Origin of the sequence: Proteiniclasticum aestuarii (assembly GCF_017368455.1) — a bacterium.
Classification (GTDB): Bacteria; Bacillota; Clostridia; order Clostridiales; family Clostridiaceae; genus Proteiniclasticum; species Proteiniclasticum aestuarii.
Window position 1 is genome coordinate 172,423 of the sequence record NZ_JAFNJU010000004.1, and the last position, 56,722, is coordinate 229,144.

At 44.7% G+C, this 56,722-nt stretch carries 65 protein-coding genes, 1 tRNA gene and 1 other annotated feature (2 of these 67 running past the window's edge); of the genes, 1 reads left to right on the forward strand and 65 read right to left on the reverse strand.

Features of this window, described 5'->3' with window-relative positions; all coding sequences use genetic code 11:
* Positions 1 to 4,788, reverse strand: partial view of a SpaA isopeptide-forming pilin-related protein gene (locus J3A84_RS06850; RefSeq protein WP_207599265.1) — the 5' portion only. The gene continues 2,652 nt to the left of window position 1, outside the view; 4,788 of the gene's 7,440 nt are visible here — the first part of the coding sequence; the start codon lies at positions 4,786 to 4,788; its stop codon lies off the left edge, out of view.
* Positions 4,789 to 5,089: 301 nt separating this feature from the next.
* On the opposite strand from J3A84_RS06850, the gene J3A84_RS06855 reads away from it, so the two are divergent.
* Entirely contained in the window at positions 5,090 to 6,628 is a 1,539-nt protein-coding gene (locus J3A84_RS06855) for an AcpB/EbpR/MafR family transcriptional regulator (protein ID WP_207599267.1), read from the forward strand.
* Between the two features lie 71 nt (positions 6,629 to 6,699).
* Here the strand turns inward: J3A84_RS06855 and J3A84_RS06860 are convergent, their stop codons facing one another.
* From J3A84_RS06860 to rpsD, 64 genes are all read right to left on the reverse strand, one after another.
* Positions 6,700 to 8,298, reverse strand: a complete 1,599-nt coding sequence (locus tag J3A84_RS06860) for a Na/Pi cotransporter family protein (RefSeq protein ID WP_207599269.1) — start codon at positions 8,296 to 8,298, stop codon at positions 6,700 to 6,702.
* 177 nt (positions 8,299 to 8,475) lie between these two features.
* On the reverse strand, positions 8,476 to 10,071 hold the full coding sequence (locus J3A84_RS06865; RefSeq protein WP_207599358.1) for a Na/Pi cotransporter family protein: 1,596 nt from the start codon (positions 10,069 to 10,071) through the stop codon (positions 8,476 to 8,478).
* Positions 10,072 to 10,452: 381 nt separating this feature from the next.
* A complete protein-coding gene (gene rpsI / locus J3A84_RS06870) occupies positions 10,453 to 10,845 on the reverse strand; it encodes a 30S ribosomal protein S9 (RefSeq protein ID WP_207599270.1) in 393 nt (130 codons plus the stop codon).
* 19 nt (positions 10,846 to 10,864) lie between these two features.
* Positions 10,865 to 11,299: a 50S ribosomal protein L13 gene (gene rplM, locus J3A84_RS06875; protein ID WP_207599271.1), complete on the reverse strand. Its 435-nt coding sequence runs from the start codon at positions 11,297 to 11,299 to the stop codon at positions 10,865 to 10,867.
* A 343-nt stretch (positions 11,300 to 11,642) separates the two neighbouring features.
* On the reverse strand, positions 11,643 to 12,767 hold the full coding sequence (locus J3A84_RS06880; RefSeq protein WP_207599272.1) for a GGDEF domain-containing protein: 1,125 nt from the start codon (positions 12,765 to 12,767) through the stop codon (positions 11,643 to 11,645).
* A gap of 284 nt (positions 12,768 to 13,051) precedes the next feature.
* Positions 13,052 to 13,795: a tRNA pseudouridine(38-40) synthase TruA gene (truA, locus tag J3A84_RS06885; RefSeq protein WP_207599273.1), complete on the reverse strand. Its 744-nt coding sequence runs from the start codon at positions 13,793 to 13,795 to the stop codon at positions 13,052 to 13,054.
* 64 nt (positions 13,796 to 13,859) lie between these two features.
* Positions 13,860 to 14,675, reverse strand: coding sequence for an energy-coupling factor transporter transmembrane component T family protein (locus J3A84_RS06890; protein WP_207599274.1), 816 nt, complete (start codon positions 14,673 to 14,675; stop codon positions 13,860 to 13,862).
* Positions 14,672 to 15,538, reverse strand: coding sequence for an energy-coupling factor transporter ATPase (locus J3A84_RS06895; protein ID WP_207599275.1), 867 nt, complete (start codon positions 15,536 to 15,538; stop codon positions 14,672 to 14,674). Before J3A84_RS06895 ends, J3A84_RS06890 begins: the two co-directional genes overlap by 4 nt.
* Positions 15,523 to 16,389, reverse strand: coding sequence for an energy-coupling factor transporter ATPase (locus tag J3A84_RS06900; protein ID WP_207599276.1), 867 nt, complete (start codon positions 16,387 to 16,389; stop codon positions 15,523 to 15,525). Before J3A84_RS06900 ends, J3A84_RS06895 begins: the two co-directional genes overlap by 16 nt.
* A gap of 150 nt (positions 16,390 to 16,539) precedes the next feature.
* The gene (gene rplQ, locus J3A84_RS06905) at positions 16,540 to 16,881 is read right to left on the reverse strand and encodes a 50S ribosomal protein L17 (RefSeq protein WP_207599277.1); all 342 of its coding nucleotides are present in this window, start codon (positions 16,879 to 16,881) and stop codon (positions 16,540 to 16,542) included.
* A 14-nt stretch (positions 16,882 to 16,895) separates the two neighbouring features.
* Entirely contained in the window at positions 16,896 to 17,843 is a 948-nt protein-coding gene (locus J3A84_RS06910; protein ID WP_207599278.1) for a DNA-directed RNA polymerase subunit alpha, read from the reverse strand.
* A 93-nt stretch (positions 17,844 to 17,936) separates the two neighbouring features.
* The gene (gene rpsK / locus J3A84_RS06915) at positions 17,937 to 18,338 is read right to left on the reverse strand and encodes a 30S ribosomal protein S11 (protein WP_207599279.1); all 402 of its coding nucleotides are present in this window, start codon (positions 18,336 to 18,338) and stop codon (positions 17,937 to 17,939) included.
* A gap of 12 nt (positions 18,339 to 18,350) precedes the next feature.
* A complete protein-coding gene (gene rpsM, locus J3A84_RS06920) occupies positions 18,351 to 18,719 on the reverse strand; it encodes a 30S ribosomal protein S13 (RefSeq protein ID WP_207599280.1) in 369 nt (122 codons plus the stop codon).
* A gap of 47 nt (positions 18,720 to 18,766) precedes the next feature.
* Positions 18,767 to 18,880 (reverse strand): 50S ribosomal protein L36, encoded by a 114-nt coding sequence (rpmJ, locus tag J3A84_RS06925; protein WP_003373491.1) that lies wholly within the window; start codon positions 18,878 to 18,880, stop codon positions 18,767 to 18,769.
* Between the two features lie 18 nt (positions 18,881 to 18,898).
* On the reverse strand, positions 18,899 to 19,117 hold the full coding sequence (gene infA / locus J3A84_RS06930; protein WP_207599281.1) for a translation initiation factor IF-1: 219 nt from the start codon (positions 19,115 to 19,117) through the stop codon (positions 18,899 to 18,901).
* 7 nt (positions 19,118 to 19,124) lie between these two features.
* On the reverse strand, positions 19,125 to 19,397 hold the full coding sequence (locus J3A84_RS06935) for a KOW domain-containing RNA-binding protein (protein WP_207599282.1): 273 nt from the start codon (positions 19,395 to 19,397) through the stop codon (positions 19,125 to 19,127).
* Positions 19,398 to 19,462: 65 nt separating this feature from the next.
* The gene (map, locus tag J3A84_RS06940) at positions 19,463 to 20,212 is read right to left on the reverse strand and encodes a type I methionyl aminopeptidase (protein WP_207599283.1); all 750 of its coding nucleotides are present in this window, start codon (positions 20,210 to 20,212) and stop codon (positions 19,463 to 19,465) included.
* Entirely contained in the window at positions 20,209 to 20,859 is a 651-nt protein-coding gene (locus J3A84_RS06945; protein ID WP_207599359.1) for an adenylate kinase, read from the reverse strand. Before J3A84_RS06945 ends, map begins: the two co-directional genes overlap by 4 nt.
* Before the next feature lie 24 nt (positions 20,860 to 20,883).
* Positions 20,884 to 22,161 carry a preprotein translocase subunit SecY gene (gene secY, locus J3A84_RS06950; RefSeq protein WP_207599284.1) on the reverse strand — a complete coding sequence of 426 codons (1,278 nt, stop codon included), beginning with the start codon at positions 22,159 to 22,161 and terminating at the stop codon, positions 20,884 to 20,886.
* On the reverse strand, positions 22,161 to 22,601 hold the full coding sequence (gene rplO, locus J3A84_RS06955) for a 50S ribosomal protein L15 (RefSeq protein WP_207599285.1): 441 nt from the start codon (positions 22,599 to 22,601) through the stop codon (positions 22,161 to 22,163). The genes secY and rplO overlap by 1 nt, the downstream gene beginning before the upstream one ends.
* A gap of 23 nt (positions 22,602 to 22,624) precedes the next feature.
* On the reverse strand, positions 22,625 to 22,804 hold the full coding sequence (rpmD, locus tag J3A84_RS06960; protein WP_207599286.1) for a 50S ribosomal protein L30: 180 nt from the start codon (positions 22,802 to 22,804) through the stop codon (positions 22,625 to 22,627).
* A 12-nt stretch (positions 22,805 to 22,816) separates the two neighbouring features.
* Positions 22,817 to 23,314: a 30S ribosomal protein S5 gene (gene rpsE / locus J3A84_RS06965; RefSeq protein ID WP_207599287.1), complete on the reverse strand. Its 498-nt coding sequence runs from the start codon at positions 23,312 to 23,314 to the stop codon at positions 22,817 to 22,819.
* Positions 23,315 to 23,331: 17 nt separating this feature from the next.
* The gene (gene rplR / locus J3A84_RS06970; RefSeq protein WP_207599288.1) at positions 23,332 to 23,691 is read right to left on the reverse strand and encodes a 50S ribosomal protein L18; all 360 of its coding nucleotides are present in this window, start codon (positions 23,689 to 23,691) and stop codon (positions 23,332 to 23,334) included.
* Positions 23,692 to 23,714: 23 nt separating this feature from the next.
* Positions 23,715 to 24,254, reverse strand: coding sequence for a 50S ribosomal protein L6 (rplF, locus tag J3A84_RS06975; protein WP_207599289.1), 540 nt, complete (start codon positions 24,252 to 24,254; stop codon positions 23,715 to 23,717).
* A gap of 39 nt (positions 24,255 to 24,293) precedes the next feature.
* Positions 24,294 to 24,692: a 30S ribosomal protein S8 gene (gene rpsH, locus J3A84_RS06980; RefSeq protein ID WP_207599290.1), complete on the reverse strand. Its 399-nt coding sequence runs from the start codon at positions 24,690 to 24,692 to the stop codon at positions 24,294 to 24,296.
* A 28-nt stretch (positions 24,693 to 24,720) separates the two neighbouring features.
* Positions 24,721 to 24,906, reverse strand: a complete 186-nt coding sequence (locus J3A84_RS06985; RefSeq protein ID WP_207599291.1) for a type Z 30S ribosomal protein S14 — start codon at positions 24,904 to 24,906, stop codon at positions 24,721 to 24,723.
* Between the two features lie 12 nt (positions 24,907 to 24,918).
* A complete protein-coding gene (rplE, locus tag J3A84_RS06990) occupies positions 24,919 to 25,464 on the reverse strand; it encodes a 50S ribosomal protein L5 (protein WP_207599292.1) in 546 nt (181 codons plus the stop codon).
* Between the two features lie 24 nt (positions 25,465 to 25,488).
* On the reverse strand, positions 25,489 to 25,803 hold the full coding sequence (gene rplX, locus J3A84_RS06995; protein WP_207599293.1) for a 50S ribosomal protein L24: 315 nt from the start codon (positions 25,801 to 25,803) through the stop codon (positions 25,489 to 25,491).
* Positions 25,804 to 25,821: 18 nt separating this feature from the next.
* Positions 25,822 to 26,193, reverse strand: coding sequence for a 50S ribosomal protein L14 (gene rplN, locus J3A84_RS07000; RefSeq protein ID WP_207599294.1), 372 nt, complete (start codon positions 26,191 to 26,193; stop codon positions 25,822 to 25,824).
* 26 nt (positions 26,194 to 26,219) lie between these two features.
* Complete coding sequence (gene rpsQ / locus J3A84_RS07005; protein ID WP_207599295.1) at positions 26,220 to 26,474, reverse strand: 30S ribosomal protein S17; 255 nt, start codon at positions 26,472 to 26,474, stop codon at positions 26,220 to 26,222.
* Between the two features lie 22 nt (positions 26,475 to 26,496).
* The gene (gene rpmC, locus J3A84_RS07010; RefSeq protein ID WP_207599296.1) at positions 26,497 to 26,709 is read right to left on the reverse strand and encodes a 50S ribosomal protein L29; all 213 of its coding nucleotides are present in this window, start codon (positions 26,707 to 26,709) and stop codon (positions 26,497 to 26,499) included.
* Positions 26,709 to 27,143, reverse strand: coding sequence for a 50S ribosomal protein L16 (rplP, locus tag J3A84_RS07015; RefSeq protein WP_207599297.1), 435 nt, complete (start codon positions 27,141 to 27,143; stop codon positions 26,709 to 26,711). The genes rpmC and rplP overlap by 1 nt, the downstream gene beginning before the upstream one ends.
* Positions 27,144 to 27,173: 30 nt before the next feature.
* Positions 27,174 to 27,839, reverse strand: coding sequence for a 30S ribosomal protein S3 (rpsC, locus tag J3A84_RS07020; protein ID WP_207599298.1), 666 nt, complete (start codon positions 27,837 to 27,839; stop codon positions 27,174 to 27,176).
* A 20-nt stretch (positions 27,840 to 27,859) separates the two neighbouring features.
* Positions 27,860 to 28,195 (reverse strand): 50S ribosomal protein L22, encoded by a 336-nt coding sequence (rplV, locus tag J3A84_RS07025; protein WP_207599299.1) that lies wholly within the window; start codon positions 28,193 to 28,195, stop codon positions 27,860 to 27,862.
* A 29-nt stretch (positions 28,196 to 28,224) separates the two neighbouring features.
* The gene (gene rpsS, locus J3A84_RS07030) at positions 28,225 to 28,503 is read right to left on the reverse strand and encodes a 30S ribosomal protein S19 (RefSeq protein WP_207599300.1); all 279 of its coding nucleotides are present in this window, start codon (positions 28,501 to 28,503) and stop codon (positions 28,225 to 28,227) included.
* A 70-nt stretch (positions 28,504 to 28,573) separates the two neighbouring features.
* On the reverse strand, positions 28,574 to 29,404 hold the full coding sequence (rplB, locus tag J3A84_RS07035; RefSeq protein WP_207599301.1) for a 50S ribosomal protein L2: 831 nt from the start codon (positions 29,402 to 29,404) through the stop codon (positions 28,574 to 28,576).
* Between the two features lie 57 nt (positions 29,405 to 29,461).
* A complete protein-coding gene (gene rplW / locus J3A84_RS07040) occupies positions 29,462 to 29,761 on the reverse strand; it encodes a 50S ribosomal protein L23 (protein ID WP_207599302.1) in 300 nt (99 codons plus the stop codon).
* Positions 29,761 to 30,381 carry a 50S ribosomal protein L4 gene (rplD, locus tag J3A84_RS07045; RefSeq protein ID WP_207599303.1) on the reverse strand — a complete coding sequence of 207 codons (621 nt, stop codon included), beginning with the start codon at positions 30,379 to 30,381 and terminating at the stop codon, positions 29,761 to 29,763. Before rplD ends, rplW begins: the two co-directional genes overlap by 1 nt.
* A 25-nt stretch (positions 30,382 to 30,406) precedes the next feature.
* Positions 30,407 to 31,033: a 50S ribosomal protein L3 gene (gene rplC, locus J3A84_RS07050; protein ID WP_207599304.1), complete on the reverse strand. Its 627-nt coding sequence runs from the start codon at positions 31,031 to 31,033 to the stop codon at positions 30,407 to 30,409.
* Positions 31,034 to 31,113: 80 nt separating this feature from the next.
* Positions 31,114 to 31,422 (reverse strand): 30S ribosomal protein S10, encoded by a 309-nt coding sequence (gene rpsJ / locus J3A84_RS07055; RefSeq protein WP_207599305.1) that lies wholly within the window; start codon positions 31,420 to 31,422, stop codon positions 31,114 to 31,116.
* Positions 31,423 to 31,872: 450 nt separating this feature from the next.
* The gene (locus J3A84_RS07060; protein WP_207599306.1) at positions 31,873 to 33,501 is read right to left on the reverse strand and encodes an ABC transporter ATP-binding protein; all 1,629 of its coding nucleotides are present in this window, start codon (positions 33,499 to 33,501) and stop codon (positions 31,873 to 31,875) included.
* Complete coding sequence (locus J3A84_RS07065; RefSeq protein ID WP_207599307.1) at positions 33,494 to 35,140, reverse strand: ABC transporter ATP-binding protein; 1,647 nt, start codon at positions 35,138 to 35,140, stop codon at positions 33,494 to 33,496. Before J3A84_RS07065 ends, J3A84_RS07060 begins: the two co-directional genes overlap by 8 nt.
* 246 nt (positions 35,141 to 35,386) lie before the next feature.
* A complete protein-coding gene (gene tuf, locus J3A84_RS07070; protein WP_207599308.1) occupies positions 35,387 to 36,580 on the reverse strand; it encodes an elongation factor Tu in 1,194 nt (397 codons plus the stop codon).
* A 25-nt stretch (positions 36,581 to 36,605) separates the two neighbouring features.
* The gene (gene fusA, locus J3A84_RS07075) at positions 36,606 to 38,672 is read right to left on the reverse strand and encodes an elongation factor G (protein ID WP_207599309.1); all 2,067 of its coding nucleotides are present in this window, start codon (positions 38,670 to 38,672) and stop codon (positions 36,606 to 36,608) included.
* Between the two features lie 72 nt (positions 38,673 to 38,744).
* The gene (rpsG, locus tag J3A84_RS07080) at positions 38,745 to 39,215 is read right to left on the reverse strand and encodes a 30S ribosomal protein S7 (protein ID WP_207599310.1); all 471 of its coding nucleotides are present in this window, start codon (positions 39,213 to 39,215) and stop codon (positions 38,745 to 38,747) included.
* Positions 39,216 to 39,352: 137 nt separating this feature from the next.
* On the reverse strand, positions 39,353 to 39,733 hold the full coding sequence (gene rpsL / locus J3A84_RS07085) for a 30S ribosomal protein S12 (RefSeq protein WP_207599311.1): 381 nt from the start codon (positions 39,731 to 39,733) through the stop codon (positions 39,353 to 39,355).
* A gap of 265 nt (positions 39,734 to 39,998) precedes the next feature.
* The gene (gene rpoC / locus J3A84_RS07090) at positions 39,999 to 43,547 is read right to left on the reverse strand and encodes a DNA-directed RNA polymerase subunit beta' (RefSeq protein WP_207599312.1); all 3,549 of its coding nucleotides are present in this window, start codon (positions 43,545 to 43,547) and stop codon (positions 39,999 to 40,001) included.
* Positions 43,548 to 43,565: 18 nt separating this feature from the next.
* Positions 43,566 to 47,249, reverse strand: coding sequence for a DNA-directed RNA polymerase subunit beta (gene rpoB, locus J3A84_RS07095; protein ID WP_207599313.1), 3,684 nt, complete (start codon positions 47,247 to 47,249; stop codon positions 43,566 to 43,568).
* Positions 47,250 to 47,710: 461 nt separating this feature from the next.
* Entirely contained in the window at positions 47,711 to 48,139 is a 429-nt protein-coding gene (locus J3A84_RS07100) for a hypothetical protein (protein ID WP_207599314.1), read from the reverse strand.
* A gap of 144 nt (positions 48,140 to 48,283) precedes the next feature.
* Entirely contained in the window at positions 48,284 to 48,652 is a 369-nt protein-coding gene (locus J3A84_RS07105; protein WP_207599315.1) for a YccF domain-containing protein, read from the reverse strand.
* Positions 48,653 to 48,790: 138 nt separating this feature from the next.
* Positions 48,791 to 49,162, reverse strand: a complete 372-nt coding sequence (rplL, locus tag J3A84_RS07110; protein WP_207599316.1) for a 50S ribosomal protein L7/L12 — start codon at positions 49,160 to 49,162, stop codon at positions 48,791 to 48,793.
* A 62-nt stretch (positions 49,163 to 49,224) separates the two neighbouring features.
* A complete protein-coding gene (rplJ, locus tag J3A84_RS07115) occupies positions 49,225 to 49,716 on the reverse strand; it encodes a 50S ribosomal protein L10 (RefSeq protein WP_207599317.1) in 492 nt (163 codons plus the stop codon).
* A 39-nt stretch (positions 49,717 to 49,755) separates the two neighbouring features.
* Positions 49,756 to 49,884 (reverse strand) — a sequence feature (ribosomal protein L10 leader region).
* Positions 49,885 to 49,927: 43 nt separating this feature from the next.
* Entirely contained in the window at positions 49,928 to 50,617 is a 690-nt protein-coding gene (rplA, locus tag J3A84_RS07120) for a 50S ribosomal protein L1 (RefSeq protein WP_207599318.1), read from the reverse strand.
* 57 nt (positions 50,618 to 50,674) lie between these two features.
* Positions 50,675 to 51,100 (reverse strand): 50S ribosomal protein L11, encoded by a 426-nt coding sequence (gene rplK, locus J3A84_RS07125; protein ID WP_207599319.1) that lies wholly within the window; start codon positions 51,098 to 51,100, stop codon positions 50,675 to 50,677.
* Between the two features lie 80 nt (positions 51,101 to 51,180).
* Positions 51,181 to 51,705 (reverse strand): transcription termination/antitermination protein NusG, encoded by a 525-nt coding sequence (gene nusG / locus J3A84_RS07130; RefSeq protein WP_207599320.1) that lies wholly within the window; start codon positions 51,703 to 51,705, stop codon positions 51,181 to 51,183.
* 47 nt (positions 51,706 to 51,752) lie between these two features.
* Entirely contained in the window at positions 51,753 to 51,953 is a 201-nt protein-coding gene (gene secE / locus J3A84_RS07135) for a preprotein translocase subunit SecE (protein ID WP_207599321.1), read from the reverse strand.
* Positions 51,954 to 51,976: 23 nt separating this feature from the next.
* Positions 51,977 to 52,126 (reverse strand): 50S ribosomal protein L33, encoded by a 150-nt coding sequence (rpmG, locus tag J3A84_RS07140; protein ID WP_207599322.1) that lies wholly within the window; start codon positions 52,124 to 52,126, stop codon positions 51,977 to 51,979.
* A 211-nt stretch (positions 52,127 to 52,337) separates the two neighbouring features.
* Positions 52,338 to 53,531 (reverse strand): elongation factor Tu, encoded by a 1,194-nt coding sequence (gene tuf / locus J3A84_RS07145; RefSeq protein ID WP_207599308.1) that lies wholly within the window; start codon positions 53,529 to 53,531, stop codon positions 52,338 to 52,340.
* Positions 53,532 to 53,643: 112 nt separating this feature from the next.
* Positions 53,644 to 53,719 (reverse strand) — tRNA-Thr (locus J3A84_RS07150).
* Between the two features lie 73 nt (positions 53,720 to 53,792).
* Positions 53,793 to 54,422 (reverse strand): RNA polymerase sporulation sigma factor SigH, encoded by a 630-nt coding sequence (gene sigH, locus J3A84_RS07155; RefSeq protein WP_242694058.1) that lies wholly within the window; start codon positions 54,420 to 54,422, stop codon positions 53,793 to 53,795.
* 90 nt (positions 54,423 to 54,512) lie between these two features.
* Positions 54,513 to 55,040 carry an NYN domain-containing protein gene (locus J3A84_RS07160; RefSeq protein WP_342590947.1) on the reverse strand — a complete coding sequence of 176 codons (528 nt, stop codon included), beginning with the start codon at positions 55,038 to 55,040 and terminating at the stop codon, positions 54,513 to 54,515.
* Between the two features lie 10 nt (positions 55,041 to 55,050).
* Positions 55,051 to 55,914: a 23S rRNA (guanosine(2251)-2'-O)-methyltransferase RlmB gene (gene rlmB / locus J3A84_RS07165; protein WP_207599323.1), complete on the reverse strand. Its 864-nt coding sequence runs from the start codon at positions 55,912 to 55,914 to the stop codon at positions 55,051 to 55,053.
* Entirely contained in the window at positions 55,895 to 56,329 is a 435-nt protein-coding gene (locus tag J3A84_RS07170; protein ID WP_207599324.1) for a Mini-ribonuclease 3, read from the reverse strand. The genes rlmB and J3A84_RS07170 overlap by 20 nt, the downstream gene beginning before the upstream one ends.
* A 132-nt stretch (positions 56,330 to 56,461) precedes the next feature.
* Positions 56,462 to 56,722, reverse strand: partial view of a 30S ribosomal protein S4 gene (gene rpsD / locus J3A84_RS07175; RefSeq protein ID WP_207599325.1) — the end only. The gene runs 333 nt beyond the window's last position; only the last 261 of its 594 coding nucleotides appear in the window; its start codon lies beyond the right edge, outside the window — the gene reads right to left on this strand; the stop codon is at positions 56,462 to 56,464.

The following is a 56,722-nucleotide window of genomic DNA, read 5'->3' on the forward strand; positions in this document are numbered from 1 at the left end:
GACCAGCTCTGCATTGCCTTTGAAATTCACTGCAATCCCCGCTTCCACACGAGCAGGTCTTCCCACCGCCTCGTTCAGGATGATGAATGGGATGGCATCGGTATTCAGAAGATAGCCTTCCGGCGCCGTCTTTTCGATGAATGCATAGTTTCCGGGTGCAAGACCTGACACCATGACTTCTCCATTCTCATCGGATGTATAGGTGCCCACCAGTATGCGATCCATGTTCTCTCCAGTTAATATCTGGAACAGTTCAAACACCGCACCCGAAAGCGCCTCTCCTTCTTCGTTGATTTTTTCAAGAATCACAGACCCCTGATAGTTCTCTTTGTGTCCGGCGCTGACTACTACAGGTGTTCCTTCGGCGCTTGCAGAAATGATAAAGGGAATGGGTGTCGGCTCCAGCACATATCCTGCTGGCGCTTTGGTTTCAATGAAACTGTAGCTGCCAGGGGCAAGACCGCCCACGTAGAGCCGTCCATCTTCACCGGTAACCAGACCTGTCTTTACAATCCTGTTTTCAGTATCGACAATCTTGAATTCAGCGCCTTCTAGAGGATTTCCGAATTCATCGGCCTTGTACAGCCTTACAGCACCCTGATGGTTGATGAATGTGCCAAGGTCAAACACTTCCGGTCTGCCCTGCACGCTCTCTGGAATCGTGAAGCGGATTTCTTCCGTATTCAGAAGATACCCTGATGGCGCTTTCACTTCTCTGATGTCATAGATTCCCGGTGACAGGCTTCCGATGACCACTTTTCCATCTCCGTCGGAAACAAGGTCTGCACCGATCCGGTCCATGCCCCTGTACAGTTGGAACACTGCTCCCGCAAGAGGCGTTCCATCGCCATCCGTCTTCGTAAATTCGGCCTGTCCTTGATAGTTGGGCACGTCCACTCTAGGCACGTTCTGTGTGCCGTTGGCATTGATCTTTATGGTGAAGCTGTATTTCTGAGGATTCAGTATGTAGCCTTCCGGCGCTCTGGTCTCCTGCAGATAATAGCTTCCTTCCACCAGGTCTGTAAGGGTCAGTCGCCCATTTACGGTAGCCAGATTCTGTAGAAGTAGGGTTCCGTCGCTTGCATAGAGACTGAATCGAGCTTCTCCTTGTATGAGCACACCTGCTTCATTGACTTTTCTCAGATTGATTTTCGTCAGCGCATTGGTATATGCCAGCTCTCTGAACTCCCCGTCATTTTCATGGCTCAGTGTGATGGGCACTCCATTGGCCAGATTTCTGCTGATCACATAGCCTTCCGGCGCCTTTACTTCCTTCAGGAGATATTCTCCTCTGCGAAGGCCTCCGAATCTCACGATTCCTTCTGCGTCGGTGATGCCGCTTCTCAGCAGCTGGGCGCCATCTTTCGTGTAGAGATGGAAGACTGCGCCTTCCAGCACGTTCTGCGTATCGCCTTCGGCGGTTTTTATGATCTTGATGCCGCCTCTGACGCTGGAACCGCCTGCGCCACCTGAGTTCACATTTTTCACTTCACTGCTCACATCACCATCGGTGATCTCTTCTGTGGTGATCCCTTCGGCTGTATAGGCATTTTCGATGGCCTCTCCTTTGCCCACAAGAGGGTCAATATAGGAACTGTATTCCAGAATGTAGGCATCCCTTATGTCATAGCTGAATTTCAGGATAAAGCTCTGCTTCCCGGTCTCATTGTCCGTATTGATCACAAGGTCGTAGTCTACTCCCTCTTCCAGCATCTCCGCTGATTTCGTCACTTCCCCTTTGTCACTGACCACTGTCTTGTAGACTGCAAAGGTGTCTTCCAGTAAAACGGAATTCAGATCCGGATTATCGGTAAGTGTATAATCCTTGATCAGCGACTGGCTTCTGTTCAGATACACCGTCCAGTCCACACGCTCATTGTAGATACCCGTCTGTACACCGGATTTATGTACATACTCTCCTCCACCTGGTACTGTCACCGTAGCTTCCAAGGTGAATCTGTCTCCTCCGTTATGCACTTCGGATGTGTTCTGAACCTGGGCATCTCTAATCCATTCATCGGCAAAGACTGTTCTGAACCGGATGCCGATGGAGGCTTTTGTTCCCAGTAAGGTATCCAGTAGACGAACTTCAAGTTTGTTGCCGTTTCCCGCAGGTTCAAGAACGGTGTAGTCAGCTCCATCCATCGGCGTTTCACCGGTGATGTTTCCCTTGTTGTCCACATTGTAGGTGAAGACCTCCAGAGAACCTTCCACAAGTTTCTGGTGCAGAGGAATCTCATCTAGAATGCTGTAGCCTGCCTTTATGGGCAGTCTTGCATAGTTCGTATGGATGCTCCAGGTGATTTCCTTTGTCTGCGTATTGTAGGATCCATTCTTCACACCATTGGGACCTGTATATCCTGCAGGTGTGACCTTCACTACTCCAGTCTCGCTGTCGTAGGATACGCTGTTTTCCGTCCAGGAGATGGCTCCCTTGTTCCCATAGGTTCCCGTCCCGTCTGCGTTTCTTTCAAAGTGGGTGGTATAGGTCATGGTAAGCGGCTCTTCCACATCTGTAAGAAAGCGCACCGTAAACCCACCGGATGATACACCGAAAACCGGTTCCGTATACTCCAGCATATAGTCCACACCCTTCACATAGGTTCTGGAGGAGCTTTTAATGACCACAGTATCCTCCAGCAGTGTCAGACCATCTCCCGTGAAAGTATCCGTCACCACAAGATTTTCCATGAGATAGCCGTTCTGATTCAGAAGAACCTTCCAGCCGATTTCCTTCTTCTCCACATCATAACCTGTAGAAGATTTGATGACACCTCTCTGGGACCAGCTTCCGCTGCTGCCATCGCTTTTCTCGGTTCCTGTGACTACCCTATTGGTCACACTGCCACTCTTGTCTACAACGCCGGTGCCCTCTGAGCCTAGAAGCCTCGTCTTATATCGGATCTCATAGGCCTGATTTTCCACATCGTTATTGAAGGCCAGTGTAAATCCGTTCATGCCATTCACATTTAAAGTATAGAGGGATGCATCGATGGGTGTTTCTGATACCGTTGCATTCCCACTGGAATTCATGGTCACCGGATAGACGTGAAACGCTCCCTCCATCAGTTCCATGACGCCTCCTGGCGTCCAGGTGTCTGTGATGGTCGCTTGGTCCTTTCCGATGTACTTTTCATTGTAATTGTATCGGATGCTCCAGCTAAGCGTCTGGTCCTCCCACTTATAGTCAGGATTCAGCTTGTCCAGAGCTCTGCCGTACCCACTGGAAACCGTGGAGGATGCTGTATAGCTCTTTCCATCATTTGTCAGCACCGCCTTGTTCCTGAAAGTCTGTGTGCCATCAAACCCTTCTGCAGGCTCGATGATTTCCGTTGTATATCGGATTCTATAGGCTTTTCTGGATTCTTCGTCTGTAAGATTCACAAAAGAGACCTTCGGATTGCCCTGGGCGTCAACAATGAGTTCGTACTTGTCCGCCTCCAGCTTCGCCCCTTCGGTTTTCACACCAGAAGAAGTGACATCCAGCCTGTACACTTCAAGACTTTCCGTCATGAGCTTCATATTGCCTGGAATCACATCGCTGACAGAAGCGTTGACCAGCTTGTCTAAAGAAGTGTTGATGTCTATGCTCCAATAGGCCTCGCTGGCATTATATCCATTATTGTTGATGGTTCCATTCTTGCCTAGAAGTGACCCGCCAAGAGGCTTCACAGGGAAAGACATGATGAAATCAGGATTCACTTCAAAACGGATTTCCTGAATGATGGTCTCATCCATCTTCTCCTCATCCAGTTTCACCTCGAACCAGAAGTGCCCTTCCACATCATCTCCATTGACGCCTTCACTGAATTCGAAACGCACCGTACCGTCTATGGCTACGAACCACTTTCCGATGGAACCCAGTTCTCCGGAGATTCCGCTGACTGGTCTCAGTTCTTCCGGTAGCAGGAACGTGAACGTGTCTCCCGCTTTTACGGTATGATTGTCCACTAGACTGAAATCGAAATACAGCAGTCCGTAATTATCTTTTATATTCAGATCATAGGGCCTGTCCACATCAAAAACGAAATCCTCCGGATTATCCACACTTTCATCAAAGGAGCTGTCGAGAAAATAGATGTTATTGAACAGGAACTGGGCGGAATCGATCTCCGTAGAGCCTGCCTCCGCTGCTTCCATCACAGGAGCATCCTGCTGAAGCTCCTGAGGTTCGTCTTCCTGAACTGGCTCCAGAGGGGATTCCACTGCCCCATCCAAAGCCTCTTCGAAAGAACTGCCTGGCTCTGTGCTGGTTTCGACGGATCCTTCCGGAAGCTGACCCGCTCCGGCTTCTTCGACTAACACATCAAAAGTCTTCGCTTCTTCACCTACAAGAATCCCAAGAGTATGGAGACCAGGCTCCAGCTCTCCCAGACGAACAGGAATCTCCAGTACGCCCTGACGCTGATATTCCTCCTGATCTATCTCCAAAAGAATCTCTTTCCCCTGGATCAGCAGGGTCCCTGCAGAAACATCTTCTTCATCCGCAAAGACTCTCTCTTCCTCTTCAGCACTCAGCTCTTCCGGCAGAATAAGCTTCAAAGACCTTTGAAGGCCTCCTTCACGCGACCCGTAAGCCCACTCAATCTGAAGTAGAAGTTCTTCTCCCGCATCAGCGGAAGATACAGCCTCTCCATCTTCCCGAACTAAAAAAACTGCCTTTACAACGGTACCTGCTTCCTCTTCGCTCATATCTGCAAAGACGCTCACAGGGATTGTAAAGACAAATTGCAGAAGCATTACCGCCGCAAGAAACACTGCGCTGAATTTCCTGAATTTCAATCTCATTTTATTCCTCCTCGTACCAATCAAACACCGCTCCGACTGACTATGATCTATGCACGACAAATCTCGCACATCCATAACTTTATATGTCGAACACACGCCCTTTCAGTTCACTATACATCCGACTCCAAACAATAATAATTCGCTATGGATATATCTTATCAAATCTATCCGGATCAGTATTATCAATATTTGCACTGAGCGGTGCAAAAAATGGCCGCTGATACATTTTTCTATGCTATAATTCTATGTAACACGAGCAAGGACAGAATATTCACATTTTCAGGAAAACGGAGACAATATCATGTGGAACTTGATTGAAATTAAAGAACAGGCAAAATACAGAATGATTGAGATTCTGTTTCAAGCCAGTGACCCTATAACCATAGAGACCCTCGCAAAGGAATCCCATTCTTCTGCAAGAAGCATCAAAAACTATCTTGTGGAACTGAGAAAAATGATTTCCCCCCTCAACGGTCGAATCGAAACCTCTAACGAAGGAGTACAGCTTCATCTTCCTCCCCATGTGGGCATCGATCATTTCCAGAGGCAGCTGATCCGAAGCACACCGGAGTTCATGCTGCTGGAACATTTCTTTACCAGCAGTTCGTCATGCAGCAGTTCCCTGTCTGAAAAATTTTACATCAGTCCTTCTACACTGAACCGGATGCTTCGTATCATGAAGGAGGAACTGGAAGAGTATGGTCTGACCATCGAGTCCAATCCCTACCGCATCACTGGAGAGGAACACCTGATACGGAAATTCTACTCTGCTTATTTCCAGGAGGCTTATGCATCCTACGAATGGCCGTTTAGTGATCTCTCTGAAAGCCTGGTTAAAAACCTTCTTGAGATATTTCTCAGTTTCAGCGATATCGATAAGGATTTCATGGACTATCACAGATTCAAAATCAATCTGGCCATTGATCTGCTTCGCAGCAGAAAAGGATTCACCACCAAGGTCTCCCCCCTCCTGGAATCTTCATCATCAGAGGATGTAGAGAGAGCCGCCCTCCAAATACTCGCCAGTAAAATTGAAGTACTGAATCTGACTGAGGATGATTCCGCGCGATGCGTCCAGCAATTGGTCTGGTGGTATCACCGCTACTCCAGAAACCATTTCCTGATGCGGAGAGTTCATGATGAGGCTTTTAACCTCGAAGTATCTCAGACAGAAAGAATAATATCGGATCTCAGCAACTATTTTGATCTTCCCGCCTTTGATCATACAGCCATTCTCATGGATATGTCCCTTTTTCTAGAACAGTGCAGAACCAGTAATACCAGGAACATAATAGAAAATCATCTCCTTTTCAGACCCAGAGACTACTTTATTATAGATATTTATCGACATAACTTTTACTATTTCTATGATGTGCTGGAACAAAAGCTTAAAGAACTGTTCAGCGAAAATAGGATTCCGCTTAACCAGACCACACTGGAAAATCTGATTCATATATTTCTCACCAAATGGGATGATCTTACTGAGATTCTGTTCGATAAATACAGTACATGCAGAATTCTTATTTACAGTCACATCAACTTCAGACATGGACAAAACATAGCCAACTCCCTGTTGAAAAATATCAATCGTTCCATCTCCATTGAGGTCTACCCCGAACCCCTTCTCTCAGAAAGACAACTATCAGATTATAACTTTGACATTCTGGTATCTTCGACCACGCTGTCTCTTCATATCCCTCAGAAAATCCAGTACCTGCATTACAAGATTTTTGGCCCTTTCGTCCAGCCCCTTGTTCAGCAGATTGACAAGGTCATTGCTGAAAATAACCGCAGAACCCGCAATCGGGTTCTGAAAATGATGGAATCACCATCCAAGTAATCACCGAAAACCAGACAAAGAGGCACATCCCGATTGCCAGGATGTGCCTCTTTCCATGTGTAGTTTCTTCATCAGTTTTCACAGACCCCTGCTATGGTGTCTGCAATGTTCTTCGCATGATCCCCGACTCTCTCCAGATTTGAGATCACATCGAGAAAAAGGATACTGGAAAGTGCAGAACATTTTTCCGCCTGCAGTCTCAGAATATGGGCATTTCTGTATTCCTTCTGCAGGAAATCAATCTGCCTTTCCGTCTCTATGATGGAGCAGGCGAGCTCTCTGTCTCGGCTTTCATAGCTTCTGATGGCCGTGTGCATTGCCAGGTCTGTAAGGGCGTAGATGATCTTCAGTTCTTCTTTTCCTTCTTCCGTGATTTCCACAGCATTTCTGTTTCTTTCCACAGCCAGCTCCAGAATATTCTCTGCATGGTCTCCGATTCTTTCTATATCGTTGAGCACATGATAGGTATGTCCGATCCTTTTGAACTCCTCCACCGCCTGTTCATTGGCGGACAGTTCCACCAGAAAGTCGGTGATGACCAGGGTGACCTCATCAATCTTCTTCTCATTCTCCGTGATCCGATCAAATTTCGATACATCATTATTAAGATAAGCCTCTATGGCCAGCTTCACATTGAGTTTCGCAAGCTGGGCCAGCTTCACCGTTTCCAGAACCACCTGCCCTTCTGCGATGCTTGGTGTCTGGAGAAGCCTGCGGTCCAGAATCTGATTTTCAATTTCATACTCTTCTCCCACAATCACATTGGCCATTCTGATCAGCGTGCCTGTAAAGGGCAGCAGAATCAGTGTACTGGCCACATTGAAGAAGAGATGGAGGAAAGAAATCTGATATCGGATGTTTTCCGGAACCAGCGCTGTCACCGCCTGAATCAGGATGGCTCCTAAGGGAAGCAGAAGAAGTACCCCTGTCACATTGAACAGCAGGTGAATCATGGCCGCTTTCTTCGCTGTCCTGTTGGCAGTGATGGAAGAAAGGAGCGCTGTCACTGTGGTACCGATGTTGGCACCCAGGACAAAGGGAAATGCGATCGAAATGGTGATGCTGCCCGTGGTGGTCAGCGCCACCAGCAGCGCCGTGGTGGCGCTGCTGGACTGGATGAGTGTCGTGATGCCCATGCCGATGAGAAGACCCAGATACCACTGATGACCCAGGGTAATGATGAGATTTCGGAAAACCTCCGAATCCCGTAAGGGATACATGGCCTGACTCATGAGCTTCATGCCGAGCATCATGACCCCGAATCCCAGGATCACCGATGCCACATCTCTTCTCTTCTTCGCCTGGGAAAAGATGACAAGCACCGCTCCCACAAAGAGAAAAACCGGAATCACTTCATCCATATGGATGGAGACCAGAAAAACCGTGATGGTGGTTCCGATATTTGCCCCCATGATGACGCCTGTGGCCTGGACAAGATTAAGAAGCCCAGAGTTCACAAACCCCACCACCATGACCGTGGCGGCGGAACTGGACTGGATGAGCGCTGTCACAAGGGTACCCACCACCACAGCCTTCAAGGGGCTGTCGGTGAGCCTTCCCAGAATGAACTTCAGCCTGGACCCGGCAGCATTCTCCAGACCGTCTCCCATCATATTCATGCCGTATAGAAACAACCCAAGCCCGCCCAGAAGTGCGATCCACATATCCATCTTCAGATTAACCCCTTTTCCAAACCATACAATTACTATTTCATGTTCATTCTACCCCTATTCAGAAGGAATAGTAATGTCGATACACCTTATTTAACCTGAATTTAACGCAGTCTCTCTTTATCCCTTAACAATAATAATCGCCCCGAACCCTGGGATTCGAAGCGATCTGTGTGATTAGTCTCTTTCTTTGATCTCTGATACCGTATCAGCGATGTTCTTTGCATGGTCACCGATTCTTTCCATATTGGAGATCAGGTCCAGGAACAGGATTCCGGCCAGTGCACTGCACCTGCCTGCATTGAGTCTTCTGATATGTGCATCTCTGTATTCTTTCTGCAGGGTGTCGATACGCTCTTCCACCTGTATGATGGACAGAGCTTTTTCCTTATTGTTTTCCTTGTAGCTTTCGATGGCGATGTCCATGGCATGATTGGTGTAATCATAGATGGCTCTCACTTCTTCGCGGGCTTCCTCAGAGATCTCCACATTCTTTCTGTCTCTCTCCTGCGCAAGTTCCATGATGTTCTCCGCATGGTCACCCATTCTCTCAATATCATTGAGCACGTGATAGGTGTCTCCCACTCTTCCGAACTCATTGACGTTGAGGTCACTGCTGGAGAGCTGTACCAGGAAGTTCGTGATGATTTCTGTCACTTCATTGATTCGGTCTTCATTCTTGTAGACAAGATCTACATTCTTCATGTCATTGTTCATGAAGGCCTCTGTAGCCAGCTTCACATTTTCCTGCGCAAGCTGCGCCAGTTTCACCGTTTCAAGAATGACCTGTCCTTCTGCGATACTTGGGGTCTGAAGAAGTCTGCGGTCAAGGATCTCTGAAATCTTATCTTCCTCCTGTCCTACGACTCTCTCTGCGATCCGGATCAGAAGTCCTGCAAAGGGAAGCAGTACCAGTGTGTTGGATACGTTGAAGATCAGATGGATGAGGGAAATCTCCAGTTTGATGCTTTCCGGTGCCAAGTAGGTGACAATCTCCATGAGGTATTTACCCAGTGGAAGGAAGATGATGGCACCAACGATATTAAAGAGCAGATGGATCACCGCAGCTTTCTTCGCTGTCTTGTTCGCCGTAATGGAGGACAAGAGCGCTGTGATGGTGGTTCCGATATTTGCACCCAGAATCAGCGGGAATGCCACCTGAATGGTGATGCTTCCTGTGGTGGTCAGCGCCACAAGAAGACCTGTGGTTGCTGAGCTTGACTGTACCAGCATGGTGATACCAAGCCCTATGAGAACACCCAGATACCATTTGGTTCCGATGGAGAGTATAAGATCCTTGAACACCTGTGAATCTCTCAGCGGATACATGGCTTCACTCATGAGCTCCATACCCAGCATCAGAATACCAAATCCCAGAAGAATGCTGGCCAGGTCTCTTCTCTTCTTCGCCTTGGTGAAGAGAAAGAGGATGGAGCCTGTGAAAATCAGAATCGGCACCAGCGCATCGATGTTCATGGAAACGAGAAATGCGGTGGTGGTGGTTCCGATATTTGCACCCATGATGATTCCAGTCGCCTGAACGAGATTCAGCAATCCGGAATTGACAAATCCGATGACCATGACGGTGGTCGCCGAACTGGACTGCATGAGAATGGTGACAAATGTACCAACAAGAACAGAACTGATGGGGTTGGCCGTAACCTTGTTCAGAATAAACTTCAGTTTAGAACCAGCGGCATTTTCCAGACCGTCACCCATCATTTTCATACCGTATAGAAACAGTCCAAGTCCTCCAAATAGTCCAATGATCATATTAATATCCAAAAGAGTCCCTCCAAATTGAGTTCATTATATTTCAAACTAATGATACAGCGAAATCACCTCTATGTTAACTAATCATTACGTTATTTAACATAGAATTAACGCGGTTGCTGAAATTGTTTCATTCTCACCGTTTCTTTAGAAAAACTGAGAATGAATACCATTCCATTTTATAATCTGAAACAGAGAAAACAGGAATCTTCACGGGATGCATGAATCTTTCGTCTGTACAACAGGAATCTTTTAAATCTGTATAAAACTCCCATTTCCGGTTCTTCTTCATCCACCCTATGTTCAGAAATGGCAGCATAAAAAATCTCCCGGAATAAATCCGGGAGATTCTGAATGCCATATAGATTGGCTCTTTTCGTACTATCTCTTTGAGAACTGTGGGCTCTTTCTGGCTTTCTTCAGACCGTACTTCTTTCTTTCCTTCATTCTTGGGTCTCTTGTTAAGAAACCTGCCTTCTTCAGTTCGCCTCTGAGTGTTTCATCAGCTTTAAGAAGTGCTCTGGAAATACCGTGTCTGATTGCTCCAGCCTGTCCTGAAAGTCCACCACCGTGTACATTTACAAGAACATCATAGGAGTTCTTTGTGTTTGTCAGTACCAGCGGCTGATTTACAACAAGCATTAATGTTTCAAGACCAAAGTAGTCCTTGATGTCTCTCTTGTTGATTGTAACTTCACCTGATCCAGGTACGAGTCTAACTCTTGCAACTGATTTCTTTCTTCTACCAGTGCCCATGTATTGAACTTTTGCCATTTTTATTTCCTCCTCCCGTCTAGTACTTTAGCTCAAGAACTTCTGGGTTCTGAGCTTCGTGAGGATGATTTTCTCCTCTGTACACCTTAAGTTTCTTTGCCTGATTTCTTCCCAGTACACCCTTTGGAAGCATTCTTCTGACTGCTTCTGAGAATGCCAGTTCAGGCTTCTTAGCGAGTACTTCTCTGTAAGGAGTTTCCTTAAGTCCACCTGGGTAATTTGAATGTCTTCTCATCATTTTCTGATCCAGCTTCTTACCTGTAAGAACAACCTTCTCTGCGTTGATGATGATAACGAAATCTCCTAAATCTACATTTGGTGTAAACTCAGGCTTGTTCTTTCCTCTTAAAATAAGCGCTACCTGGCTGGCTACTCTACCGAGAGGCTTGCCGGCTGCATCTACAACATACCATTTTGGCTGATATGCTCCTGTTTTTGCTTGATATGATTTCATTTCTTTCCTCCCGAAACTCCACAATAGGGGTTCCTATTACTATTCTTTCTTAGGTTTTCTCCATTGCGTGACCCGGGGCTAGTGGATCAACACAAGTAATTTACAAACACAAATATTATAAAACAACCACCACTAGAAGTCAATAATATTTAGTATCCTTTTCTGATACCTACCTATTATACATGATTTCCCACTGGAATAAAAGGGTAATTTGCATGATTTGCAGACAATAACAAAATATTTACTTCCGCTCGCTGCACAAGCATTTTAAGGATGCTGAAATCAGTGGTCCTTGCTCCTGATTATCCTTTAACATCCACCCATAATCATTCATGCACAAGGCTTATCCGTTCTGCATCACCTGACTGCTCTTGATCCGCTCTTTGTGCGCATACATTTTATGATCTGCCAGGTTATAGAGCTCATCCAGTGAAATACTCTCCTGATGCTTCTGATAGCCGAAGCTGAACTCGAGACTTCTCACCAGGGGGTCTTCATGGCTCGAAAGAACTTCCCTTAATTCATCCACAAGTACATCGATCTTCTCATAGGCCCCATCAATGATGACGGCGAATTCATCTCCCCCCAGTCTTGAAACCAGTCCATACCGGTCAAAGGTCTTCTTCAGTGCCTGACCGAAGGCGATGAGGACCTCATCCCCCTTCTGATGACCGTAGGTGTCATTGATATCCTTGAAGTAGTTGAGATCGAAGATCGCCACTCCGAAGGGCTTGCGGATCTGAACAAAATAGTTCAGCTGGCTTTCATAGTTCTTTCGATTGTAGAGCTTTGTGAGATAATCCTCTTCCGAAGGCGTGGTTTCCAGAAACACATAGATGATGAGTAGACCAATGACGATGGATGTCCAGGAAAAATGCAGCTTGGAGTCATAAAGCTGAATCACCATACCGAGGATGGGCAGAAGAAAGCAGAGGATGAAGATCAGTGATTCCTGCAAGGTGAGCTTCTTCCTGCTTTTCAGAATGAAGTACAGCATGTAGATATAGAATCCCGCCAGCACAACATAGTGCAGATCCTTAAAGTCTCCACTGCTGAACTTGTTTGTCACAGGGTCCACCGAAAAATAGATGGGCGTGAAGATATTCGCGATAAGCAGCAGAAGGGTCAGAATAGACGCCTGCTGATAATAGAATCTTTCTCTGAGTCTACGAGGATTCTTGTAAGCCCTGTAATCCATATAGGACAGAAGGAGCCCCCCAATGACAGGTCCTAAAAGAAAGAGAAGGAAATTGGTCCCGTATTCAAGCAGAAAGGCGCCCTGAAAGAGCATTCCGTCGAAGATCCACGTAAGAGGCTCCACGATGATGGAAACTGCTGTGGCGACGATAAGGCCCCTCAGCAGCCTGCCGCTGAATGTTCTGATGCTTGAAGTCCTTACAAACAGGTAGAGACCGAGCAGGATGAACAAAGCAAAGATATTGATCTGAAACTGTACGAGATACTCCATGATGATTACTCCTGTTCCGATGGGTTCAGAATATGGACTTATGAGAAAAACCGACAAGTGGTCCCGATTCCGAGCACGACCCAACGCGCATATATATTAGTATTGTAAGAGTATCAAAATAATTTCATTTTAGCAACAATATATACTGTCTTTCCCTGTAAGTTTCCAGATTATTCATCTGTCTCAGAAAGACACATTCCAGTTATCTGCTGAATATAGCGCATTTTCCGACAAAAAGCAGACTGGAGACTGACCACTCAGCCTCCAGCTTACACCCTGTTTCTTCAGAGATCCTTTTCCTCGTAATAGACTTCTTCCAGATAGAGGCCCCAGGGTGGCAGCACCATGGACTTCCCTCGCTGCCCGGACGCCAGAATATCTGCCACTTCCTCTCTGGTGATTCTTCCTAAGCCCGCATCCAGAAGGGTTCCCGCAATAATTCTTGCCATGTTGTAGAGAAAGCCCGAAGCGGTGATGTAGAGCACCAGAAACTCTCCTTCTTCCACAATCCGGATCTCCCTCATTTCCTTCACAGGATTGGGATCGCTGCTGCCCACGGAGCGAAACCCCGTGAAGTCATGGGTGCCTAGAAAAGCCTCTGCCACTTTCCTCATTTTTTGAAGGTCCAGCTCCTGGCGCACCAGATAGGCGTAATTCCGATAGAGCGCCGATGGCTGGCTTCTTCTCAGAAAGCGATAGGAATAGGTCTTGCCTCTGGAGTGAAAGCGGGCATCAAAGTCGTCTTTCACGCCAAGAGACGCCTGGGCTTTCAGATCCTCTGGAAGAAACTGGTTCAGAGCCACGGCGATCTTCTCCGGAGGGATGGTTCCACTGGTTTCAAAGGACACGGGATATCTTCTGGCATGAACCCCCGCATCGGTTCTGGAAGACCCGGATACGTGGATTTCCTCCTTCAGGAGCATGCTCAGCGCTTTCTCCAGTTCCTCCTGTACGGTCCGCACTTCCTTCTGCCTCTGATATCCATGGAAAGCCGTTCCGTCATATTCCACATAGAGTAATATTCTCATAAGTTCCTCCTTATATGGGAAAGACCATTTCTCTCTATAAGAAATGGTCTCTTCTTCAATTCATTTAGAACAGATTGGTGTAGCGCAGACCAAATGTCAGGAGCACAAGTACTGCGAAAATCCCGAAGGCTCCGAAATCTCTCGGGTTATACTTCAGCTGCTTCATTCGGGTTCTGCCTTCTCCCCCTCTGTAGCTCCGGGCTTCCATGGCCATGGCCAGCTCTTCGGCTCTTCGGAAGGAAGAGATGAACAGCGGCACCAGAAGTGGAATCAGACTTTTCGCCTTTTTGATGATATTGGTGGATTCGAAATCCGCTCCCCTTGCCATCTGCGCCTTCATGATCTTATCCGTCTCATCCATGAGCGTCGGAATGAACCGAAGGGCGATGCTCATCATCATGGCCAGCTCGTGGGCCGGCACGCCGATCTTCTTGAAGGGTTTCAGCAGGCTTTCAATGCCGTCTGTCAGCTCGATGGGCGACGTGGTCAACGTCAGAATGGATGTACCCATGATGAGGAACACCAGTCTGAAGGTCATGAACAGCGCCTGATAGACTCCTTCTTCATAGATCTTGAAGATCCAGAAATCCAGAAGAAGTGTATCCTGGGTGCCCTTGGTCACGAACATGTTCAGAAACGCCGTGAAGATGATCAGGACGAACACCGGTTTTACCCCTTTGTACAGATACTTCGGGGAGAGCTTCGCTACACGGACCATGAGCAGGATGAACCCGAGAATCAAAAGATACGCGGTGAAATTCTGCACCAGAAACAGGTTCACGATGAAAAGGATGGAAATCAGAATCTTCGTCCTGGGGTCCAGCTTGTGGATGAAGGATTCTCCGGGAATGTATTGTCCGATGGTGATATTCTTGATCATGACGTCTGACCCCCTTTCGCAAGATACTTTCTGATCTCTTCTTTGGCTTCGGCCACGGTGAAGATATCCTCTCTTACGGGAATGCCTTTTTCATTCAGCGCGCGCATGAGGTAGGTGATCTGGGGGGCTCCCAGTCCCACTTCCTCCAGCATGTCAATCTTCGTGAAGACTTCTCTGGGTGTGCCCTTCATCATGACCTTCGCATCGCTCATGACGATGACTTCTTCCGCCACATCTGCCACATCCTCCATGGAATGGGTCACAAGAATCACCGTATGCTTGTATTCCTCATGGAGCCTTTTCAGCTGATGAAGAATGGCATCTCTCCCTCTTGGGTCAAGTCCCGCAATGGGTTCATCCAGAATCAGCACCTTGGGCTCCATGGCCACAACGCCTGCAATGGCGACTCTTCTTTTCTGTCCCCCGGAGATCTCAAAAGGTGACAGATCTTTGTATTTTTCATACTCCAGCCCCACCATCTCCATGGCTCTTTTCACGCGTCTTAGCACCTCGTCCTCGCCCAGTCCCAGATTGATGGGTCCAAAGGCGATGTCCTTCTCGATGGTTTCTTCAAAGAGCTGATATTCGGGGTACTGGAAAACCAGCCCCACTTTCTTTCGCACATCGCTCATGACGGTCTTCTTGTCAGTGATATCCATGCCGTCGATGATGATTTTTCCTGAAGTTGGCTTCAGAAGACCATTGAGATGCTGAATCAGCGTGGATTTGCCCGAACCGGTATGACCGATGAGCGCATAAAACTTCCCTTCTTCCAGCTCCAGATTGATGTTGTCCAGTGCGATGGTTTCGAAAGGTGTTTTAGGCATATATACATGAGTCAGATTTTCTATTTTAATTGACATATTGCCTCCACCATTTCTTCTATATTTAGTATTCCTTCATCCAGAGGAACCCCATCCTTGATCAGTTCATGGGCCAGCTCCGTCACCTGAGGCACATCAAGGCCTATGGATTTCAGAAGCTCCACATTCTTGAATACATTGCGTGGCGTATCATCGATGATGATCTTCCCTTCCTCCATGACGACGATCCGATCCCCCTGCACCGCTTCTTCCATGAAGTGGGTGATGTGCACGATGGTGATGTTGTACTCTTCATTGAGCTGACGAATGGTCTTCATGACCTCTTCCCTGCCTGATGGGTCCAGCATGGCTGTAGGCTCATCCAGAATGATGATCTTCGGGCGCATGGCAATGATGCCTGCGATGGCCACTCTCTGCTTCTGTCCGCCGGAAAGAAGGTGAGGCGCATGTTTTCTGTACTCATACATATTCACTTCTTTCAGGGACTTGTCCACTCTCTTTCTGATTTCAGAAGGTTCAACGCCCAGATTTTCCGGTCCGAAGGCCACATCCTCTTCCACCACCGTGGCCACCATCTGATTGTCCGGATTCTGGAACACCATACCGGCTCTTTTTCTCACTTCCCAGGTATTCTCCGGGTCCGTGGCATCGATGGAATCGATGTAGATTTTTCCGCCTGCAGGCAGGAGCAGTGCATTCATATGTTTGGCGAAGGTGGATTTCCCAGAACCGTTATGTCCGAGCACCACCACAAACTCGCCTTCCTTCACGGTGAGATCAATGCCTCTGAGAGAATATTCCTTCTCCCCTTCCGGACCATCATCATAATAATGGGTAAGCTCAACTGCTCTGATCATTTCCTTCTCTTCTCTATTGCTTTTACTTTCCATGTTGACCCTCCTACGATAAGCACTAAAGACCGATCACCTGCAGCCTTTACTACTTATCACTTTATCTTATCATGTTTAACTGAAAAAGGGGACTAAGTTTCCTTAATCCCCTTACTTCATTCAAAGGGAAGTCAGACTTCCTCTTTACAATTAAACCAGTTCCAGAATTGCCTTCTCAGCACCGTCGCCTCTTCTTGGGCCTGCCTTGTAGATTCTGGTGTAACCACCGTTTCTCTCAGCATACTTTGGCGCGATATTGTCAAACAGATTCTTCACTACTTCTTCTTCATGAACATAGCTAAGTACCTGTCTTCTCGCGTGAAGGTCTCCTCTCTTAGCAAGAGTGATCATCTTTTCAGCGATGTTCTTTGTTTCCTTAGCTCTGTAGTATGTAGTTTCAATTCTACCGTGCTTTAAGAAGTTTGTAACAAGACTTCTCAGCATTGCAGTTCTCTGGTCGGTTGGACGACCAAGTTTTCTTAATGTAGCCATTTAACTTACCTCCTTTACTCGTCAGTGGACTTTAAGGATAAATCCAAGTCCTTTAACTTTCTCTCGACTTCTTCGAGAGATTTCTTTCCTAGATTCCTTACCTTCATCATATCGTCCATGGTCTTTTCTGTAAGCTCATGAACGGTATTGATACCTGCCCTCTTCAGACAGTTATAGGATCTGACGGAGAGATCCAGTTCTTCGATGGTCATCTCCAGAACCTTTTCTTTCTTGTCATCTTCCTTCTCAATCATGACTTCAACATCGTTGGCATGATTGGTCAGTGTCATGAACAGCTTAAAGTGCTCAATAAGTACTTTTGCAGCAAGACTTATGGCTTCTTCTGTCAAAATGGTACCATTGGTCCATATTTCAAGAGTCAGCTTATCGTAGTCTGTAACCTGTCCGACTCTTGTATTATCCACTGTAAAGTTTACTCTCTTCACAGGGGTATATATTGAATCCATGGGAATAGTCGATATGGCCAGGCCTTCAGCCTTGTTTCTCATCTGAGAAACATATCCTCTACCTCTATCCACGTTGATTTCAACATACAGCTTTGCGTCCTCTTCAAGTGTAGCGATGTAGAGATCCTTATTGACGATTTCCACATCTCCATCGGTCTTGATGTCTCCTGCTGTGATTACACCAGGTCCCTTGGCATCTATATAGATCTTTCTGGGTCCTTCTCCATTCATCTTGATGAACAGTTCCTTGAGGTTCAGAATAAGCTCTGTTACGTCTTCTCTGACTCCAGGAACGGATGAAAACTCATGAAGTACTCCGTCAATCTTGACGGATGTAGGTGCGACACCTGGCAGGGAGGATAAAAGCATTCTTCTCAATGCATTACCTAAAGTAATTCCATAGCCTCTTTCTAACGGTTCTACTACGAACTTACCATAGGTCCCATCTTCGCTTGTTTCTACACACTGAATCTTTGGCTTTTCAATTTCAAACATTTATATGACCCTCCTATAGAATATTGGCAACTATTCGAGGGCTTCTGATTCCAGATCCCGGATCTGTCGCCCAGGTAACCGGCCGCTTTGAAATTATACTCTTCTTCTCTTTGGAGGTCTGCATCCATTATGTGGAATTGGGGTGACATCCTTGATCAGCGTAATTTCAAGTCCTGCAGCCTGCAGTGATCTGATCGCTGCTTCTCTACCTGAACCAGGTCCCTTCACGTAAACTTCAACACTCTTCAGACCGTGCTCCATTGCCGCCTTCGCTGCAGTTTCTGCCGCCATCTGGGAAGCATATGGTGTGCTCTTTCTTGAACCTCTGAATCCTAATGATCCTGAGCTTGACCAGGAAAGCGCATTACCTGCCGCATCTGTGATTGTAATGATGGAGTTATTGAAAGTTGACTGGATATGAGCCTGTCCATGTTCAATGTTCTTCTTATCTCTTCTTCTTCTAATTACTCTTTTATTGTTCTTAGCTGCTGCCATGTTCTTCCCTCCTTACTTCTTCTTATTTGCGATGGTCTTCTTAGGACCCTTTCTTGTTCTTGCGTTGGTCTTGGTCTTCTGTCCTCTTACGGGAAGACCCTTTCTGTGTCTGATTCCTCTGTAGCATCCGATTTCAACAAGTCTCTTGATGTTCAGCGCTACTTCTCTTCTCAGGTCACCTTCGACCTTTACACTCTTAACAATGTATTCTCTGATCGCATTGACGTCTTCTTCTGAAAGATCCTTCACTCTGATGTCTCCGTTGACACCTGTTTCCTTGAGGATGTTTCTTGCAGTAGATAAACCGATGCCATAAATGTATGTAAGACCTACTTCAATTCTTTTGGACTTTGGTAAGTCAACACCTGATATTCTTGCCATTAAACTCTACACCTCCTGGTATATTTGAAAATTCATTACTTTTTTTCTTAGCCCTGCTTTTGCTTGTGCTTAGGGTTTTCACAAATTACCATAACCCTGCCTTTTCTCTTTATGACTTTGCACTTTTCGCAAATAGGCTTAACTGATGGTCTAACTTTCATCTCGCTAACCCTCCTTAATTACTTTGCTCTCCAGGTTATACGGCCTTTTGTAAGATCGTATGGACTAAGCTCTAGTGTCACTCTGTCCCCTGGAAGAATTCTGATAAAGTTCATTCTTAACTTTCCTGAGAGATGTGCATTTATGACGTGACCGCTTTCCAGTTCCACCACAAATTGTGCATTGGGAAGGGATTCTTTCACCACTCCCTGCATCTCTATAACATCTTCTTTTGACATAAGGTAATCATACCTCCTTTGCCTCAAGCGCTAAACGCCTGATTATATTTTTTAAGCATCGTTCCTCTTGATTCATAATTCCCTGAATTATTTCCTCTTCTGCTTTTGTAATAATACAAAGATGTTTTCTGTTCTTTCTTTTTTGTCTTTTAAAATCAAACTTCTGACCATCAATGAGGGCCACATGATACGGGTCGATGACCCTTTCAATGATGTAGTACTTTCCGATGTCTCTTCCCTTTTTTGATTTTACAATAAGTCCGATCAACTCTTTGTCCAATTACTCAACTCCCGTTTAATAAGAGATCTAAACCAATACTTCATTGAAGCAAAAGGCTTCAACTCCTAAACAAGTGTCGTGATATAAGGTCCGTCCTCTGTGATTATCACCGTGTTCTCGTACTGTGCAGACCATTTACCGTCTCGCGTCACCGCAGTCCAGTTGTCTTCCAGCACTTTCACATGATAAGAACCAAGATTTGCCATGGGTTCAATGGCCAGCGCCATACCCGCCCTCAGCTTCGGTCCCCTATGTGCTACGCCATAGTTGGGAATACTTGGACCTTCATGGAGGTCTCTACCGATCCCATGACCGGTGAAATCTCTTACCACACTTAATCCGTTGGATTCAATGTGCTCTTGTATGGCACTTGAAATGTCGCCCAGTCTCTGGTCGACTCGTGCCTGTTCCACACCTTTGAAGAAACTCTCTTCCGTCACTCTGATCAGTTTTTCCGCTTCTTCGCTGACCTGCCCGACCTTGAAGGTTCTGGCAGCATCCCCATGAAATCCATTTAGCAGTGCTCCGCAGTCGATGGTTATGATATCCCCTTCCGAAAGAATGATCTCCCTGCTGGGTATGCCATGGACCACCACCTCATTTACAGAAGCGCAGATGGAACCTGGAAATCCGTTGTAATTCTTGAAGGATGGAATTGCTCCACTCCTTATTATAAATTCTTCACAGATTTTGTCCAGTGCCAATGTGGAAATACCTGGTCTAATACTTTTCTCTACCAGATTCAGGGTCTCTCCCACAAGCTTCCCTGCTTCTTTCATAAGCTCGATTTCCCTGTTGTTCTTTATAATGATCATTTATTGTCTCCTAGTATGCTAATGATCTCCTCAAAGACCTCATTTATGGCCTTTGTACCATCTACCTCTTTCAGGATTCCTTTTTTTTCATAGTAATCGATGAGAGGCTTGGTCTGAAAATCATAAATCTCCAGCCTTTCCAGCACGGTTTCTTTCTTGTCATCTTCCCTTTGGATCAGATTGGATCCGCAGTCATCGCAGATTTGAGAAATCATCGGTGGATTGAACTCCAAATGGTAGGAAGCACCGCAGTTGGGACATACCCTTCTGCCGGTCATCCTCATTATAATGAATGCTCTGGGCACCTTGATTAAAAGCGCTGTTTCAATTGCTTCATGATCCTCTGCCAAAAGTTCGTCTAAGACTTCGGCCTGATGTATGGTTCTTGGAAATCCGTCAAGCAAAAATCCATTCTTTGTGTCTTTTTCCTTCAGTCTGCTTTTTACAAGGTTGATGGTTACATCGTCCGGGACAAGAAGCCCCTTATCCATATAACTTTTGGCCAGTACTCCAAGTTCTGTTCCCTCCGTAATATTCATCCTGAAGATATCTCCAGTGGAAATATGGGGAATCACATACTTGTTACTTATAGACTGTGCCTGGGTGCCTTTGCCGGCGCCCGGGGGACCCAATAAAATAATTCTCAACGGTATCATCTCCAAATATTATTACTATTTAAGAAACCCTTTGTAATGTCTCATAACAAGCTGTGACTCCAGCTGTCTCATTGTATCCAGTGCTACACCAGCCATGATGAAGATGACGGTACCACCGAAGGCCAGGCCTTTGAATGGTGTGTATCCTTCAAGCACGATAGGGAATACTGCAATGAGGGCTGCGAATGTTCCGCCGATTACTGCAACTTTTGTAAGGATTCTCTCCAGATATTTCGCTGTGGCAACACCTGGTCTGATTCCGGCAACATAACCGCCGGACTTCGCCATGTTTTCAGCCATATCTTCTGGCTTCATGGTGATCTGTGTATAGAACACTGCAAAGAAAATTACCAGAACAACATACATTACTGCATATCCTACGGAATTCACTTTAAATACGCTCCAGTCGCTTGTAGTCAACCAGTTGAGCACTGTCGAGTTTCTGAAGAACTCTGCCAGTGTGGCTGGGAACTGCATAACGGACATTGCAAAAATGATTGCAATTACACATGCTGAGCTTACACTTACTGGAATATGTGAAGACTGTCCTTTGATCTGCTTTGTGCCAGACACTCTGCCTGAGTACTGAACCGGAATTCTTCTTTCTCCGAGGGAGAAGGCTACGGTTCCAACAAATAGAGCGACCATGGCTAGTACAAATAGTGTCATCATGACGATGTCGACGGTTCCGCCTGAGTACAGGACGCCAACCTGAGTTGCCATCACTGGAATACGGGATACGATATTGATGAAAATCAGAACAGATACACCGTTACCGATTCCCTTCTCCGTAATTCTGTCTCCCAGCCATATCAGGAATATGGACGATGCGAGTAGTGTCATGACGATGAGGACTGTATTGAGAAGAGAGTCATTTCTTACTGCTCCGGCATTATAGATCAGTACATAAGTACCGTAAGCCTGAACCGCACCGATGGCTACTGCAAGATACTTGGTGTAATTCTGTATCTTCGCTCTTCCTTCTTGTCCTTCTTTGGAAAGCTGTTCTAATTTCGGGATTATTACGTTCATCAGCTGCATAATGATCGATGCGTTGATGTATGGTGTAACACCCATAGCAAAAATACTAAAGCTGCTAAACGCACCACCTGAGATCAGATCATAAAAGCCGACCAGTGTCTGTGAATTTGCCAGGTCCTGTAACGCGTCCGTATTGATGTTCGGGACAGGTATGAAGTTACCCAGTCTAAAAATGAAAACTATAAATACTGTGAACAGTATCCTTTTTCTTAAGTCTGGTAGTTTCCAAGCATTCTTCAGCGTCTGTAACATTAAATCACCTCAACTTTTCCTCCAGCAGCTTCTATCTTCTCCTGTGCTGATTTTGAGAATCTACTTACCTTAACTGTCAGGGATTTTGTAAGTTCTCCGTTTCCTAGGATCTTGACACCGTCAAGAGTCTTGGAAATAACTCCGTGCTCCTTCAGTAGGGCTTCTGTAACTTCTGTTCCGTTCTCGAAAATGTTAAGTCTCTCAACGTTAACCTCAACGATCTGCTTCGCAAAAATATTGGTAAAACCTCTCTTAGGAAGTCTTCTGTAAAGTGGCATCTGTCCACCTTCAAAACCTGGTCTCTTTCCGCCACCTGATCTTGAACCCTGTCCATCCTGTCCTCTTCCGGCAGTCTTTCCAAGTCCTGAACCAGTACCTCTACCGACTCTCTTTTGAGCCTTTCTTGAGCCTTCTACAGGCTTTAACTCATGAAGTTTCATATTCTGTACACCTCCTCTTACTTTTACGCTTCTTCTACTAGTAGAAGATATTCGATCTTTTTGATCATACCTCTAACTTGAGGAGTATCATTATGTTCCATACTCTTACCAATCTTGGAAAGTCCAAGTGCCTTGGCAGTTGCAATATGGTCCTTCTTTCTACCAATTAAGCTTCTCTTTAGTGTTACCTTAATTTTAGACAAGTAAAACCCCTCCTATCCTAATATTTCTTCTACAGACTTTCCTCTTAATGCTGCGATTTCCTCTGCAGTCTTAAGATTTGCCAGTCCGTTGATTGTAGCCTTCACCATGTTGCTTGGGTTGTTGGATCCCAGTGACTTGGCTCTTACATCTTTATATCCTGCAAGTTCAAGCACTACTCTGGATGGTCCACCAGCGATGACTCCTGTACCTTCTGTAGCAGGCATGATTACAACATTGCCTTTACCGAATATACCGTTGATCTGGTGAGGAACAGTGGTTCCATCGATCTTAACTTCTACCAGGTTCTTCTTGGCATCTTCGACGCCTTTTCTGATCGCTTCTGGAATTTCAATGGACTTACCCATTCCAACTCCAACGTGGCCATTCTCATCTCCGACAACTACAAGAGCTGCGAATCTGAAATTTCTACCACCCTTAACAACTTTAGTAACTCTACCTATGTTAACAACTTTTTCTTTTAGGTCTAGTGTGCTAGGATCTATTTTCAAAATTGTTTCCTCCTTTTTTAAAATTCTAGTCCAGCTTCTCTTGCAGCTGCAGCCAGTGTTTCGATTCTACCGTGGTAGATAAATCCACCTCTGTCGAATACGACTGCTTTAATGCCCTTATCCAGCGCCTTCTTTGCAACTAGAACTCCAACCTTAGCGGCTGCATCCTTATTGCTTCCAACTCCATCAAAATCCTTATCAACTGATGAAGCAGAAACAAGTGTTACTCCGTTCACATCATCGATGATCTGAGCATAGATGTTTTTTTCACTTCTGTAAACAGAAAGTCTTGGTCTTTCAGCCGTTCCGCTGATCTTCTTACGAACCCTAGCGTGACGTCTTACTCTATTCGCTCTTTTATCTTCCTTTTTGAACATTAAGGTTCACTCCTTTCTTAATTCTACTTACCAGTCTTACCAACTTTACGTCTGATTACTTCGCCTTCGAACTTGATACCCTTGCCCTTATATGGCTCTGGCTTTCTCCAAGCTCTGATATCGGCAGCCACGTCACCAACAAGTTCCTTGTCGATTCCTCTGACGATCAGCTTCGTTGGGCTTACGATTTCGAATTCGATTCCGTCAATGGCATCAAACTCAACTGGATGGGAGAACCCCAGGTTCATCACAAGCTTCTTGCCCTGCAGCTGAGCTCTGTAACCCACGCCTACAAGTTCAAGTGTCTTCTGATAGCCTTCTGAAACTCCTACAACCATATTGTTGACCAGAGATCTCACAAGTCCGTGAAGTGCTCTGTTCTCTTTTTCATCGTTTGGTCTGGTCACAACAATCTGACCATCTTCAACGTTTATTTTGATATTCTTGTGCATAGCTTTTTCCAGTGTGCCCTTAGGTCCCTTTACTGTTACAACATTATCTGGTGTTACATCAAAGGTTACTCCGGCAGGAATTGCTATTGGCATTTTACCAATTCTTGACATTCATCTAACCTCCTGTTAATTAAGATAGCAACCTATTTACTACCAGATGTAGCAGATTACTTCTCCACCTAGTCCAAGCTTTCTTGCTTCTCTATCCGCTAAAACGCCCTGTGATGTTGATATTACAGCAACACCAAGTCCGTTCAGGACCTTTGGCACTTCTTCAGCTTTACAGTATACTCTCAGGCCTGGCTTGGAGATTCTCTTCAAACCAGTGATAACTCTTTCTTTGCTTGCGCCATACTTCAGGGCGATTCTCATCATCGGAACAACACCATCGTTGTATTCCTCAATTCCCTTTACGTATCCTTCTTCAAGTAATATATTTGCAACCGCCTTCTTTACTTTAGAAGAGGGTACTTCTACAACTTCATGTCTAGCAGAATTCGCATTTCTAACTCTAGTTAGAAGGTCTGCTATAGGATCAGTCATAACCATTTAATTGCCTCCTTTCACTAAATAAGTTTTACCAGCTTGCTTTCTTGACACCAGGAATTTCTCCCTTGTATGCAAGTTCTCTGAAACAGATTCTGCAGATACCATACTTCTTCAATACTGAATGAGGTCTGCCGCATAAGTTACATCTGGTATAAGCCTGTGTTGGGTACTTTGGATCTTTTTTCCATTTTTCTATAATAGCCTTACGTGCCACGATTTTCCCTCCTTATTTTTGAGCAAATGGCATTCCGAGGAACCTTAGTAGTTCTCGTGCTTCTTCATCTGTCTTCGCTGTAGTTACGAATACGATATCCATTCCTCTGATTGAATCAACCTTATCATACTCAATTTCCGGGAATATAAGCTGTTCCTTAATTCCGATAGAGTAGTTTCCTCTTCCGTCAAATGACTTGTCAGATACTCCTCTAAAGTCTCTTACTCTTGGAAGAGCGATATTGATCAGCTTATCAGCAAACTGGAACATCTGGGTCTTTCTTAATGTGACCTTGCATCCAATTGGCATGTCTTCTCTTAGCTTAAAGTTCGCAACAGACTTCTTAGCTCTGGTTATAACCGGCTTCTGTCCTGCGATCAGTGTCAGGTCTGAAACTGCGGATTCTAGAATCTTCGCATTTTCCTTTGCCTTACCAACACCCATATTTATTACAATTTTTTCAAGTCTTGGTACTTCCATTACATTCTTGTAGGAAAACTTTTCCATCATCTTTGGAATGACTTGTTCATTATAAACTTCCTGTAATCTTGAAATCATCAATGGTCCTCCTTTCAATATTTACTAAAGTACGGTTCCGCACTTCTTGCAGACTCTTACTTTTGTTCCATCTTCTGTGATCTTCTTTGCAATTCTTGTAACAGCTTTGCACTTGTCACAGTAAAGCATTACCTTGGAGCTGAATATTGGAGCTTCCGTCTCAATGATTCCGCCTTGCATGTTTGATCTGCTTGGTTTTGTATGCTTCTTCACGACGTTCACGTCTCTTACAAGCACCTTGCCAACCTTTGGTAATACGGAAATGACTTCGGATACCTTACCCTTGTCCTTACCGGAAATCACCATAACCTTATCATTCTTTTTAACATGTACCTTCATCTCTTAGCCACCCTCCTTCTAAAGAACTTCAGGTGCCAGAGAAAGTATTTTAGAGAATGTTTCCTTTTCTCTAAGTTCTCTTGCAACTGGCCCGAAAATACGGGTACCTCTTGGTGTTTTATCATCCTTGATGATAACTGCTGCGTTTTCGTCGAATCTGATGTAAGTTCCATCATATCTCTTGGTTGAGTTTACAGTTCTAACTACAACCGCCTTGATGACTTCACCCTTTTTAACAACTCCGCCTGGTGTTGCACTCTTAACGCTAGCAACGATAATATCTCCTACTCTGGCATATCTTCTTCTTGTACCGCCGAGTACCTTTATACACATGATCTCCTTAGCTCCAGAATTATCTGCAACTTTTAGCATGGTCTGCTGTTGAATCATGATTTACCTCCTTTCAGCTATATATGCTACTTAGCCTTTTCAATGATCTCTACAAGTCTCCATCTCTTATCCTTAGATAAAGGTCTTGTTTCCATAATCATTACTGTGTCATTGTATTCTGCTTCATTCTTTTCATCATGAGCCTTGAACTTTACTGTTCTGTTCATTGTTTTACCGTAGAGCGGATGTCTTACCTTAGTCTTAACCGCAACAACAATTGTCTTGTCCATTTTATCGGATACGACTACGCCTACTCTGGTTCTTCTGTTATTTCTTTCCATATAGTTGACCTCCTTTCACGGATTAATTGCTAACTGCCTTAATCTCTTCTTCTCTAATGATGGTTTTAATCTGAGCGATGGACTTCCTTACTTCCTTAATTCTCATAGGGTTTTCAAGCTGTCCAGTAGCTAACTGGAATCTTAGATTGAAAAGTTCTTCCTTAAGATCATGAAGCTTTGCTGAAAGATCTTCGGAGCTGCCAGCTCTTAAATTCTTTAACTCTTTAGCCTTCATTATTCTTCACCACCCATTTCTTCAAAATCTCTTCTTGTGACGAACTTGGTAGAAACAGGAAGCTTGTGCTGTGCAAGTCTCATAGCTTCTCTTGCCTTCTCTTCGTCAACTCCTGAAAGTTCAAACAGAACTCTTCCAGGCTTAACAACTGCCACCCAGTACTCAACGTTACCCTTACCGGATCCCATTCTTACTTCTGCTGGCTTTTCTGTTATTGGCTTATCGGGGAAAATCTTAATCCAGAGTTTTCCTCCTCTTTTAATATATCTGTTAATCGCAATTCTGGCAGATTCAATCTGATTGGATGTGATCCATCCACATTCAGTTGCCTGTATTCCATAATCTCCATAAGCAAGGAAATTACCTCTGGTGGCTTTTCCCTTCATTCTGCCCTTCTGAACCTTACGACGTTTCACTCTCTTAGGCATTAACATGTCGAATTCCTCCTTTCTTAGTCTATACTATTATGCGTTAGCAACTTCCTTGGTCTTCTTTGTAGGAAGCACTTCACCTTTATAGACCCAAACCTTTACTCCGATCTTACCATAGGTGGTATTGGCTTCTGCAAATCCGTACTGGATGTCCGCTCTTAATGTCTGCAGCGGAATGGTTCCCTCACGGTATGTTTCGCTTCTAGCGATTTCAGCTCCGCCCAGTCTACCAGCACACATGGTCTTTACACCCTTTACGCCAGGTGATCTCATGGCTCTCTGGATTGTCTGCTTCATGGCTCTTCTGAAGGAAATTCTCTTTTCCAGCTGTGCAGCGATACTTTCAGCCATCAGCTGAGCATCTCCGTCAACGTTTCTTACTTCTACGATGTTCAGTAAAAGAGTCTTGCCTTCTACAAGAGGCATCATATCCTTCTTCAGCTGATCGATTCCTGATCCACCTCTACCGATAACCACTCCTGGTTTAGCGGTATGGATGTTGATCTTGATTCTCTTGGCTGCTCTTTCAATTTCAATCTGGGAAATACCAGCATTGAATAGTCTCTTATTTAAGAATTCTCTGATTTTCTGGTCTTCAAGGATGTTTGCTGCAAATGTCTTCTTATCTGCATACCATCTTGCGTTCCAGTCTTTAATTACACCAACTCTGAGTCCGTGTGGATTTACTTTCTGTCCCACTATTTAATTACCTCCTTTTTCTAAGCTCTATCTTTTACCACTACTGTGATATGTGTAGTTCTCTTCATGATGCTGAATGCTCTTCCCTGGGCATGTGGCTGATATCTCTTAAGAGTTGGCCCTGGTCCGCAGTAAGCTTCAGATACATAAAGGGAATCTCTATCTAATTCAAGATTGTTTTCTGCATTGGCTACTGCTGACTTCAATACCTTATTGATTACAACAGCTGCATCCTTCTGTGTATGCTCAAGAATTGCCATAGCGTCATTCACATTCTTGTTTCTGATTAAATCAAGAACGATTCTAACCTTTAATGGTGACATTCTCACATACTTGTTTATAGCTCTAGCTTCCATTAATGATCCTCCTTTCGATTACGATAAAATTATCTCATCTTTGACTTTTTCTCACTTACATGACCTCTGTAAGTTCTTGTTAGTGCGAACTCACCAAGCTTGTGTCCAACCATATCTTCTGAGATATAGACTGGTACATGCTTTCTTCCGTCATGAACTGCGATGGTGTGCCCAATCATTTCTGGAAAAATTGTTGAGCTTCTTGACCAAGTCTTAATGACTTTCTTTTCCTTAGCCTTGTTCATTTCGATTATCTTCTTCAATAGGCCTTCTTTTACAAAAGGTCCCTTCTTTACTGATCTACTCACGTTTATTTTCCTCCCTTCGGAAATTATAAGTTAGTAGAAGAGGCTCTTCCTGCAAGGAAGAGAGTTCTTCCTACTTTGTTCTTCCCTTGATGATAAGTCTGTCTGAATACTTCTTGTTCTTTCTTGTCTTGTATCCAAGTGCTGGCTTACCCCATGGAGTAACTGGTGCAGGTCTTCCTATTGGAGCCTTACCTTCACCACCACCGTGTGGATGGTCAACCGGGTTCATTACGGAACCTCTTACTGTAGGTCTGATACCCATATGTCTCTTTCTACCAGCCTTACCGATCTTGATGATCTCGTGGGTGGTGTTGGAAACAGTACCAACTGTCGCTCTACATTCGATTCTCACATATCTCATTTCTCCTGATGGAAGTCTGAGTGTTGCGTAGTTTCCTTCCTTCGCCATAAGCTGTGCGGAAGTACCAGCGGATCTTACCATCTGTCCACCCTTACCAGCTGCAAGCTCGATGTTGTGGATGAATGTACCAACTGGAATGTTCAGCAGTGGAAGTGCATTACCAGGCTTGATGTCTGCGTCCTTACCGGAAACAAGCACATCTCCTACCTTGACTCCTAGTGGAGCAAGAATGTATCTCTTCTCACCATCAGCGTATACAACAAGTGCGATGAATGCGGATCTGTTTGGATCGTATTCGATTGTTGCTACTCTTGCTGGAATTCCATCTTTATTTCTCTTGAAATCTATGATTCTGTATTTTCTCTTAGCACCGCCACCACGATGTCTAACAGTGATCTTACCCTGGGCATTTCTACCACCGGTTCTGTTCTTAGCTACAAGAAGTGACTTTTCTGGTTTGTCAGTTGTGATTTCCACAAAAGCATTGCTGGTCATATTTCTTCTTGAAGGGGTGGTCGGTTTATAACTCTTAATAGCCATACTAGCTTTCCTCCTTAATTATCTTCTCTGGTTTAAGAAACCAATAATGGACACATCCTAGTTCATGTTGTCGAAGAACTCGATGGTCTTGCTATCTTCAGTTAATGTAACGATAGCCTTCTTTGTGTCGGATCTTTTACCGATATGTACTCCCATTCTCTTGACCTTACCAAGGGAGTTCATTGTCTTCACGTCTTCAACCTTAACGCCGAATACCGCTTCAACAGCTTTCTTGATCTCTACCTTGTTCGCTTCAGGATGTACTAAAAATGTGTACTTCTTTTCAGCCATGGCAGCCATGGACTTTTCAGTGATAACAGGCTTTCTGATGATATCGTAAACTGTTAACTTTTTCATTATGCGTACACCTCCTCGAGCTTAGATACTGCATCCTGTGTAATGATGAGATTGTCATACTTCAGAAGATCATATACGTTGATGTTGTTCACAGGCATAACCTGAATTCCTTCAACATTTCTTCCGGACTTGTACACGTTCTCGTTGGATTCAGCTGTGATGATCAGTGCTTTCTTCACATCGAATGCTTTAAGCATGGTCACCATGTCCTTTGTCTTTGGTGCATCAAATTCCAGGTTCTCAAGAACGATCATTTCATTTTCCATTACCTTCGCTGTTAAAGCGGACTTCATAGCCACTTTTCTCATGCTCTTTGGAAGTGAAACTCTGTAATCTCTTGGCTTTGGTGCAAATACGATTCCACCGCCGACCCATTGTGGTGATCTGATGGACCCCTGTCTTGCTCTACCAGTTCCCTTCTGTCTCCATGGCTTGATTCCACCACCTCTGACCTCAGCTCTGGTTTTCGCAGACTGTGTTCCCTGTCTCTTATTGGCAAGTTGAGCAACTACTACCTGATGCAGTACTGCCTTATTAACTTCAACGTTGAATACTTTCTCATTCAGAGAAACATCTCCAACCTTTTTTCCTTCAATATTGAATAATCCTACTGTAGGCATTTTGTATCCTCCTTTCACTTAAGATTTATGCCTTGACTGAATTTCTGATAACAACCACACTCTTGCTTGGTCCTGGGATACCACCCTTGATCAGAATTACATTCTTTTCTGGCATTACTTTTACTATTTCTAGATTTAATACTGTTGTATTCACATGTCCCATTCTTCCAGGCATCTTCTTGTTCTTGAATGTTCTGGATGGTGAGGATGATGCTCCCATGGAACCTACTGCTCTATGGAACTTGGATCCATGAGACTTTGGTCCGATGTGGAAGTTCCACTTCTTGATAACACCAGCGAATCCCTTACCCTTTGAGAGTCCGGATACGTCGATCTTTTCTCCAGCTTCGAAAGCGTCAACCTTGATTTCAGCACCGACTTCGTAGGTGTTTTCTTCAAGTCTGAATTCCTTCAGAAGTCTCTTCACGCCAACGCCAGCTTTCTTGAACTGACCCTGTCTTGGCTTGTTGACAAGCTTTTCTCTGATCTCACCGTAACCAACCTGAATCGCATTGTAGCCTTCTTTTTCAGTTGTCTTGATCTGAACGACAACATTTGGCTTTGCTTCAACGACAGTTACTGGAACAATTTTTCCGTTTTCATCAAATATCTGGGTCATACCGATTTTGGTACCCATTATTGCTTTTTTCATTTTCTTACCTCCAAACTTATTAGCGGATCGCACATCGCTGTGCGGTCATAACAGTTCATAGAGTTAACTATAAACTATTTCTACAGCTTAATTTCGATGTCTACACCAGCTGGCAGATCTAATCTCATCAGCGCATCAACTGTCTTTGGTGATGGGTTGACGATGTCGATTAGTCTCTTGTGTGTTCTGATCTCAAACTGTTCTCTTGAATCCTTGTACTTATGTACTGCTCTAAGAATTGTGATGATTTCCTTCTCAGTTGGTAGTGGAACTGGTCCTACAACCTTTGCCCCTGAAGACTTTGCAGTCTCAACAATTCTTTCAGCTGATGCATCAAGCACGCTGTGATCAAAAGCCTTTAGTCTGATTCTGATCTTCTGTTTTGCCATTTTGTTACCTCCTTCTTTTTCTTTGTACGTTATACTTTTTTCGCACAACAGCGGATATCCGTAAACTGTACCGGGTGTTTCATCGTTTGAGTCCGCACCAAATACGAGCCAGGGTACCCTCGTCGGGTTCGTGACCTGACATGCTCATCAAGAATTACCTGTATAGTCCAGCAACCTCTTGAATCATTGCTGTTCGCTGTAACTATAATATTATACTACATTACAGTTACCTATTCAATTGAAAATCCAAATCCGCAAAAGTTTTTTTCACTTCAATTGAACATCCTTATTATTATACTGATTTTCCCCTTTCAATACAAACAAAAACTGTACATTCATGAAAGGAATGCCTAAATATATGAAATCAATGAAAAAACCGGAGAAACTCCGGCTGATTCGTTGATTGAAATGTTTACATCCCACTGTTTTGACGCTGCTTCCTACTGTTCTTTATGCATTCTCCAGAGTTTCCACCTTCCGGTTGTCCACGTAAAGAACCTGATTGTACAGATTTCTGTTCTCTTTGATGATGATGTGACTCACATTCAGCACGGTCAGCTGCTCCAGTGAGAGAATTGTTCTTTCGATCTCTCTTGCAGTGTCATAATCAAGACTCTGAAACGCCTCATCCAGGATCAGGATATCCGAATCATTAAGGAGCGCTCTGGCGATGGCGATTCTTGATCTTTCTCCGCCCGATATGTTTCTTCCGTTGTCTTCGATGACTGTGTCCAGTCCACCTGGAAGCTTTTCCACAAACATCCCTAACCCTGCTTCTCTTATGGCTCTTGTCAGTTTCTCTTCCGTAATGTCTCTGTATAGTGTGAGATTGTTTCGTAAGGTATCATCGAACATGAACACCTGCTGCTCCACATTGGAAATGGATCTGAAGAAACTTTCCTTGGTGATCTCGGATAGATTCTGTCCATCCACGAGAATTCTTCCCCGATCAGGACTGAAGTATTTTCTCAGAAGTTTAAGCAATGTGGACTTCCCTCCTCCGCTGGGACCCACAATGAGATATTTACCGTTTTTTCTGACGGAGAGATTCACCTCTTCCAGCACTCTGTTCTCTCCATAAGCATAAGATACTCCATCCAGCTCTATCCTCTCTCTGAATCCTTCCATATGGATATGCTCTGATGCGTTTTCTCTGTTCTTCAGCGAATCATCCAGTGTAGTGAAGAGATTTCTTGCGCTGACGATTCTCGGAAAGAGCTCACTGGCTCTCTGAAAAGGACCGATGAGGGACTGGAAGTTTGAAAGTATGAGGATGACACCACCGAAACTGAGTTTCCCGAGAATCGTATAGTATACCGAAACGGAAATGACGATGAGCACGGTCAGATTGATGGTGAAGTTCTGCAGGGCATAGATAAAGGTGGAGGTCTTCTCGATCTGATAGCTTTTCTGCTGGAGGTGAAGACTGCGATCTCTGAAGTTATGCTCGATTCTGTCATAGAGATTGTTCACCCTGATGATCCGGAAGGCACCCAGCACTTCCGAGAGATACCCGGTATATTTCTCATAAAGACCACTTCTTTCGAGAAACAGTTTCTTCACAGGTCCAGACAGCGCATTGGAAAGAAATCCCATAAGCACCGACACCACCAGGATGATGCCGAGGATTTCGATATTGATTCCACCAATGACGATGATGATGACGAAGAAGGAGATGAAGGCCAAGGCCAGCTCGAAAATCCCATCTATGTAATCCAGGTCAATGGTGTTTAGATCATTGGTGATGTGCGAAACATACTTCGCTGTGCTTTCCCTGTTGAACTCGTTGATGTTCTTATTGAATACACCACGAAGATAATAGGTCTTCAGATTCAGATTCGTCTTTCTTCTGTAATACCCTTTCATGACCGATAACAGCGTCTGCATAAGAAAAAGAACGAAGGCGAAAAAGACTAGTCTTAAGGCGATGCCCATAAATCCAGGTTTCTCCGATGCAAAAGTAAGATCCACCAGATCTCTCATGAGCAGGCTCATATATCCGTTGATCCCACTGGAGAGCAGCCCCACGAAAAGCGCTGCAAGGAGCAGCCCGAATGTCTTCTTATAGACCTTATTCATACTGCACCCCCTCTAGATACGCTTCCATGGTTTTCAGGGTGATACCGCCATTGACGATTTCTATGACATAATCATATTTTTCGGAAACCCCTTTATAAAATCTATGAGAGATGGCAATGACGGTGGTATCCAGAGAAAGTATCGTATCTTCCACATGTCTCCCCAGCGTTTCATCCAAGGCGGAAGTCACTTCGTCCGCAAATAGAATCTGCGGTTTGCGGATGATCGCTCTGGCGATGGAGATTCTCTGACGCTCTCCACCGGAGAGATTCTTGCCGTTTTCCTCGATGACTTCGGAAAGACCCTGTTCTTTCTTCTCTAGGAGAGATTTGAGCCCCGCCCCTTTCACAGCATTTTCCATCTCAGCTTCTGGATATTCTCGGAACAAGGCGATGTTGTTCCTTATGGTGTCCTCAAAGAGAAATACATCCTGGTAGATGAAACTGGCATGTTCATTGAAGCTGTCTTCTCTGATCTGTTTCAGATTGACCCCATCCACGAGAATCTCCCCCTGGTAATGCTCATGCACTTTTGAGAGCAGGTTGATCAGTGTGGATTTACCTGCTCCACTTGATCCTTTCAGAAGATACTTCTTCCCCTTTTCTATTTTCAGATTCGCATCCTTCAGCACGATTTTATCCTCATAACTGAACGACAGATTCCGGATTTCAATATCCCGGTCGAAGGCATATTGCATGACTTCATCGGTTTTTTCGCTGTCCTCATCTCTCTTCAGAATATTCTCGATGATGGTGGCATTGGACTTCAGTACATTAAAGAGCGGCATGATTTCGGTGATGGGCCAAATGGTGGAACTGGCCATACTGAAAGTGAACATGAGTCTGGCCAGATCAAACCCTTCTTCCGCCGTGGAGATGACATAGTAGAGAATCAGAATGGTGGTGATGAACCCCAGAAAATTGGAGAATCTCCCCTGCCAGAAGGTGAAGATGAAATAATTCGCCTTTCGTCTTTCCAGCCTGTCCGTTTCCTTCATGGAATTCAGAAGAAACCTGTCTTCAATCCGGTTCAGCTTCAGAATCTCCAATCCTGAAAATGTATTGGATACATTCACCGTGAACGCCTCATTACTTCTTTGCACCTCTTCCTGCATCTTTATGGTCCGCTTCTGAAAAGATCTGTTGATGAAAAAGACACCGAGCGATACCAGCAGCATCATCAGTGCAAGCCTATAATCCAGATAGAATAGAATCAGAAGACTCACGGAATATATGGATGCACCGAAAAACAGATTCAGCAGCGCATGAAAGTACTTTCCCTCGAAAGTATTGATGTCATTGACCAGGTTTGAAATATACTCATTCCTCAGTTTTCTGTTGAAGCTTCTGGTGGTCTTCGTCATGATGTTTTTGAAGGCTTCCATTCGGATTCTGAGCGTTGTGTCACGCATGAACCCAATTCGAAGAAGTCTGGATGCAATGAAAATGAGCGCCGCGTATATAAACGCGAAAAGCGCAAAAATGCTGTATTTCAAGAGATCGTCCATACTCCGGGTCTGGACCACCCCTGCAATCTCGGCGATGGCCAGGTTCGTCAGAATGTACTCCGTGATGAGTATGCCGCACCCGATGAGATATTTGATGAATCCTTTTCTGTCCTGGAAAAGCAATGTACGCATAAGAGCCTCCTCTATGGAATGTATATAGGTCTTCTCCAGACTAACATAACATTGTTACGTTGTAAAGCGCTGTTTGAAATTATCCTTCTGCTACTATATCAGTCTATCCAGCAAATCATACTCTCCATACTTTTCACTTTATCAAGACTTTGTTTCACCCTTCTTCGCAACAACCCTGGACATAAAAAAAAGCCAGAAGATAAATTTCTTTATCCTCTGACTTCTTCAATCTACCTGATTACCGGATTACTCGTTGATTGTTGTTACAACGCCTGAACCTACGGTTCTTCCGCCTTCTCTGATCGCGAATCTCAGACCTTCGTCCATAGCGATTGGTGTGATCAGTTCAACATTCATGTCGATATGGTCTCCAGGCATTACCATTTCCATTCCATCTGGAAGCTTGATGTTTCCTGTTACGTCCGTTGTTCTGAAGTAGAACTGTGGTCTGTAACCATCAAAGAATGGTGTATGTCTTCCGCCTTCTTCCTTCTTCAGCACGTATACCTGTCCTACGAACTTGGTATGTGGCTTTACGGATCCTGGCTTAGCTAGAACCTGTCCTCTTTCGATTTCAGATCTCTGGATTCCTCTCAGAAGTGCTCCGATGTTGTCTCCAGCCTGCGCTGAATCAAGAAGCTTTCTGAACATCTCTACTCCTGTACATACTACCTTTCTGGATTCTTCCTGCAGGCCTACGATTTCTACTTCGTCTCCTACCTTCAGTACTCCAGTCTCCACTCTTCCTGTTGCTACGGTTCCTCTTCCTGTGATGGTGAATACGTCCTCTACAGGCATCAGGAATGCTTTGTCGGTCTGTCTCTCTGGTGTTGGGATGTAGCTGTCGATGGCTGCCATCAGTTCCATGATTGGCTTGATCTTCTCTGGATCGGTTGGGTTATCCAGTGCTTCCAGTGCGGAACCTGCGATAACTGGTGTATCATCTCCTGGGAAATCATACTCGTTCAGAAGCTCTCTTACTTCCATTTCCACCAGCTCAAGTAGTTCTGGGTCATCCACCATGTCTGCCTTGTTCAGGAAGACTACGATGTAGTTAACTCCTACTCTTGATGCAAGAAGGATATGTTCTCTTGTCTGTGGCATTGGACCATCTGCTGCGGATACAACAAGAATTGCTCCATCCATCTGTGCTGCTCCGGTGATCATGTTCTTGACATAGTCAGCATGTCCTGGGCAGTCTACGTGAGCATAGTGTCTGTTTTCAGTCTCATACTCTACGTGGGAAGTATTGATGGTAATACCTCTTTCCTTCTCTTCTGGTGCTTTGTCGATCTGGTCGTACTTTGTTGCTGTAGCTCCACCTGTCTGTGATAACACAGTTGTGATTGCTGCTGTCAGCGTGGTCTTACCATGGTCAACGTGTCCGATGGTTCCGATGTTGACGTGTGGCTTATTTCTCTCGAATTTTGCTTTTGCCATTACTTTCTCCTCCTTAAAACTCTAATTAAGCGTTTTTCTTTCCTGCGATTTCTTCCTGAATGCTCTTAGGAACTGGCTCATAGTGATCAAATTCCATGGAGTAAACACCTCTACCCTGGGTTTTAGATCTTAGCGTAGTTGCATATCCGAACATTTCTGAAAGTGGTACGAATGATGCAACAACCTTGGCTCCTGCTCTATCGCTCATACCTTCGATTCTACCTCTTCTGGAGTTGATGTCACCAATTACGTCTCCCATGTAGTCTTCTGGGACAATGACTTCAACCTTCATCATAGGTTCAAGAATTACTGGGTCAGCCTTTGCCATAGCATTCTTGAATGCCATGGAACCAGCTACCTTAAAGGCCATTTCATTGGAGTCGACATCATGGTATGATCCGTCTACAATTCTTGCCTTGAAGTTGATGGTTGGGTAACCACCGATAACACCCGCCTGGGATGCTTCTCTGATACCCTGGTCAACTGCTGGAACATATTCTCTTGGAACAACACCACCAACGATGCCGTTTTCGAATGAATACTCTTCTTCAGTTGGAATCAGTTCGATGACGGCATGACCATACTGTCCACGTCCACCGGACTGTCTTACAAACTTACCTTCAGCCTTGACAGCCTTCTTGATGGTTTCCTTGTAAGCAACCTGAGGTGCACCGACATTACATTCCACTTTGAATTCTCTCTGCAGTCTGTCAACGATGATCTCAAGGTGAAGCTCACCCATACCCGCAATGATGACCTGTCCAGTATCCTGGTCGGTGAAGGTCTTGAAGGTCGGATCTTCTTCAGCCAGCTTCGCCAGCGCAATACCCATCTTTTCCTGACCAGCCTTGGTCTTTGGTTCGATGGCAACAGAAATAACTGGCTCTGGGAATACCATGGATTCCAGAATGATCTGGTCTGTATCTACACAAAGAGTATCTCCTGTAGTAGTATCCTTCAGACCAACAACCGCTCCGATTTCTCCGGCTCTCAGCTCTTCCACTTCCTGTCTGTGGTTTGCGTGCATCTTAACTAGTCTACCGACTCTTTCCTTCTTGCCCTTTGTAGAGTTGATTACATAGGAACCGGAAGTCATGACACCGGAATAGATTCTTGTGAATGCAAGTCTACCAATGAATGGGTCTGTCGCAATCTTGAACGCAAGTGCGGACATAGGCGCATTATCATCAGCAGGTCTTGAATCTTCTTCACCATCAGGTGTGACCCCTGCGATGGCTGGGATATCCACTGGTGAAGGAAGGTAATCCACTGCAGCATCGATCATTTCCTGTACGCCCTTGTTCTTGTATGAAGAACCGCATATTACTGGAACGATTTCGTTGTTGATGGTTCCCTTTCTCAGGGCAGCCTTCATTTCTTCAACAGTGATTTCTTCGCCTTCCAGGTACTTCATGGTCAGATCTTCATCAAGATCCGCCACTGCTTCCACAAGGATCGCTCTGTATTCATCTGCTCTGGCCTGTACGCTTTCTGGAATAGGTCCTATTTCGATCTCTTTTCCAAGATCGTCAAGATGAACGATTCCTTCCATTGTTACAAGGTCAACTACACCCTTGAATCCCTGTTCAGACCCGATTGGAACCTGAATTGGCACTGCGTTGCACTTCAGTCTGTCCTTGATGGTTTCAACGGACTTGTAGAAGTCTGCTCCGGTTGCATCCATCTTGTTGATGTATACAATTCTTGGCACGCCATATTTGTCAGCCTGTCTCCATACGGTTTCAGTCTGTGGTTCAACACCGCTCTTTGCATCCAGAACTGTAACAGCTCCGTCAAGCACTCTCAAGGAACGTTCTACTTCAACAGTGAAGTCTACGTGTCCTGGGGTGTCGATGATATTGATAACATGTCCCTTCCAGTTTGCTGTTGTAGCAGCGGAAGTGATTGTAATTCCTCTTTCTTTTTCCTGAGCCATCCAGTCCATCTGTGATTCACCACTATGTGTCTCACCGATTTTATGAACCTTTCCTGTATAGAAAAGTATACGCTCAGTTGTGGTCGTTTTTCCTGCGTCGATATGTGCCATAATCCCTATATTACGAAACATTTCTAAAGGGAACTCTCTTGCCACATGGACTCCTCCTCTCGTGATTATATTGCACAAAACTGTTTCAGCTATGCCAAAACAGTTCTATGCTCAAAATTAATATCTGTAATGAGCAAACGCCTTATTAGCTTCTGCCATTCTGTGTGTATCTTCTCTCTTCTTAACAGCTGAACCTGTGTTGTTTGCAGCGTCCATTAGCTCTCCAGCCAATCTCTCTCTTGCATACTTCTCAGATCTCTTTTCAACTGCTATAAGTAGCCATCTGATACCAAGTGTCTGTCTTCTCTCTGGTCTAACTTCAATTGGAACCTGGTAGTTGGAACCACCTATTCTTCTTGACTTGACTTCGAGTAATGGCATGATGTTGTTCATAGCTGCTTCGAAAACTTCAACAGGATCATTTCCTGTTTTTTCGTTTATGATGCCGAATGCTTCATAAACAATCTTCTGCGCTACGCCCTTCTTGCCATCCTCCATCACGCTGTTGATCAGCTTTGTTACAACCTTGGAGTTGTACATTGGATCAGCTAAAACTTCTCTTTTTGCAATGTATCCTTTTCTTGGCACTTTTCTTCCCTCCTTAACTAAATTAATTCATCGGTACTCGGTGATTCTTCACCGCAAAGCGCTCTGTGTATTCTATATGAATGAAAACCTACTATTTTCCAATCTATATCCTAAACATAGCACTATGTCATTGTCAACTATTTCTTGACTTTGGGTTTCTTCGTACCATACTTTGATCTGCTCTGCATTCTACCAGTAACGCCAGCGCTGTCTAGAGCACCTCTTACGATATGGTATCTTACACCTGGTAAGTCCTTAACTCTTCCGCCTCTGATCAGAACAACACTATGTTCCTGCAGGTTATGACCTACGCCACCGATGTATGCGGTAACTTCAAATCCGTTTACAAGTCTTACTCTCGCAACTTTTCTAAGGGCTGAGTTCGGCTTCTTAGGAGTAGTAGTCTTAACTACAGTACATACGCCTCTCTTCTGAGGAGCTTCCTTAAGGGCTGGTGAACCAGTCTTATAAATAACTGTTTCCCTACCTTTTCTTACTAATTGGTTAATAGTTGGCATCATTTCACCTCCATTTTGATGTGTGTATCTATATTACATTTAATATAGCAGTTTAACATGGAACAAAAATCTGTTCCGGCAGTTGTGATTCCACTGAATATTTTACCTCATATGAAAACATTAGTCTTTAAATAACTTTTAAGTTATTGTGAAGAGTCTTCAGCATGAAGATCAAACCGCTCCAGAACCGGACAGGTCCGATTCTGGTCAGTCAAAATCACACAAAGATTATTTTATCACCATACTTTGGCAATGTAAAGAAAAATTATTCTTCTTCAAAAAGGTCAACTTCATCAACCTCAGGCATTTCTACCATTTCTCTCTCCGTTGAGAGCTTGATGTGGTTGTATCTTCTCATGCCTGTACCAGCAGGAATGAGCTTACCAATGATGACATTTTCCTTCAGACCAAGCAGTGGATCGATCTTTCCCTTTATGGCTGCATCGGTCAGGACTCTAGTGGTTTCCTGGAAGGATGCTGCGGAAAGGAAGGAATCCGTTGCAAGGGATGCTTTGGTGATACCCAGAAGAACCTGCTCGCCTTCAGCTTCCTGAAGTCCCAGTTCTCGTACTCTCCTGTTTTCCTCTTCGTAATCGAAGATATCCACAAGGACACCTGGCATCAGACTGGTATCGTTGGCTTCCGCCACCTTCACCTTTCTGGTCATCTGTCTTACGACAACTTCGATATGCTTGTCATTGGTATCAACACCCTGAAGACGATACACCTTCTGCACTTCTGCAAGGAGGTATTCTCTTACGCCCTTGATCCCCTTGATTCTCACGATATCGTGGGGGTTGATGGACCCTTCCGTGATGCTGTCCCCTGCTTCCACAACGTCTCCGTCGTGGACTTTCAGTCTGGAACCGAAGGAGATGTCGTAGGTGTATTCTTCTCCGTCTTCGGATAGAACATAAACCACTCTCTTCTTCTTTGTTTCATCTATTCTTACGGTACCCTTGATATCGGATACAACAGCAAGTCCCTTAGGTTTTCTGGCTTCAAAGAGCTCTTCTACTCTAGGAAGACCCTGGGTGATATCGGATCCGGCTACTCCACCTGTATGGAAGGTTCTCATGGTCAGCTGGGTTCCAGGTTCTCCGATACTCTGTGCGGCAATGATGCCCACGGATTCACCGATGTTGATTCTCTGTCCGGTAGCCATGTTCATGCCGTAGCACTTACCGCAGACACCGACCTTCGTCTTACAGGTGAATACGGATCTGATGTAGACACGTTTCACACCGACTTCATCGATTTTTTCCGCCATGAGCGGTTCGATGTATTCGTTCTTTCTTACAAGGATTTCACCATCCAGCGGATTGATGATATCCTCAAGGGCATATCTTCCTGTCAGTCTTTCAGCCAGTGTCTCTACGATTTCAGCACCCTCACGGATGGCTTCAATGTAGATTCCTTCTTCCGCTCCGCAGTCCGCTTCTCTTACGATCACGTCCTGTGACACGTCAACAAGTCTTCTTGTCAGGTAACCTGAGTCAGCGGTTTTCAGCGCTGTATCCGCATTACCCTTTCTGGCTCCATGGGTGGAGATGAAGTACTCGGAGATGTTCAGTCCTTCCACGAAGGAGGCTCTGATTGGAAGTTCGACGATTTTACCCGATGGATTGGCCATAAGTCCTCTCATACCAGCAAGCTGCTTGATCTGGGACTTGGAACCTCTCGCACCGGAATCGGCCATCATGAATATAGGATTGTACTGATCCAGAGAGTCCATTAGGGCATCCGCCACATCATCTGTGGTCTGTGTCCATTTCTCGATGACTCTTTCATATCTTTCGTCTTCGGAAATAAGTCCTCTTCTGAACATATTTTCAATCTTCTTGACTGTCGCATCCGCGTCAGCAAGGAGTTCTTTCTTCTTTTCCGGAACGATCATATCTGAGATCGCAACGGTTACCGCACCGATGGTGGAATAGTGGAAACCAAGGGACTTGATTTCATCCAGCATCACGGATGTTCTGGTTGGACCATACTTGATGTAACATCTGTTGATGATCTTCTCCAGCTGCTTTTTACCAACGAGGAAGTTCACTTCCAGCATCATTTCATTGCCTGGAATGTCTCTGTCCACGAATCCGAGGTCCTGTGGAATGGATTCGTTAAAGAGAAGCTTTCCAAGGGTTGTCTGAATGATGGCCTTCCTGACTTCTCCATCTATGGTCTTGCTGACACGAACCTTTATGGATTCCTGCAGTGTCACATTGCTGAGCTGATAGGACATGAGCGCTTCTTCCTTGGAGGAGAAGATCTTCATCTCGTTTTCAGGCACTTCCTTCTCCATGGTCAGGTAGTATCCACCAAGGACCATATCCTGGGAAGGTACTGCCACTGGCTTACCATCGGATGGTTTCAGGATGTTTCCGGAAGCGAGCATCAGGAATCTTGATTCCGCCTGCGCTTCCATGGAAAGTGGAACGTGCACAGCCATCTGGTCACCGTCGAAGTCCGCATTGTATGCTGTACATACCAGCGGATGAAGCTTGATCGCTCTACCTTCGATGAGCACAGGCTGGAATGCCTGAATACCCAGTCGATGCAGTGTAGGAGCACGGTTCAGAAGTACTGGATGGTCTGTGATGACCTCTTCCAGAATATCCCATACCTGAGGCTGAATCTTTTCAACCATTCTCTTTGCACTCTTGATGTTATGCGCTGTACCGTTTCTGACCAGCTTTTTCATGACAAAAGGCTTGAACAGCTCAAGAGCCATTTCCTTAGGCAGTCCGCACTGGTACATCTTAAGCTCCGGTCCGACAACGATAACGGAACGTCCGGAGTAGTCTACTCTCTTACCAAGAAGATTCTGTCTGAATCGTCCCTGCTTACCCTTCAGCATATCGGATAGAGACTTGAGCGGTCTGTTTCCAGGACCCGTTACCGGTCTGCCACGTCTGCCGTTGTCGATGAGGGCATCCACTGCTTCCTGAAGCATTCTTTTTTCATTTCTTACAATGATGTCTGGAGCGCCAAGGTCAAGGAGTTTTTTCAGTCTGTTGTTTCTGTTGATGACTCTACGATACAGGTCATTCAGGTCAGATGTGGCGAATCGTCCACCATCCAGCTGAACCATCGGTCTGATATCCGGTGGAATCACAGGAATCACATCAATGATCATCCAGTCCGGTCTGTTGCCGGATTGTCTGAAGGATTCCACTACCTCAAGTCTTCTGATGATTCTGATCTTCTTCTGACCGGTAGCTGTCTTCAGCGCTTCTTTCAGTTCAACGCTCATGGCATCCAGGTCAAGTTCTGCCAGGAGATCCTTCACCGCTTCCGCACCCATCTTCGCTTCGAAAGCGCCGTAGCCTTCCTGCTCGATGTGTTCTCTGTATTCTCTTTCCGAAAGGATCTGCTTCTTCATCAGTGTGGATTCCTTAGGATCCAGCACCACATAGGAAGCGAAATACAGGATTCTTTCAAGAGATCTTGGACTCATATCCAGGATCAGTCCCATTCTGGAAGGTATTCCTTTGAAATACCAGATATGGGATACTGGGGCAGCCAGTTCGATGTGCCCCATTCTCTCTCTTCTTACTTTGGACTTCGTTACTTCAACGCCGCAGCGGTCGCAGACGATCCCCTTATACCTAACTCTCTTGTATTTACCACAATGACACTCCCAGTCCTTCATAGGTCCAAAGATACGCTCACAGAAGAGCCCGTCTCTTTCCGGTTTCAGTGTTCTGTAGTTAATGGTTTCAGGCTTTTTAACCTCACCTCTTGACCAGCTTCGGATCTCATCTGGAGATGCAAGACCGATCTTCAAGGCATCAAAATTATTTAATTCTATCAAGGGTAATCCTCCCTTCAATTACTCTAAATCTTCAGCGAAACTGTTTGAACTTACTTCTTCGAAATCATCCTCGTCTTTTATCACGTGGGTTTTTTCAGTTATTTCCTCTGGAACATCAATGATTGTATCCTCTGGGGAGTCAATCCTGATGGCCTTGAGTTCTATGGAAGCCTCTTCGTACTCGGAATCTTCTTTAAGCTCGATTTCCTCTCGCTCGTCGTTCAGCACCTTCACATTGAGGCAAAGGGCCTGCAGTTCCTTGATCAGTACTTTAAAGGATTCTGGCACTCCAGGTTGTGGAATGTTTTCACCCTTGACGATGGATTCGTAGGTTTTCACTCTACCCACCACGTCATCGGACTTCACGGTCAGAATTTCCTGGAGCGTATGAGCGGAGCCGTAAGCTTCCAGTGCCCAAACTTCCATTTCACCGAATCTCTGTCCACCGAACTGCGCTTTACCACCAAGTGGCTGCTGCGTAACCAGTGAATAAGGTCCTGTACTTCTGGCATGAATCTTGTCATCAACCAGATGCGCAAGCTTCAGGATATACATGTATCCTACCGTAACTTCATTATCAAATGGTTCTCCGGTTCTTCCATCATAAAGGACGGTCTTACCGTTTTTGTTGAATCCGGCTCTTTCCAGTGTCTCCTCGATATCCTTTTCGGATGCTCCGTCAAATACCGGAGTAGCCACATGCCAGCCAAGCTTCGCTGCTGCCCATCCTAAATGAACTTCAAGCACCTGTCCGATGTTCATACGGGATGGAACACCCAGTGGATTCAGACAGATCTGCAGCGGTCTTCCATCAGGAAGGAACGGCATATCTTCTTCTGGGAGGACTCTTGAGATAACACCCTTGTTACCATGACGTCCAGCCATTTTGTCTCCAACTGAGATTTTTCTTCTCTGAGCGATGTAACATCTTACGAGCATATTCACGCCAGGTGGTAGCTCGTCCTGATTGTCTCTTGTGAAGATCTTGATGTCCACGATGATACCAGCGGCGCCATGAGGCACTCTCAGGGAAGTATCTCTTACTTCTCTCGCCTTTTCACCGAAGATTGCACGAAGCAGTCTTTCCTCTGAAGTCAGATCCGTTTCACCCTTTGGTGTGACCTTACCGACCAGAATGTCTCCTGCTCTTACTTCAGCACCGATTCTGATGATTCCTCTTTCGTCGATATCCTTCAGGGAGTCTTCTCCGACGTTTGGAATGTCTCTTGTGATTTCTTCAGGCCCGAGCTTCGTGTCTCTGGCTTCCGCTTCATACTCTTCGATATGGATGGAAGTGAACACATCGTCTCTGACGAGTTCTTCTGAAATCAGCATCGCATCTTCATAGTTGTAACCTTCCCAGGTGATGAATCCCATTCGGATATTCTTACCCAGAGCGATTTCTCCCAGGTCTGTGGAAGGACCGTCTGCAAGAAGGGATCCTCTTTCCACATGTTCTCCCTTGACCACAAGCGGCTTCTGGTTGATACATGTACCCTGGTTGCTTCTCTTGAACTTCAGCAGTTTATAATGATCAATGGATCCGTTGTCGTCTCTCTTGATCTTGATTTCATTTGCACTTACATAGATGACCGTACCTTCGTTTCTTGCCTTGGGCAGTACTCCGGAGTCTAAGGCAGCCTTGTACTCGATTCCTGTTCCCACATAAGGAGCAGCAGGTTTCAGAAGTGGAACCGCCTGACGCTGCATGTTGGATCCCATCAGTGCTCTGGAAGCATCATCATTCTCAAGGAATGGAATCATCGCTGTCGCAACAGAAACGATCTGACGTGGAGAGATATCCATCAGGTCTACCTCTTCCTTTGGAACAACCAGTACGTCTTCTCTGTATCTTACGGTTACTCTGTCATCAATGAACATGGAGTTTTCATCCAGAAGTTCATTGGCCTGGGCAACCAAGAGTTCATCTTCCTCATCTGCAGTAAAGTACTTCACATCCGTGGTGACCTTACCTGTCCCCTTTTCCACGATTCTATAAGGCGTTTCGATGAATCCATATTCATTGACACGCGCATAGGTGGACAGGGAGTTGATGAGACCGATGTTCGGACCTTCAGGTGTCTCAATGGGACACATTCTTCCATAATGGGAATGATGTACGTCTCGGACTTCAAATCCGGCTCTTTCTCTGGAAAGACCACCAGGCCCCAGAGCTGAAAGTCTTCTCTTATGCGTAAGCTCAGAAAGCGGATTGGTCTGGTCCATGAACTGTGACAGCTGGGAGGATCCGAAGAATTCCTTCACTGAAGCAGTTACCGGTCTGATGTTGATCAGCGCCTGTGGGGTGATATTGTCCTGATCCTGAATCGTCATTCTTTCCTTCACGACTCTTTCCATTCTGGAAAGACCGATTCTGAACTGATTCTGGAGAAGCTCTCCCACGGATCGCAGTCTTCTGTTTCCGAGATGATCGATGTCATCCACGTGTCCTACGCCATGGCCTAGGCCGATTTCGTAGCTGATGCTCGCGAAGATGTCATCCTTCAGCACATGCTTTGGAATCAGGTTATGGATATTCTTCTTCAGCTCATCCTTCAGTTCATCTTCAGGAAGATTCTGGTCCAGAATACTCTTCAGTGTTGGATAATGCACCATTTCCTTGATATGAAGCGCTTTCGGGTCAAATGATACAAAATCGGACAGGTGAACAAAATGGTTGCCGATGACACGCACTACCTGCTCTTCTACAAGAATATCAACAAAGTTGATTCCTGCAGCCATGATTTCATGCGCGATGTCTCTGGTGATTCTTTCTCCCTTGGATACCAGGATTTCTCCAGTTTCGCCATTGACCACATCTTCTGCGGCGGTCTGATTATAAAGTCTGCCCGCAATGGACAGCTTCTTGTTGAACTTGTAACGACCTACCTTGGATAGGTCATATCTCTTCGCATCGAAGAACAGGGAATCAATCAGGGAAGTAGCACTGTCAACTGTTGGTGGTTCCCCTGGTCTTAATCTCTTGTAGACTTCAAGTAGTCCCTCTTCATGAGTATTGGTATTATCTTTTTCAAGGGTTGCTTTTAAACGCTCATCCTCACCAAAATAGTCAAGAATCTCCTGATCGGAGTTGAATCCCATAGCTCTTGCAAGAACTGTGATTGGCAGCTTTCTTGTCTTGTCTATTCTCACATTCATGACTTCATTGGAATCTGTTTCATACTCCAGCCAAGCACCACGATTCGGAATCACTGTCGCGGAATAAAGCTTCTTTCCGTTTTTGTCTATGCTCTCGTTGTAATATACACCTGGAGACCTGACCAGCTGAGACACGATGACTCTTTCTGCTCCATTGATGATGAAGGTTCCTTGTTCGGTCATCACAGGGAATTCTCCCATGAAAACCTCCTGCTCTTTGATCTCACCGGTTTCGATGTTCTCAAGCCTGATCTTCACCTTCATTGGTGCTGAGTATGTGGCATCTCTTTCCTTGCATTCCTCAATGGAATACTTGATGTTCTCGCGGTCCAGATGGAAACCTATGAACTTCAGAACCAGATTTCCACCATAGTTGGAAATAGGGTTAATGTCGTCAAAAACCTCATCTAAACCTTCACTTAGAAACCAATTGTAGGAATCTAATTGAATCTCAATAAGATTAGGCATATCATAGACGTCCTTAACCCTTCCGAAACTCATTCTCGTCCTCTTTCCTGTTGAAATTGGAACAGGATGTACCATTAGCATTCACCCCTTATATAAACTAAAATAACCAGAAAATGCGCATAGTATCCCTAAGGACCTTGCACTTCTGGATTGTGACCATACGTTGCGATTTCCGCAATTATTTTGCTATTACAAATGCGAAAAATCCCGTTTACTATTCTAACCTATTTTTCTCTCTTTTACAAGAGTACGATTATATATATTATCATAATATTAACATCTGGTCAATGAAAAACTGCAAAATTCACGTCTTCATTCGAGAGAACCACCAGATTTTCCCATACTCCACAGACATACACCTGTCAGGTTTAAGAGAGATGAACCTATTCAGAAGAAGCCCTTTCATCGAGCCTGAATCCCTTGAAATATAGATAAAGAAATAAGTTTGAAAATTTCCTTCAAAAATGGGATTAAGCCGTGAAATCTCCGATTTCTCCGGCTTACCTGGAATCTTCGGAATTTGAGAATGCAGCATGCTATCTGATGTAAAACAGCGTAGCTGCGATGGATAAGATGATCCCATAGTAATAGACCCATTCCTTCTTCCCGAGCACAAGATAAATTAATGCGATGATCCCCGCCACAATGATTACCCCCATGGAGAGTATCGGTGTTTCATAAAGAAGAATACTCATGGTGATGGAGAATACAGCCACCGCGGTAGCCAGAAACGCCGCTTTGAACCACGAAGGAAAGTGCGTCCTTTCCACCAGCACGCCCGCCAGAAGAAATAGGATGCCAAAGCCTCCTCTAAGCATCGACACGAAATTATATTCTCCACGCCCAACCACTCTTTCTATGAGCATGAAGAGGAGAAAATAGAGGGCAAAAGCCAGCACGAGAATCCCCAGTGTAGAAACAGTGACTAGCAGTACACTTCTCAATGGATGTCCGGATTTACTCATGATTTTCACTTCCTGCTTAATGTATTTTAATCAACATAAACCAGAGAAACATGATCCGTCAAACCGGACCTGACACAAACACAAGCTGTCCCTTTTCTTTCATTATACTACTGGAAATCAGAAAAACACCCTCTAGATCATGTCCTAAATATGAATTATTTTCGCACCGAAAGGCATGAGACTGAGCTTTGCCATCTTGAAATTCTGAAGACCAAAGGGAATTCCGATGATGGTCATGCAGAAAAACAGACCGATGAGCACATTGGCTACAGCCAGTTCGATACCACCAACGACAATCCAGATGATATTGATCAGCAGCGAGCCCGCCCCCATGGAGGAATAGGATACATCCTTCCCGAAGGGAAACAGCTGCAGACTGGCCATTTTGAAACACTGCACACCCACCGGGATACCGATGATGGTGATGGACCATAAAAGCCCGAAGAAAAACCATAGCAGGGCTGGTATGAAACCGCCCAGAAGAAACCAGATGAGGTTACCTAAAATACTCATAATCAATCACTCCTTTCACTTCATTATATCTTCAGGAGATTAACGCCAGATTAATTCCAGGCCATGAGAGAATTTTTCGGTAAAGAAAAGAACCCGATAATTTCTTACCGGATTCTTCAAGTACAATTTAAGCTTTAATTACTTAACTTCTACTGTAGCGCCAACTTCCTGAAGCTTAGCAACCAGTGCATCTGCTTCGTCCTTTGGAACGCCTTCCTTGATTGCCTTAGGAGCTCCGTCAACGATTTCCTTCGCTTCCTTCAGACCAAGACCTGTAGCTTCTCTAACAGCCTTGATAACCTTAATCTTTTCGCCACCTACTTCTGTAAGGATAACGTCAAATTCAGTCTTCTCTTCAGCTGCTGCTGCTTCACCAGCACCGCCAGCTACTGCTACTGGAGCTGCTGCGGATACACCAAACTCCTCTTCGCAAGCCTTTACTAAATCATTTAATTCTAAAACGGTCATTTCCTTGATTGCTGCAATTATTTCTTCTCTTGATACTGCCATTTATAGACACCTCCGTAATTATTTTAATATTATTTTTTTAGGCGATTCGCCTGGGAATGATCCTATGCTTCCTTGCTTTCTGCAACTGCATTAAGCATGTAAACAAGATTGGATAATGGGGACTTGATGCTTCCGAGGAACTTCGCGATAAGTACTTCCTTGCTTGGAATCTTAGCCAGCTGGTTCATTAGATCTGCATCATAAACCTTACCATCTACATAACCACCCTTGATTTCAAGCTTCTTGGAAGCCTTTGCGAAATCAGCGATGAGCTTTGCAGCTGTGGTTTCATCATCGTAACCGAATGCCATGGATACCGGTCCTTCAAGGTACTGTTCCATACCTTCAATTCCTAGTTCCTGAGCGGCTCTTGTCACCATGGTGTTCTTGTAGACTTTGTATTCAACGTTGTTCTTTCTTAAAGTGCTTCTTAATTCTGTGTCCTGTTCAACGTTGATACCCTGATAATTAACTAAAACTAAAGACTTAGCTTTCTGCATTTTTTCTTTAATTTCATTAACCTTTTGCGCCTTGATCTCTTTGTTGTTGTTCACTGTGTGTCCACCTCCTCACAGTTTATGAAACTGCTTATTCAACATAATCAAAAAGGCCTCTCCAAGCGAGGAGAGACCTTAGTTTTAAAAACTATAAAGTACTCGCACCTCGGCAGGACTTACAAGCTTACGCTCACCTGCGGTCTTAGAATGCACAATTCAATTATTTAACTACAAAAGTATAGCATGAGCTCTTGATTAAGTCAACAGATTAATCAATAACCTTTGCAGGATTGATCTTGATTCCAGGTCCCATGGTAGAAGCAACAGTTACTGACTTCAGGTACTGTCCCTTCGCAGCTGCAGGCTTAGCCTTGATCAGCGCTTCCATAAGAGTCTTGAAGTTATCCTTCAGCTTTTCTTCTCCGAAGGACTTCTTTCCGATTGGCACGTGAACGATAGAAGTCTTGTCGACTCTGTATTCAACCTTACCAGCCTTGATGTCTGCAATAGCCTTCGCTACATCAAATGTAACAGTTCCGGACTTTGGATTCGGCATAAGACCCTTTGGTCCGAGCACTCTACCAAGTCTACCTACAACACCCATCATGTCAGGAGTTGCAACTACTACATCAAATTCAAACCAGTTTTCCTTCTGAATCTTATCAAGGTATTCTTCAGCTCCAACATAGTCTGCTCCAGCCTCTTCAGCTTCAGCAACCTTTGCACCCTTAGCGAATACAAGGACTCTCACTGTCTTACCAGTTCCGTGAGGTAGTACTACCGCACCTCTTACCTGCTGGTCAGCATGTCTTGGATCTACACCAAGCTTTACATGCAGTTCAATTGTTTCATCAAACTTAGCCTTTGCAGTCTTCACTGCTAATTCAAGCGCCTCCTGTGATGAGTATAATACACTCTTGTCCACAAGCTTTGCACTTTCTACATAATTCTTACCCATTAATTTGCCTCCTTCGTGGTTTTAACGGTTTTTTGCCTCCCACTTTATTAGGTTGTCTTATTCAACGATAGTAACGCCCATACTTCTTGCAGTACCTTCGATCATTGACATTGCTGTCTCAACAGAAGCTGCATTCAGATCTGGCATCTTTGTTTCAGCGATTTCTCTAACCTGAGCCTTTGTAAGCTGAGCTACTTTAGTTCTGTTAGGTACTCCTGAACCACTTTCAATTCCAGCTGCCTTTTTGATCAGTACCGCTGCTGGTGGTGTCTTCAGGATAAAGCTGAAAGATCTGTCCTGAAATACTGTGATTACAACTGGAATAATGTATCCAGCCTTGTCTGCAGTTCTTGCGTTGAATTCCTTACAGAATCCCATAATGTTCACACCGTGCTGTCCAAGAGCTGGTCCAACTGGTGGTGCTGGTGTCGCCTTTCCTGCAGGAAGTTGTAACTTGATCATTCCTGTAACTTTCTTTGCCATGAGTTTATTCCTCCTATACTGTGGTAGATTGCGGGTATTTTACCCTCCCACTTATTTAAGACCCGAAAGGGTCAATAAACCTAATAAATTTTTTCTATCTGGTTGAAGTCGAGTTCTGCTGGAGTTGCTCTGCCGAACATTTCCACTTCCACCTTGACCTTACGCTTGTCATTGTTGATTTCAACAATGGTAGCCGGGAATCCCATAAATGGTGTAGCGATGATTTTCACGCTTTCACCGATGGACAGATCCACCTGCTCATGAGTTTCTGCAATACCCATGGAACGGACTTCTTCATCTGTCAGCGGTACCGGATTATTGGACTTCGCTCCAACAAATCCTGTGACACCTCTTGTATTTCTTACGATATACCAGGATTCTTCAGTCATAATCATCTTCACCAGAACATATCCGGGAAACTTCTTCTTAAGGACGATCTTCTCCTTATCATCTTTTCGTTCGATGACTTCTTCCATGGGAACTTCAACACCTTGTAATAGATGCTCAAGGTTTCGGTTTTCAATCGCCTTTTCAAGGTTTACCTTGACTTTATTCTCATAACCTGAATAGGTATGAACAACATACCAACGTGCTTTTTCTTCCATACGAAAATAGAGGAGCAGACTAAAACGCTACCCCTTTCCTCCTTACCTTAAAGATTGAATAGAACTTCCGTCAAAAGTCCATTGTAGATAAAATCTGCAATTGCAATCAGAACAATGTAGATCGCAACTATGGCAGATACTACGCCAATAGCTTTCTTGACTTCCTCTTTGGAGGGCCAGGTTATTTTCTTAATTTCATTTTTGATCTCTTTTACAAAACTGACGAGTCCTTTGCTGTTTGAAGCCATGAAAATCACATCCTTAGTCTGTGTTACTTAGTTTCTTTGTGTGTAGTATGCTTTCTGCAGAACTTGCAATACTTGTTCATTTCCAGTCTTTCTGGATTGTTCTTCTTGTTTTTCATTGAATCGTAGTTTCTCTGCTTACACTCTGTGCATGCTAAAGTCATTCTTACTCTCACTTTGAGCACCTCCGTACTTTATAGTTTTTTGTTTACATCATAAATAACCCCATTGCGCAGGGTATTACTAAATTACTTTATCATATGACCCCTATCCTGTCAAATAAAAAACGCGTTTTTTTTTGAAACTCTTGAAAAAACAGTGGTCTATATAATGCGTAATTTACCGATAAAAAAGGACTGGCAAACCAGTCCTCTTATATTGCTTGAATTACTCGTTGATTGTTGTTACAACGCCTGAACCTACGGTTCTTCCGCCTTCTCTGATCGCGAATCTCAGACCTTCGTCCATAGCGATTGGTGTGATCAGTTCAACATTCATGTCGATATGGTCTCCAGGCATTACCATTTCCATTCCATCTGGAAGCTTGATGTTTCCTGTTACGTCCGTTGTTCTGAAGTAGAACTGTGGTCTGTAACCATCAAAGAATGGTGTATGTCTTCCGCCTTCTTCCTTCTTCAGCACGTATACCTGTCCTACGAACTTGGTATGTGGCTTTACGGATCCTGGCTTAGCTAGAACCTGTCCTCTTTCGATTTCAGATCTCTGGATTCCTCTCAGAAGTGCTCCGATGTTGTCTCCAGCCTGCGCTGAATCAAGAAGCTTTCTGAACATCTCTACTCCTGTACATACTACCTTTCTGGATTCTTCCTGCAGGCCTACGATTTCTACTTCGTCTCCTACCTTCAGTACTCCAGTCTCCACTCTTCCTGTTGCTACGGTTCCTCTTCCTGTGATGGTGAATACGTCCTCTACAGGCATCAGGAATGCTTTGTCGGTCTGTCTCTCTGGTGTTGGGATGTAGCTGTCGATGGCTGCCATCAGTTCCATGATTGGCTTGATCTTCTCTGGATCGGTTGGGTTATCCAGTGCTTCCAGTGCGGAACCTGCGATAACTGGTGTATCATCTCCTGGGAAATCATACTCGTTCAGAAGCTCTCTTACTTCCATTTCCACCAGCTCAAGTAGTTCTGGGTCATCCACCATGTCTGCCTTGTTCAGGAAGACTACGATGTAGTTAACTCCTACTCTTGATGCAAGAAGGATATGTTCTCTTGTCTGTGGCATTGGACCATCTGCTGCGGATACAACAAGAATTGCTCCATCCATCTGTGCTGCTCCGGTGATCATGTTCTTGACATAGTCAGCATGTCCTGGGCAGTCTACGTGAGCATAGTGTCTGTTTTCAGTCTCATACTCTACGTGGGAAGTATTGATGGTAATACCTCTTTCCTTCTCTTCTGGTGCTTTGTCGATCTGGTCGTACTTTGTTGCTGTAGCTCCACCTGTCTGTGATAACACAGTTGTGATTGCTGCTGTCAGCGTGGTCTTACCATGGTCAACGTGTCCGATGGTTCCGATGTTGACGTGTGGCTTATTTCTCTCGAATTTTGCTTTTGCCATTACTTTCTCCTCCTTAAATAACTAAACATTACATATTCTATTATAATATTTTTTTACTTAGATGACTAGTCCCTACAACGGAGCCTGGTGTTCCGAAGCTATAAGGGATAAATGGAGCCCATAAGCGGATTCGAACCGCTGACCTCCACCTTACCAAGGTGACGCTCTACCACCTGAGCTATATGGGCATTAATCTCACCTCATCAAGTTTACTAAAAACCCAATACGATGTCAATAGCTAAGTTGAAAACTTATGAAGTCTTATGATGAAGCACTCTCCAGGTTTCGAGACAGTTTCTTCCTGATTCTTTGAATCGCATTGTCTATGGCCTTTTCTTCCTTGTTCAGCACGTTCGCGATTTTAAGATAACTGACGCCCTGAAGATAAAGCCGAAGTACTCTATACTCAAAGTCTGAAAGCGAATTTCTGATTTCTTTGCTGATTTCTTCTGTCTTCTCTCCATCTATATACAGAGATTCCGGATCATCTGTCTTGCTTGTCACCAGCATGTCCTGATAGCTCTTGTTCGTGTCTTCCACGTATACGGGTTTATTCAGAGACACATAGGTGTTCAGCGGGATATGCTTCTGCCGGGATGCCGCCTTCAGTGCAGTCATGATCTGTCTTGTGACACAGATATCCATGAACGTCTTGAAGCTGGCCTGTCTGCCGTCACTGAAGTCCTTGATGGCTTCATAAAGGCCGATGAGCCCTTCCTGCATGATATCCTCCACTTCTCCACCTACCAGAAAATAGGCGCGGGATTTATTTCGCACATAAGGAAGATACTTGGCCGTTATGAATTCAGAGGCGCTCTTGTCTCCATTCTGTGCAAGACGAACGATCTCTTCATCACTCAAAGCTTTGTATTTCTGCTCTTCTCTGGTCAAAATTCTCTCCTCCTTACAGATGGCGCAAAAGATTTTGAATAGTTCTAAATTACTAAAATTATCAATCAAAAATGGCTAAAAGTCAAGCTTTCAGCCATTTCTACGCAATTTTTCCAGTTTTTCCTTTGATTCTTCATCCATATGGTCGTAAAGCTTCAAGGATTGGGTATCAGAGAGCTTTCTGGTCTTTTCTGTGATACTCTTTTCTGCTTCTTTGAAAGACTGCCTGAATTCGAGAGAACTCATTCTCTGAGCACCCCGTCCGAAAATGATCTGCTGCTCCAGATTATCTGAAGTGACCACAAGGACCTCCACTTTTCTTCCAACCTGGTCCACAGAACGCTCAATATAATCATCCGCCGTCTCTTTGTCCTTGGTGTAGACAATCTCCACCGAGAATCTCTTTTCAATGTGCTGACTGTTCCCCGATACCCTATGTGCATCGAAGACCACCGTCACTTCGGCATCATAGAAACTGGCATAGCTGATCATATACTCGATCAGCTTGTCTCTCGCTGACCCCAGGTCCAGCTCCTTCAGCTCCGCCCAGGAATTGATCACATTATATCCGTCAATAAATACCTTCTTCATATTAAAAATGGGGACGAAAGTCCCCACTCCCCCATCATCATTTCTTGCCAGCGATTCTGGTCTTCATTACTTCATACATAAGGATTCCCGCTGCTACAGAAGCATTCAGAGAATTGACTTTACCGACCATAGGTATACTTACAATTCCATCACACTTTTCTCTCACCAGACGAGAAATACCTTTGCCTTCATTTCCGATGACAAGACCTACGCCTCCCTCGAAATTGGTATTGTAGCTCTTGGAATCACCTTCCATATCCGCTCCGTAGACAAAGATGCCCGCATCTTTCAGCTCATCGATGACCCTGGCTAGATTGGTGACCTTCGCGATAGCCATGTGATTGACCGCACCTGCTGAAGTCTTGAATACAGTGGTATTCACACCGATGCTTCTTCTTTTCGGAATGATCACGCCATGCACTCCTGACAGTTCAGCTGTTCGGATGATAGAACCCAGATTGTGAGGGTCCTGAATTTCATCCAGTATGAGCACAAAAGGCTTCTCTTCACGATCTTCGGCGATCTTCAGGATATCCGCCACTTCCACATAGCGATAAGGGGTGATATAAGCCACAACGCCCTGGTGGTTCGGTGTATTGGAGATCTCGTCTAGTTTCCTGCGATCCACTTCAATCACAGGGATTCCTTTTTCTTTGGCGATGGACATCACTTTTATGATGGATCCCTTGGTGTCTCCCTTGGAGACCAGAATCTTCTCTACGGTGATTTTGCTTTCGAAGGCTTCCAGAACAGGATTTCTTCCTTCAATGATGTTTTCATTGATTTCCTTCTCCTCGATGACTTCCTTCGCCTTTTTGATGGCCCTTTCTTTTCTCTTCTGTCTTTCCGCTTCCTTCTGGAAATCCAGCTCTACTTTTCTCTTATTCTCTCTCTTCGCCATTTTTTTCTCCTTCTTCCACGATTTTAAAAGAAAGATCAATGATCTCTCCTAATCTTTTGTCTTTTCCAATGAGGTATAAATAGCCCACCAGGGCTTCGAAGCCGCTGGCTCTTCTGTAATCAAGAAGATCCGCATTCTTCGGCACCGTATGGGATTTGGTATTGCGTCCTCTTCTATAGATGTATAACTCATCTTCATGAAGACTTTCCTCAATACCGCTGACGATTCTGCTCTGACTGGATGCCTTCACATAGGAGACAGCCTTGATGTGCAGATCCTTCGGCAGCATATTGGGATAGGCAAGAATCAGCCTTTCCCGCACATGATTCTCATAGACACTGTCTCCGATGAATGCCAGCGATAAGGGATTGTAGTTTCTTGCACCATTTTCACTGATTGGTCTGATATTTTCCATATTTACTCCAGTAAACTAAATTTGTTTTCATTATATCCTTCTTTAGACACAAATGACATAGCAAACTGCTTTCACACGCACAAATGATAGAAAAAAGGATCTGATAAAGAATCAGACCCCTTGTGATGCCTATTATTTTGAGTAGTACTCAACGATCAACTGTTCATTGATTTCGATTGGCAGCTCTTCTCTCTGTGGCTCTCTTACGAGTGTAGCCTTGAAGTTTTCTACATCCTTTTCGATGTATCCTAGTGGTGATGCGGAAAGGTTGTTGAAGTTGTCAACAAACATTTCTGTCTTTCTTGACTTTTCTCTTAGCTCGATTACGTCTCCGATTTCAAGACCATAGGAAGGAATATCGATCTTCTTTCCATTCACTAAGAAATGTCCATG

What these genes read in the sequence shown, in the direction of transcription:
- J3A84_RS06895 (WP_207599275.1), bottom strand. Translation starts at nt 15,538, where the DNA reads ATGTCAATTAAAATAGAAAATCTGACTCATGTATATATGCCTAAAACA.
- rplQ (WP_207599277.1), bottom strand. Translation starts at nt 16,881, where the DNA reads ATGGCTACATTAAGAAAACTTGGTCGTCCAACCGACCAGAGAACTGCA.
- rpsQ (WP_207599295.1), bottom strand. Translation starts at nt 26,474, where the DNA reads ATGGAAAGAAATAACAGAAGAACCAGAGTAGGCGTAGTCGTATCCGAT.
- rplK (WP_207599319.1), bottom strand. Translation starts at nt 51,100, where the DNA reads ATGGCAAAGAAAGTTACAGGAATGATCAAGTTACAACTTCCTGCAGGA.
- J3A84_RS07100 (WP_207599314.1), bottom strand. Translation starts at nt 48,139, where the DNA reads ATGAGTAAATCCGGACATCCATTGAGAAGTGTACTGCTAGTCACTGTT.
- J3A84_RS06855 (WP_207599267.1), top strand. Translation starts at nt 5,090, where the DNA reads ATGTGGAACTTGATTGAAATTAAAGAACAGGCAAAATACAGAATGATT.
- J3A84_RS06865 (WP_207599358.1), bottom strand. Translation starts at nt 10,071, where the DNA reads ATGATCATTGGACTATTTGGAGGACTTGGACTGTTTCTATACGGTATG.
- rpsI (WP_207599270.1), bottom strand. Translation starts at nt 10,845, where the DNA reads ATGGCAAAAGTTCAATACATGGGCACTGGTAGAAGAAAGAAATCAGTT.
- rpsJ (WP_207599305.1), bottom strand. Translation starts at nt 31,422, where the DNA reads ATGGCAAAACAGAAGATCAGAATCAGACTAAAGGCTTTTGATCACAGC.
- J3A84_RS07060 (WP_207599306.1), bottom strand. Translation starts at nt 33,501, where the DNA reads ATGAATAAGGTCTATAAGAAGACATTCGGGCTGCTCCTTGCAGCGCTT.
- rpmC (WP_207599296.1), bottom strand. Translation starts at nt 26,709, where the DNA reads ATGAAGGCTAAAGAGTTAAAGAATTTAAGAGCTGGCAGCTCCGAAGAT.
- J3A84_RS07105 (WP_207599315.1), bottom strand. Translation starts at nt 48,652, where the DNA reads ATGAGTATTTTAGGTAACCTCATCTGGTTTCTTCTGGGCGGTTTCATA.
- rplD (WP_207599303.1), bottom strand. Translation starts at nt 30,381, where the DNA reads ATGCCTACAGTAGGATTATTCAATATTGAAGGAAAAAAGGTTGGAGAT.
- nusG (WP_207599320.1), bottom strand. Translation starts at nt 51,705, where the DNA reads ATGGAAGAAAAAGCACGTTGGTATGTTGTTCATACCTATTCAGGTTAT.
- J3A84_RS07065 (WP_207599307.1), bottom strand. Translation starts at nt 35,140, where the DNA reads ATGCGTACATTGCTTTTCCAGGACAGAAAAGGATTCATCAAATATCTC.
- rplL (WP_207599316.1), bottom strand. Translation starts at nt 49,162, where the DNA reads ATGGCAGTATCAAGAGAAGAAATAATTGCAGCAATCAAGGAAATGACC.
- rplM (WP_207599271.1), bottom strand. Translation starts at nt 11,299, where the DNA reads ATGAAATCATATCAAGCAAAAACAGGAGCATATCAGCCAAAATGGTAT.
- J3A84_RS06880 (WP_207599272.1), bottom strand. Translation starts at nt 12,767, where the DNA reads ATGGAGTATCTCGTACAGTTTCAGATCAATATCTTTGCTTTGTTCATC.
- rplC (WP_207599304.1), bottom strand. Translation starts at nt 31,033, where the DNA reads ATGAAAAAAGCAATAATGGGTACCAAAATCGGTATGACCCAGATATTT.
- rpoB (WP_207599313.1), bottom strand. Translation starts at nt 47,249, where the DNA reads ATGGTACATCCTGTTCCAATTTCAACAGGAAAGAGGACGAGAATGAGT.
- rplA (WP_207599318.1), bottom strand. Translation starts at nt 50,617, where the DNA reads ATGGGTAAGAATTATGTAGAAAGTGCAAAGCTTGTGGACAAGAGTGTA.
- secE (WP_207599321.1), bottom strand. Translation starts at nt 51,953, where the DNA reads ATGGCTTCAAACAGCAAAGGACTCGTCAGTTTTGTAAAAGAGATCAAA.
- rplP (WP_207599297.1), bottom strand. Translation starts at nt 27,143, where the DNA reads ATGTTAATGCCTAAGAGAGTGAAACGTCGTAAGGTTCAGAAGGGCAGA.
- truA (WP_207599273.1), bottom strand. Translation starts at nt 13,795, where the DNA reads ATGAGAATATTACTCTATGTGGAATATGACGGAACGGCTTTCCATGGA.
- J3A84_RS06910 (WP_207599278.1), bottom strand. Translation starts at nt 17,843, where the DNA reads ATGTTTGAAATTGAAAAGCCAAAGATTCAGTGTGTAGAAACAAGCGAA.
- rplF (WP_207599289.1), bottom strand. Translation starts at nt 24,254, where the DNA reads ATGTCAAGAATTGGTAAAATGCCAATAGCAATTCCTGCCGGAGTAACC.
- rpsL (WP_207599311.1), bottom strand. Translation starts at nt 39,733, where the DNA reads ATGCCAACTATTAACCAATTAGTAAGAAAAGGTAGGGAAACAGTTATT.
- tuf (WP_207599308.1), bottom strand. Translation starts at nt 53,531, where the DNA reads ATGGCAAAAGCAAAATTCGAGAGAAATAAGCCACACGTCAACATCGGA.
- infA (WP_207599281.1), bottom strand. Translation starts at nt 19,117, where the DNA reads ATGTCAAAAGAAGATGTTATAGAGATGCAGGGAGTGGTGAAAGAATCC.
- rplB (WP_207599301.1), bottom strand. Translation starts at nt 29,404, where the DNA reads ATGGCTATTAAGAGTTATAAACCGACCACCCCTTCAAGAAGAAATATG.
- rplV (WP_207599299.1), bottom strand. Translation starts at nt 28,195, where the DNA reads ATGGAAGCTAGAGCTATAAACAAGTATGTGAGAATGTCACCATTAAAG.
- J3A84_RS06890 (WP_207599274.1), bottom strand. Translation starts at nt 14,675, where the DNA reads ATGATCAAGAATATCACCATCGGACAATACATTCCCGGAGAATCCTTC.
- rplW (WP_207599302.1), bottom strand. Translation starts at nt 29,761, where the DNA reads ATGAAAAAGTTAACAGTTTACGATATCATCAGAAAGCCTGTTATCACT.
- rplX (WP_207599293.1), bottom strand. Translation starts at nt 25,803, where the DNA reads ATGAAGGTACATGTTAAAAAGAATGATAAGGTTATGGTGATTTCCGGT.
- rplR (WP_207599288.1), bottom strand. Translation starts at nt 23,691, where the DNA reads ATGTTCAAAAAGGAAGATAAAAGAGCGAATAGAGTAAGACGTCACGCT.
- J3A84_RS06900 (WP_207599276.1), bottom strand. Translation starts at nt 16,389, where the DNA reads ATGGAAAGTAAAAGCAATAGAGAAGAGAAGGAAATGATCAGAGCAGTT.
- rplN (WP_207599294.1), bottom strand. Translation starts at nt 26,193, where the DNA reads ATGATTCAACAGCAGACCATGCTAAAAGTTGCAGATAATTCTGGAGCT.
- tuf (WP_207599308.1), bottom strand. Translation starts at nt 36,580, where the DNA reads ATGGCAAAAGCAAAATTCGAGAGAAATAAGCCACACGTCAACATCGGA.
- rpmJ (WP_003373491.1), bottom strand. Translation starts at nt 18,880, where the DNA reads ATGAAAGTTAGACCATCAGTTAAGCCTATTTGCGAAAAGTGCAAAGTC.
- secY (WP_207599284.1), bottom strand. Translation starts at nt 22,161, where the DNA reads ATGTTACAGACGCTGAAGAATGCTTGGAAACTACCAGACTTAAGAAAA.
- rpsH (WP_207599290.1), bottom strand. Translation starts at nt 24,692, where the DNA reads ATGGTTATGACTGATCCTATAGCAGACCTTCTAACTAGAGTTAGAAAT.
- J3A84_RS07170 (WP_207599324.1), bottom strand. Translation starts at nt 56,329, where the DNA reads ATGGAAAATATCAGACCAATCAGTGAAAATGGTGCAAGAAACTACAAT.
- rpsM (WP_207599280.1), bottom strand. Translation starts at nt 18,719, where the DNA reads ATGGCAAGAATATCAGGTGTTGACTTACCAAAGTCCAAAAGAATTGAA.
- J3A84_RS06860 (WP_207599269.1), bottom strand. Translation starts at nt 8,298, where the DNA reads ATGGATATGTGGATCGCACTTCTGGGCGGGCTTGGGTTGTTTCTATAC.
- rpsK (WP_207599279.1), bottom strand. Translation starts at nt 18,338, where the DNA reads ATGGCAGCAGCTAAGAACAATAAAAGAGTAATTAGAAGAAGAAGAGAT.
- rplO (WP_207599285.1), bottom strand. Translation starts at nt 22,601, where the DNA reads ATGAAACTTCATGAGTTAAAGCCTGTAGAAGGCTCAAGAAAGGCTCAA.
- rplE (WP_207599292.1), bottom strand. Translation starts at nt 25,464, where the DNA reads ATGATTTCAAGATTACAGGAAGTTTATAATGAACAAGTCATTCCAAAG.
- rlmB (WP_207599323.1), bottom strand. Translation starts at nt 55,914, where the DNA reads ATGGCGAAGAGAGAGAATAAGAGAAAAGTAGAGCTGGATTTCCAGAAG.
- map (WP_207599283.1), bottom strand. Translation starts at nt 20,212, where the DNA reads ATGATCATTATAAAGAACAACAGGGAAATCGAGCTTATGAAAGAAGCA.